Source organism: Xenophilus azovorans DSM 13620 (assembly GCF_000745855.1).
Lineage (GTDB): Bacteria > Pseudomonadota > Gammaproteobacteria > Burkholderiales > Burkholderiaceae_C > Xenophilus > Xenophilus azovorans.
This window is the reverse complement of the sequence record NZ_JQKD01000005.1, coordinates 222,617-279,205: the sequence shown is the minus strand read 5'-3', so window position 1 is coordinate 279,205 and position 56,589 is coordinate 222,617. Positions and strand designations below refer to the sequence as shown.

Below are 56,589 nucleotides of genomic sequence, written 5' to 3'. Positions count from 1 at the left end.
AGGGCATGCAGAACACCGCGGGCTCGAAATTCTTCAAGCCAGGGCCCATGTCGCCGCTGGAGGAAGCGCTGTACCACATGGAGAACCACTACATCGACGCGATGACGTCGCAAGCATAGGACAGCAGCACAAGCATGGCAGCAGGAGACACGATGGACGATGGATGGATCAAGGTGGGCAACCTCGCCGATGTTGAAGAAGACGACACGCATTCGGTAGAGATCGACGGCAAGCGCGTGTGCATCTACAACCTCGGGGGTGAAGTCTTCGCCACCGACGGCACGTGCACACATGGAGATGCGGACCTGTCGCTGGGCATGGTGGTCGACTCCTGCCTCATTGAATGCCCCCTGCACGAGGGAACGTTCGACATCAGAAGCGGTCGCGCGGTGGGCGCCCCCTGCACGGAGGCGCTGCGCTGCCATCCGGTCAAGGTCGAGCAGGGCTTCATCTTCTTGCGGCCCGTGAGTTGAGCATTGGTACAGGAGCCAGCAATGGATGTCGTCATCATCGGAGCCGGCCAGGCTGGTGCTTGGGTCACTCGGTCACTGCGGGAGAGCGGGCATGGGGGAAACATCACCCTGCTCGGCCGCGAGGCCCATGCGCCTTACGAGCGCCCCGCGTTGTCCAAAGGCGTTCTCAGCGGTGCGCAGGAGCACCCTCCCGTCCTCCTGACATCGCAGCAGAGCGACGCCCTGCGCGTGGACTTCCGACCGAGCACGGAGGTCGTTGCAATCCATCGCGGCGATCACGAAGTCAGGTGCTCGGACGGTTCGGTGGTCCGCTACGACAAGCTCGTATTGGCCACTGGGGGGCACCCCCGCCGGCTGTCATGCCCCGGAGCCGATCTGCCCAACGTGTATACCTTGCGCACCATCGAGGATTCCCGGGCCATCGCTCGAAAGCTGGTGCGCGGCAACCGGTTGCTGATCATCGGAGGCGGATGGATCGGACTAGAGATCGCTGCAACGGCGCGGGGGAAGCAGGTCGATGTCATGGTGCTGGAGGCAGGGCCCCGCCTTTGCGCGAGGTCGCTTCCGCCGCAGCTTTCAGATTTCCTCCTCGATAAGCACCGCAAGGAAGGCGTCGACGTTCGGCTATCGACGACAGTCACCTCGATCATGGTGGGTCGCCAACGTCCCCTGGTCGCGCACCTGCCTGACGAGGCACAAGAGTTCGATGCAGTGGTAGTCGGCATTGGGCTGGCGCTCGATACCCGCTTGGCCGAGGAATGCGGACTGATGGTTCAGGATGGCATCGTCGTAGACCAGGCGGGCCGCACGTCCGATCCCGACGTCTATGCCGTCGGAGACGTGGCCAATCAACACAGTTCCTGGGCGGGTTGCCGATTGCGCTTCGAGTCCTGGGCAAACGCTCAGAACCAAGCCATCGCCGTAGGCAAGGCGATCGCGGGCATGGACGTCCTCTATGACGAGCTTCCTTGGTTCTGGTCGGACCAGTACGACATGAACCTGCAGGTGCTTGGCGTTCCTTCAAACGATCTGGAGGGCATCCTGCGCGGGTCTGCCGAGGAAGGCGCGTTCTCTGTGTTCCAGATCTCGGATGACGGGCTGCGCAGCGTGATTTCCGTGAATGCCCCGCGGGACATCAAGGTCGCCAAGCGCTGGCTCAAACAAGGGACGTGCCCGTCGCCAGCCACCCTCGCCGACGGCACGGTACGCCTCGACAAGCTCTGACTGGACGGTGGCGGTCTCATTTCAATATATGCGAATGCAGGAAACCCGCAAGCGTGCTCGCACGGCCTTCGCGGGCAGTGGGGAAGAACGGCCAGCAGGTCTTGCATCGAATGGTGTGTTGGGTTGGCAACCGACAAGGCGTTGGAACAGACAGCTCGAACCTCACCCCGATCAGCACTGTAAGTGCCGCATGATCGACTGACGCGAGAATGGCCGACCGACGCCACAGCGCTGTCGGCGACTCCCCACAGTCGCCGCACTCTACGCTGTGAACCAGCGCCACGCCGTCAAGACAAACCCGCCTTATCCGTGGGCATCGTGGAAAGCTCGCTCCCAACCCTGCTGGCCGCGGTCAACGGGGACGCCTTCGGGATCAGGCGATGTTCGCGCCCAAGGCCGGGAAGACATCCGTGAATAACAAGGTGATCAGTTGCTGGCCGGCCGGGGTGGACCAGTCCTGCGCGATCTCCGCCATCAGCGTGTTGGTCGCAGTCAGCACCACGCCGGCGTCGTGCATGCGCTGGCGCGAGAACTCCTCGGAAAGATTGCTGGGCGATCCTGATGCATCCATCACGGCCTGGACGTTGAAGCCCTCCAGGGCAGCATCGATGGCCGGGAAAATCAGGCACACGTCGGTGGTCACACCCGCCATGATCAGGTTCTTGCGCCCGGTGGCGAGCACGGCACTGCGGAAATCGGCATAGGCCCATGCATTGACGACGCCGGGGCGCTTGACCCGCGCTGCGTGCGCCTCGGGCAGGATCTCGGCGATTTCAGGAAGGATCGGGCCTTGGGCACGCTCCTCCTGGCTGGACGTGATCACGACCGGCAGGTTCAGGATCTTCGCCATCTTGGCCAGTGCAATCGACTGCTTGGCGGCAAGTTCCCTGTCGATGTTCTTGATCAGTTGCATCGTGCCGACCTGGTGGTCGATCAGCAGCAAAGCCGAGTTCTCGGCGGCGAATCGTTCAACTTTCATGATGGTGCTCCGGGTTGTGATGGGGGCATGCCCCCGATGTGTGGCGCGGCCTTTTACAGCCTTCCCAACTCGCCACGTTGGTAAGCGGCAGTTGCCGCGATCAGGTCCTGTTGGCGTGCAAACGCCATCGGTCCGTTGGAAATCACAGGTTGGCCCAGCGGCTCACCGATGAACACGGCGATCTTGGCTCCGCCATCCTGGGCAATGAGCTTGTGCACCGCCGCCTCGGCCGCAGGCGGCAGGATCGGCGCACCGAGGTCGTCGAGGCCGAAGCGTTCGCCATCGAGTTCCGCGTGGCCGTTGATCGGCATGAAGAAGGCGCGCCGACCTGCGGGAACCGGCAGCGCCAGTTCGGCGCCGGCCTCCAGCGTGACGTCCAGCAGCGTCACCTCGGTCGGCGGCCTCAGCGGCGACTGCACGCCGTCGAAGCCGCCCAAAGGGACGCGGACGCGCACACCGGGGCGCTGCACCACGGGCACGTCCTGCGGGGCCAGCCTCAGCGCGAACGGCGCTGCGTTCTGCCGATCCCGCGGCAGGTTGACGAAAATCTGCAGCAGGTGCGTGGTGCTGCCCGTCACCGCCGGGTTCTCTTCATGGACGACCCCGCGACCGGCTGCGGTCCAATGCAGGCCGCCCGGCTGGATCAGCGTGCTGTCGCCCTGCGAATCGCGGTTGGCGATACCGGTCTCCGAGTCGAGGAACAGGTAAGTCACAGCGGAGAAGCCGGCGTGCGGATGCGGCGGGAACGTGGGCGCGCTCATCCACGCGTGGTCGATGCCCATGAAGGGATCGAGTTGCGAGGGGTCGGCACCATGCAGGCGGTACGCGCGGAACTGGATTCCCCGGTTGGCGCGCTGCATGCGGGCGATGGTGGTCATGGCATTCGGCCTTTCGTGGCTCAGGCGGCTTCCACCGCAGCCAGCGCCGGGTAGTCGATGTAGCCCTGGGCGGTGGGCGGCGCGAAGAAGGTGTTGCGGTCTGGGGCGTTGAGCGCAGCGCCAACGCGAAAGCGCTCCGGCAGGTCGGGGTTCGCCAGGAAGGCGCTGCCGAAGACAGTTGCGTCGGCCTTGCCTTCGGCCAGCGCGCTTTCGGCGCTGTCCTGGGTCAGGCCACCGCCCATCAGGTAGGCGCCGTCAAAGCGCGGGCGCAGCAGCGCGTGGAAGTCGAACTTCGCGCCGAAGAGCGCGACATGCAGATAGGCCAGACCCTGGCCACGTAAGTGGTCGACCAGATAGGCGTAGGTCTCTTGCGGCGTGGCGTCGGTGATGCTGTTGTAGTTCATCTCCGGTGAAATCTTGATGCCGACCCGGTCGGCACCGGCTTCGGCCACCATCGCGGCCAGCACCTCCAGAACGAAACGGGCACGGTTCTCGACTGGGCCGCCGTACTGGTCTTGCCTTTGATTGCTGCTCGAAGAGAGGAACTGTTCGGGCAGGTAGCCCGATGCACCATGCAGTTCGACACCGTCGAAGCCTGCAGCCATGGCGCGGCGGGTGGCTTGGCGATAGTCGTCAACGACATCGGCGATCTCGGCTACGCTCAGCTCGCGGGGCGTGACGAAATCGACCTGACCGGCTGTGGTCCAGGCTTGGCCCTCGGGCCGGATGGCCGAGGGAGCCACTGGCGTGGCGCCGCCCAGCAGCGAGGGGTGCGAAACGCGGCCGCAGTGCATCAACTGCATGAAGATGCGGCCACCGCGGGCGTGCACGGCCTCGGTCACTTTCTTCCAGGCCGCGACCTGGGCTTCGGTCTCGATACCAGGAGTGTGCACGTAGCCCTTGCCCATAGCGGATGGGAACACGCCCTCGGTGATGATGAGGCCGGCGCTGGCGCGCTGGGCGTAGTAGGTGACGGTCAGCTCGCTGGGGACGCCATCGCTGTCGGCGCGCGAGCGGGTCATCGGGGCCATCACAAGGCGGTTGGGCACTACGTAGCGGCCGATGCGAACGGGGGTGAGGAGTTGGCTCATGTGGTTTCCTGGGGATGAATGATGAAAAAGGAGGGAGGCCGCGTCAGACGCGCACTTGGCCACCATCGGCGGCGATGGTCTGGCCCGTGACGAAGGCCGAGTCCGGAGAACACAGGAACGAGACCACGCCCACCAAGTCCTGGGGCTCAATCACCCGAGGAATCGCTTGCTGCTGCGGCAGGTAGTCGAAGATGTCTTCGTTCGTGCCGCGCATCGACTTGGTGTTGGTCAGGCCCGGTGCGATGACGTTGGCGGTCACGCCGAAGGTGCCCACTTCGCTGGCCAGCGCGCGCGTGAACCCGATCACGCCGGCCTTGCTGGCGATGTAGGCCGTCATGTCAGGAGCGTTCAGCCAGAACGTGGTGCTCGCCACATTGACGATGCGGCCGCACTTGCGTTCGACCATGCCCGGCACGAAGGCCTTGGACATCAGGAAGGTGCCGTCGAGGTTCACGCCGATCACCTTGCGCCACAGCGCGTAGTCGGTCTCCGCGAAGGACCTCCAAGGGTAGATGCCGGCGTTGTTCACCAGGGCGGCCACGGGCGGCATGTTGGCGCTGACGTCAGCGGCGAACTGCAGCGTGGAAGTCTGCGAGGTCACGTCGACGATGGCGGAATAGAACTTGCGGCCGGCGGCCTCGACCAGGGCGCGGGTGGCGGCGGCATCGCCGACGTCGGCCACCGCAATATCGAAGCCATCAGCGGCGAGGCGCTGGGCATAGGCTTGGCCGATGCCGTTGGCGGCTCCGGTGACGACAGCAGTTCCTTTGGACATGCTCTTCTCCTGGTGTGATGCGATGGGCGTATCTTCAATTAAACCGATGAAGAGATAAATACGGCAGAATGGGATGCATTGATCCAAAAATGGCACAATAAGATGGAGTTGCTCAACGACATGGCATTGTTCGTCGATGTCGCCCAGGCCCGCAGCTTTCGCCGCGCGGCCGATGCCACCGGCGTACCCAGTTCGACGCTTTCCAGGCGGATCAGTGCCCTGGAGAAGGCCATCGGCCTGCGGCTGCTGCATCGCACGACACGCAAGGTCGAGCTGACCGAGGCGGGGCAGCTGTACTACGAGCGCTGCCGCCGCATCGTCGAGGAGGCGCGGCTCGCGCACGAACAGCTGGGAGAAATGCAGGCGCAGCCCAGCGGCACGCTGCGTGCTTCGCTACCGGTGGATGTTGATTTCCACGCAGAAGTGACCCACTAACCCCCAGGATTTCCATCTAAACCTGACCCACGTACTAACCCTAACCTGCTGCTTTGTTGAGCAGCAGGAGACCAGGAGTGATAGACGTGGCAACACTGAGTGTCATCAGGCGCTGGGCCCTGCGAGAGCAGTTGTCCATCCGAGAGATCGCCCGCCGCACGGGCCTCTCGCGCAACACCATCCGCAAGTACCTGCGCGCAGGCGAGGCCGAGCCGCACTATGCCAAGCGGGTCAGTCCATCCAAGCTCGATCCCTTCGCATCGAAGCTCTCGGGCTGGCTCAAGACGGAAGCTGGCCGATCCCGCAAGCAGCGGCGTACCGTCAAGCAGATGTACGCTGATCTGCAGGCCCTGGGCTATACCGGCTCCTACAACCGGGTTGCCGCCTTTGCCCGGCTGTGGCAAGAGCAGCGCGTGGTGGCCCAGCAGACCACCGGCCGCGGCACCTTCGTTCCCCTGGCCTTCGGCCCAGGTGAGGCCTTCCAGTTCGACTGGAGCGAGGACTGGGCGATGATCGCTGGAGAGCGCACCAAGCTGCAGGTGGCGCACTTCAAGCTCAGCTACAGCCGCGCGTTCCTCGTGCGGGCCTACCCGCTGCAAACCCATGAGATGCTGTTCGATGCGCACAACCGCGCCTTCGAGGTGCTCGGGGGCGTGCCCGCGCGTGGCATCTACGACAACATGCGCACCGCTGTAGACCGGGTGCGCCGTGGCAAGGAGCGCGACGTCAATGCGCGCGTTGCGGCCATGGTCAGCCACTTCCTGTTCGAGGCCGAGTTCTGCAATCCCGCGTCGGGCTGGGAGAAGGGCCAGGTGGAGAAGAACGTGCGCGACGCCCGCCATCGTCTGTGGCAGGTGGTGCCGCCATTCCCAGGCCTGACTGAGCTCAACGCCTGGCTTGAGGAGCGCTGCGTGGCCTTATGGAATGAGATCGAGCATGGCAAGTTGCCGGGCACCGTCGCGGATGTCTGGGCTCAAGAGAAGGCAACCTTGATGCCGATGCCTCGGCCCTTCGATGGCTTTGTGGAGCACACCAAGCGCGTCTCGCCCACCTGCTTGGTCCACTTCGAGCGCAACCGCTACAGCGTGCCGGCCCCGTATGCCAACCGGCCTGTAAGCCTGCGGGTCTACGCAGACCGCTTGGTGATTGCCGCCGAAGGCCAGATCGTGTGCGAGCACCAGCGCCTGATCGAGCGTAACCACCATGGTGCTGGGCTGACCGTCTACGACTGGCGCCACTACCTGGCGGTGCTGCAGCGCAAGCCCGGAGCCTTGCGCAATGGTGCTCCGTTCCTGGAGCTACCAGCGGCCTTCAAGCGACTGCAGGCCACCTTGCTCAAGCAACCCGGCGGCGACCGGGAGATGGTGGAGGTTCTGGCACTGGTGCTGCACCACGACGAGCAGGCGGTACTCACCGCAGTGGAGCTGGCACTGGAGTCAGGTGCTGCCAGCAAGACCCACATCCTGAACGTGCTCCATCGCCTGCTGGACGGCAAGCCCGCTCCAGCACCGGTCACTTCGCCCCAGGCCCTCAAGCTGGCGGTGGAACCCCAGGCCAATGTGCTTCGCTACGACCAATTGAGGGAGGTGCGCTATGCGTCATGACCCTGCCATCGCTTCCATCGTGATCATGTTGCGCGAGCTCAAGATGCACGGTATGGCCCAGGCGGTTGCGGAACTGGCTGAGCAAGGTGCACCGGCCTTCGATGCGGCACAGCCCATCCTGTCTCAACTGCTCAAGGCCGAGACCGCCGAGCGGGAGGTGCGCTCGGTAGCCTACCAATTGAAGGTGGCCAGATTCCCGGCGTACCGGGACCTGGCTGGGTTTGACTTCGGCCACAGCGAGGTGAACGAGGCACTGGTACGCCAGCTGCACCGGTGCGACTTCTTGGAGAACGCCAACAACGTGGTGCTGGTGGGTGGACCGGGTACGGGCAAGACCCACATCGCCACAGCCCTCGGGGTGCAAGCCATCGAGCACCATCACCGCAGGGTGCGGTTCTTCTCCACGGTGGAGCTGGTCAATGCGTTGGAGGAGGAGAAGGCCAACGGCAAGCCCGGACAGTTGGCCCACCGCCTGGCCTATGCCGATATGGTGATCCTGGATGAGCTGGGCTACCTGCCGTTCAGTACGTCAGGAGGCGCCTTGCTGTTCCACCTGCTGTCCAAGCTGTACGAGCGCACCAGCGTCGTGATCACCACCAACCTGAGCTTCAGCGAATGGGCCAGTGTGTTCGGGGATGCGAAGATGACTACGGCATTGCTGGACCGGCTTACGCATCACTGCCATATTCTGGAAACCGGTAACGACAGCTATCGATTCAAGAACAGCTCTGCACAGCAACCACCACAGACCACCAAGAAGGAGAAGACAGCCAAGAACTTATCCACAACGTGAGCGTGAAGTTCACAAACCAGGGTGGGTCAGATCGAGATGGAAATGGTGGGTTAGGTTTGCGTGGAAATCAACACCCGTGCCGCCATCGATTCGAATTTCAACCTTAGTCATTGCGGCCAGCGTCAAACGTCGGCGAACAGTTCGTCGCCGTCGCGTACAACTGCGTAGGTCCGCAAAGGCTTTTCACAGGGGAAGCTCGTGGCTTCGCCTGTTTTGACGTTGAAACATCCGCCGTGAATGGGACACTCCACAGTCTCACCCTCGAAATAGCCGTCAGTCAACAGCGCGATGTTGTGCGTGCAGACATTGCTGGTCGCGTAAAAGCTCCCATCAACATTGAACACCGCCAGAGGCGGAGCGTCCGTTGCATCTATCCGTAGCATTTGCCCAGGTGCAACTTCGCTTGCTTTACAGAGCCTAACCTTGCATACCATTGAGACGTCTCCAATCCTTATTAGCTTTTCAAGGGTCATGAAGCTCAGACAGGCTTGTCTTTCGAGCTCCCAACTCCGTGCTCTGGCTCTCGACGACTGAGGAGCCAGCCATGCCAGAAAACAGAATTCAGTTTCAACCCGGGGCGTGGTTGCCCGAGTTCTTCTCCAGCGACGGCGCTGGCCTGATCGGTCACGTCGTAACCTCGGTGCCTACGCCGTAGCATCAAATTCGAGGTATGGCGAAAGTTCATGAACAATCAGATGAGGTGAAGCAAGCAGAGGTGAGCAACCAGTCCTCGCGGGACATCCCTTTTTTGCAAGGGTCGTGCCAATCCACAACAGGCAGTAGTCACCGCAAAATGGCGGGTTTCCCCTGAGGCTGAGGTTCCCAAAACTTGAAAAATGTGCAGGCTCTTCTTCGCGATTTGCGCAATTCACGCATTCCGCGCTGCGTCCCACAGGCATGCCACCAGCGTCTCAATTGCGGTTGCGACATGAGCTCGCGGCCAAGTCGTTTTGAAGCCATCGTGACTTCAAGCCGGTTCGAGCACGATCAATAGGTCTTTCGCCTGAACGCGGTCACTTGGTCGGGCAAGCGCGCTCTCAATCGCACAGTCCTTGTCATCCGTCAGGGGCTTCTAGAGAGGCCAGTAGGTCTCCCGCAGCCACCGGTTGTCCCGCCCTGACCGAGGCCGACACGATGGCCTCCGGCATGGAAGCGGGCACGTGCAACGAGTTGCCCTGCTCAGTGACTATTAGCCTTGTATTGGCCTTGCCGGAGGCATGTGCTGTGAGCCTGTTCCCGAAAATCCCATACGACCGGTGCCCCGGCGCAGATGTCGCTCTCGAAGGGATGCGCCGCACGCCTTCCCCGTGCATCAAGATTTCGTGCGGCGGCTCCAATGACACGCGGGACTCAAGTTCGGTATCAGCCAACTCTGCAAGAATGCTGGACGGGTAGGCTGCGAGGTGAGTGAGGCAGTTCAACGCATTCAACGCCTCGTCCACGGCGCCACCGAACTTAAGCCATCACACCTTGTAGGCCATATGCGGATGCGGCTTGGACTTGCGCCTCGGTCGAGGTTGGGATCGATGTTTGACAGGCCGATGGGTGTTGGCCACTAACATCTCGAGGGCCCTGTCCAACAAAGCCGCCAAGCATCCGAGATCCAGCACGACGCGGGGCAGCACACGCTGCAGCAGCTGTGCCGCATAGGAGCGATTGCCCACGCGCTGGCGGCCCGCCAGATCGGCCTTCTCGCCAGCGCCTCGGCACAGCACGAGCCCATGTTGTCGGCAAGCTCCTTGGCCGCCACATCCACCAGCAAGGCGGCTGAGTCAGGCCAGAAACCGACCGCAGCTTGGCGCGGTGCTTGAGCCGTTTAAACCCCTCCTCAATGCGCTAGCGCTGGTGGTACTGCTCCGCGAACCACCAGCGCGGGAAGCCTTCGGCGGGCAGGTTGGTGGCGCCCACCTGCACCCGCCCCTGGGACAGACCAGGCGCACCTGCGGAGCTTGCCCCGAGCATTCGTAGGCCAGCGCGTCCTGGCGGTCCGGCGCCTTCAGCGTCACCGTCGCATGGTCCTTGCCGCTGCTGAGCAAGGCACGCATGGCCACCCAATTGGCCTTGTCGCAGCGCATGCTGTAGCGGATGCCACGCTCGTTCAGCAGCGCCACCAGCCAGCCGGCCGGATACCCAAAGGAAACTGGGCAATCGAGGATCTTCAAGCTTTCGCCTGTTTTCGCTTCAGCACAACGGGCGTACCCGAAAACTGCCTTTGGACGAGCCAGTTGGCCAGTGCTGAATCCATGTAGTCAACATGCCCTGGAAACCAGTCCCTCAACGCTTTTGACAACTCTCTTCCAATGGCAATGTTGCCGCCAGCCACAAGAGCCTGGACCTCAATTACCGAGGAAAGAACTTTCTCATGTTCTTCTACATGGCAATCCCGATGCGGAAATTCACCTGAATCCATCCACTTCTTCTCATCGGAAAAATGCTCTTCTGCATGTTTCCTGAACGCCTCTAGTGCGGAAGGGAATTGAAGATCATCCGCGACCAAGAGCGCGTCTACCAAGGCGACAAAATCTTGATGAGTAACATCCATCGACTTGTAGCCCACCAAATATCGGTCATCCCAAGCAAAACCTGCCTCGCCAACATGGTCCGAATCCTCACTGCATTTCATTTGATCGTTCTCGGTCTTCTCTGCGCAGCCTCCAGCAAACGGCAACTGCGGTCGCAATTTGCACAGCCGCCTTGCTTCAATCAGGAGTTGGTCTCAGATCACAGGTACATGTTGAGATTCTTGCTCATCAGCAAGTTCTGCTTGAGCAGAATCAGCCGTCGGGCGAGCTTCAGTCCTTGCGGCGTGCGTCGCCACAGGTCGACGCGGTTGCCGATCAGGGTATCCTGGTCGCACTCGTTGCGGCTTCGGTAGACCAAGAAGGCGGAATACACACGGTACTCATCGTCATTAGAGGTGAGTTCCACTTCAACATTCGAGATTAAGTGGGTGAAGCGCGTCGCCGGGTCTTCAGACCACGCGGTCCCGGTAGCGAGCCGGCCCAGTCGCTTCTTGATATCCTCTCGACTGTCGTTGTACAAAGCCGCTCGATTGAGATCGCCGATCTGGTCGGTTTTGTCGGCTCGGTAGCGCGTCTCGATGCTGGGCATGTGATAGTGGAGGTCATCGGCAAGCATCGCCACCCAGTCGTCGTAACGCTCGCCATCCAGCATGCGGGCCTCACGATAAAGTGCTTGTTGAAGCTCGTTGACCAAGGCGACCGAAGCTGCGGATGCACCAAACTGTTCTTGCATTACATTGCTCATTGTCATTCTCCGACTGATTTATTGGGTCACAGACTTTTCAGGCCGTTGTGCAGATCGCGAGTTTCATGCCCTTGAAGCCGATTGCCCCCTCTGTCCGGAACGTCTGCCCAGCTACTGGCGTTCATCAGATCTGCCCAACGACGATAGAAGCCACGCTGGTTGGCATCGTTGAACTGACCTCGGTATACGATGCCCGGAAGTTCCGGGTGGGTCACTTGGCGACCGATCCCGCAGCGGTAATGCAAAGGTTCATTGCGGGTCACGTATCCGCGGTTGGCCGCCGTGCAGCCTTCCCAGTTTTCGCCATCGTCCATTTCGAAAACGCCACCCGGCCCGAATGTCTGCATTACGCCGACAGTAATCTCCCTCTTGATTTCATCGGGCATGTTGCGGTTGACGATGACCCATGTGCGCAGTTCGGTTTCGAACGGACTTCTTGGTATCCAAGTACGAAAGGTGGAAATGCCGGGCAGGTAGGAAACGTTCGGGAAGACCGTGGCAGAAGCCACTGAACCGAAGATGGTTTTACGCAGTTCACCAAGCCTCTTTTCGATACGCGGCTTCAGTACGGACAAGTAGTACTCTGTGACTTTCGGGCGACCGAGCAACATAATGTCGCCCAAGCCATCGAGCCCGAACTCGTGGCCAGAACCGTTCGCACTAGCATGGAACGTATTCTCATAGTCGATCGGCGGAAAGGCTTGGCCGTTGTTCATCGCCTTGCAAGCTGAATCATGTGCCCAGGTGGCGTGATAAGCATCCCCAATGAAATTCTCAGCACCGAATTTCCAGTTGGTGGGGATGACGGACTTGATGCACCCGCCGATCAACTCAGTGCCACCCTCATCGTTGTCGAGAATAATATCGAGATACCAGCGATAGTCTCCCAGGAAGTCTTCGAGGCTCGGTGCATTCGGATCGAAGGTGGCAAAGACCAGGCCCTTGTAGCTGCTCACCGTGGCTTGTTTCAGCCCCGCTTGGCTCTTGTCGATGTCGCCCGGGCTGTAGCAGACTTCCTCGTTCATGCCCATGAGGCTGCCGGCTGTATCGAATGCCCAGCCATGGTAATTGCACACAAAGCGTTTGGCGTTGCCGGCGTCGACGAAGGACACTCGATTGCCGCGATGCGTGCAGGAATTGAGGAATACCTTGATCGAGTTATCCCGATGCCGACTTACTATCACCGCATCCTTACCCATCTGGGTGGTGAGGAAGTCGCCGACGTTGGGAAGCTGGCTTTCATGTGCAACGAACAACCAGGCACGAGCAAAGATTTGGCGCATTTCTGCGTCAAAGATCTCTTGGTCATGAAAGATGCGTCGTGAGACCCAGCCTTCTTCGAGATCCATGAAGGCACTGTAGTTTTGTTGCGAGTTCGGATTTTCCAGTTTCATTGTCAATCTCCTCTTGGTGTTTCCTGAATAGTCATGAACCTCAGCCATCCCTCGAATCGGATGCTCCCGCGTGGAGCGCCGAGGTTGCAGTTCGAAGGCTGGAGCGGCCGTTGAATCGGTATGCGAAGGCGCCGAGGTAGTGCCTCGCGGGAGATCCCTTTTTTGCAAGGCCCATGCCAAGCCACAGCAGGCAGCAATCACCGCAAAATCGCGGGTTTTCCCTGTGGCTATGGCTCTCAAAACTTGAAAAATGTGCGCGCTCTTCTTCGCGATTTGCGCAGTTCACGCAAGCTGTGCGTGATGCGCGGCGGGTCGCGCGCGTCGTCTAGCGCAACCGCGACCACAACTGCGGAGCTCAATCGATGCGCTCGTCCACGCGGCGCAGAGCATTCGGTTGTAACTGGCGTCGGCACGAGGCAGCCGCCCCTTTGCTGATGAAATGCCCGGGCTACCGCCCCCATCCACCGAACTTAAGCCGTCACCCCCCTGGAAGCCATATGAGGATGCGATGGCGCCGCGCCCGATGAGACGGGTCACCTTGTTCGAGGAAGACCGATCTGCCACCTCTTGCACGGCTGCCGCAGGACGTCGTGCAGCAGCTGCACGAGCAGATGGAGCAGTGGATGCGCAGCGTCGCGCTGCAACTCGGCAGGCAGGACAAGGAGAAGGCGCATGAGCAAGATCAGCGCTGAACACCTGGCGCGCCAGGTGTGCGTGTACGTGCGCCAATCGACGCTGGAGCAGGTGCACAACAACCTGGAGAGCCAGCGCCGCCAATGCGTCTTGTCGAGCGCGCGCGCCAGTTCGGATGACAGCACGTTGAGGTCATCGACGACGACCTGGGGGCTCGGGCGCAGTGCTGAGCATCGAGGCCTCGCGCCTGGCGCGCAACGGGCGCGACGGCATCCGCTACTGGAGTTCTGCTGCGTCGTCTACGCCCTGCTCATCGGCGCCGACGGTATCTACGATCCGGCGCAGGCCAACGACCGCTTGTTGCTGGGCATGAAGGGTGCCATCGCGAGATGGAACTGGCCAACTTCCGACAGCGCGCGTACGAGACCGCCCGGCGCCCCCGAGCCATTGCCCTATCTGAATTCTGAACGGAACCGAACCAGTGGCTCGGTCGTCCTCCAGCTCGAGGTGCGGCTCCAGACCGAGGCGATGGCCCGGTCGGGCCCGTTGCCGGAGCGCCTGTCGCACTCGATCTTCGTGGACCCAGGCCCAGCTCGTGACCCGACCACACGGTCAGCTGCTGCAACCTCGCGCCCAGCGACCTGCTCGGATCGGGTACGCTGCCCGGGCCGCATCCAGAACAGGCCGGCTCGGCTCTTCGAACGTACTGTCGGCGGACGGCGGGCTATCGAGCTACCCTCGGGCGAGCACAGAACCTTCCTGGAGGACGGCGACACCGTCATCCTGCGCGCCCAGTGCGAGCGCAACGGAGCGCGACACATCGGCTTCGGCGAATGCGCCGGCGCCCTCCACGCGCCAACGCGCGCGCCCTAGCCTTGCAGCCCGCTACCTTTGACTGCCGCGCTGGCGCTCGGGCAGGCCCCGCGGTTCAGCGGTGGAGCAGATTGGGGCACTCGCTGAGTGGCGTCGTGTGCCCAGCCGCCAAGCGCTTCGCACATGCTGGTGCGTGGTCGCAGAACGTGCACCGGACCTCCGCCGCCCGGTCCGCCGGCAGATCATCCTGGGGCCTTGCCGCCTGCGCCTGACGCCGGGCGGTGAACTTCCGGAGTTCCAGCGCGCCTGGATGCCGAAGCCTCCACCACTCGGGCTGCAGGTTCAGCCACAGCAGCGTCGCCGCACCGCCAAGCAGCGTCGAAATCACGAGAATCCCCAGAAGCGTGTCCATGATCGTTCCTTTCTGCCGTCGTCGGCGGGTGCAGGCTGGCCGGCCCTGCAGGTTCTGCCGTCCCCGCAGGCGCAGGTGATTATTTTGTTAGTCACCTAACTATTAATCTAGAGCTCCAGCGTGCGGGCGTCAACCGCTGCAAGCGGAGTCCTGGACGAATGTTGATCTCGCGCAAACCCAGGTGGACCCGCGCCGCCCTCCGATGTAGGGGATCCGTCGGTACGGCCGGAAGCAATCCTTCGCTGCGGCCCGCCTCTCCCACCGACGGATGCCGTGCGACGCGGACCCGTCCGCGCCCCGAAGCACGTGCAGGTACGACCGGGCAACATGGCCGGTCGCTCCGCGCGCCGCAGCGCGGCCACCGGTCCGCAGCGGCTCTGGGAGCCGACAGTCCCGGCCGCGTACTCAGCGCAGCATGCGTCCGTTGTGCGTCATCACCAGGATGTCCGCCACGTCGATGCCGCTGGCGATCTTTCCCTCGGCCGGCGCGGAGAAGGAGACGCCGCCGAGGGACACCCCCTGCATCGCGCGCAGGGTGCCCTGGAGCGCGGGGCGCGTCAGCGCGGGTGCGCGCCGCAGGCCTTCCAGCAGCACCTGCGCGTTGATGTAGCCTTCGAACGAGCTGAGGGACAGCCGGTCGTAGCTCCGGGCCTTCATCGCCGCCTGGTATTCGCGCGCAAGGGGAAGCAGCGTCGCATAGGGGTTCGGCACGACGCTGGAGAAGGCCGTGCCGACCGCGTCGGCGCCCAGTTGCTCCCACACCGAGCGCTCATCGACCGTGGACAGGCAGACCATCTGCGCCCACAGCTTCGTCGCCACCTTGGCGCGGATGGCGGCGATCCCGGGCGCGGTCACGCCACCGACCACCACTACGTCGGCGCCGCTGCGCTCAATGCTCCGCGCCTGCTCGGTGTAGTCGGTGACGTCCCGCTCATAGGGCACGGCTGCGACGAGCGGCAATCCCTGCGCCTTCAGCACCGACTCGAACTGCGCGCGGAACGCCGTTCCCGAGTTGTCGGTCGCGTGCAGCACGGCGAAGCGGCTTCTGCCAATGGTGGGAAACAACGCGGCGATCGCGCGGATCTCCGCGTCGAACGTCGCCCGCACATGGGTGACGATCTCGGTACCCGGGCGGCGGAATGCATCGTTTCCGTGCAGCACGCCGACGATCGGCACGCCTGCGCGGGTCGCCGCCGGAATGGCGGCGCCGATGATCGGGCCGCCGAACAGCGAGGTCACCGCGACGACGGATTCCCTTGCCGCTAGCGACCCGATGGCCTCGACAGTCTTCTCGGCCTGGTACCCGTTGTCGATGGCCAGGAGCTTGACGTGCTGGCCCCGGATACCCCCTGCGCGGTTCGCCTGTTCAAGCGCTCCGTCCACACCCTGCCTGATCATTTCGGCCTGGCGGGCCTGGCCTCCCTGCAAGGGGAGCATCATCGCGACGTGGATCTCGCGCGCCGCTGCCCGCGCTCGGAACGGCAATCCGACGGTCGCCGCTGCAAGCGCCCCTCCGATGCACGAAAGGGTGCGGAGCCGCGCTCGGTCGGTGCCGGTAGGTTCAGTGTTCATTGTCTGCCTCTCTCCATCATTGGTGCGCGCGATCGGTGCCGCAGGCCCACGCCGGCCAGTCGCGCTGGCTTTTTACGAGGCGACTCTAAACACTTTGCCGCGCGCTTGATAGATTGAGTCTCAGTCAATGTGAGTCCGGCGCGCGGGTGCATCGTTCGCACGGACAAGGTGCTGCGTGGCCGGGCGGAGCCACGCCCCGGATGTGTCCCGTTCCTCGCCGAAGGCGACTCCACCCCACCGGGCCACATGCGCCGAAAGGCCGGGAGCCTGCGGGACTGTCGCCCATGGACGGCCCGGCCATCGGGCACACCGAGCCGGGCCGACCGGCCTTCATTCCGGTCGGAGGACCTTGGTGACCGTAAGCCGCACCAGGTCCAGCGTGGCCTTCTGGACCTGCGTGGCGGGGCGTTGCAGGCTGGTCGCCAGGGACAGCGCTATGCGCAGCGGCGGCGTCCCGATGACCTGGGCGCTGTAGGCAGAAGGAATTGGCGAATTGCGCAGCGCGTTGCGCGGCAGCACCGCGTACCCAGCCCCGTCGGCCACCATGTCCAGGATGGCGGCGACCCCGTCGATCTCCAGCGCGATGTCGGGCCGGCAGCCGATGAGCGCCATCTCGGCTTCCACGTGCATGCGTACCGCGTTGGGGCGCGAGGGAATGACCAGCGGCAGCCGCGCGACCTCGGTGAGCGCGATCGGGCCGGGTGGCGGATCCTCGGCCAGACCGCGCGGGCGGGCGCGCACGAGCAGCAGATCCTCGTCCATGAGGTGCGACACATCAACATCGCGCACCGGCTGGCCGTTGTAGAGCACGACGATGTCCAGGCGGCCGCTGACCAGCCCTCGCAGGAGTTCGCTCGAAAGCCCTTCGCTGATCGAGAGCCGCGCCTCCGGCATTTCCTTGCGGAACGCGCGCATGAGTGGCACCGCCATCACGCGCGCCACGCTGCTGGGCAGCCCGATGGCGACGGCGCCCGAGACGCCGCCGCGCAGGCGCTCCATGTCCTCCCGCGCCCGCGCCATCTGGTGCAGGATGCCCCGACCATGGTCGATCAGCACCCTGCCCGCCTCCGTGGGCGTGACGCCGCGTCCGTTGCGCACCAGCAGGCTCTGGCGCAGTTCCACCTCCAGCAGCCGGACCTGCCGGCTCAGGGCCGACTGGGCCATGCCGAGGGCCGCCGCGGCATGGGTGAAGCTGCCCATTTCGGCGACCCGCACAAAGTACTCGAGCTGCTTCAGATCCATCGGCAAATGAGATATCTGGTAGACCAATCGGCCACTTCTTGTATAGCTGCAATTGCCGCAGAATACTCCAAAATTCTTAGTCGACAAACAATCCTATGACTGCTCCGCTTCGTGGAATCTCCTCCATGGCCACCCGCCAGGTACTGGCCGAGCTGCTGCCCACCTACGAGCAGCGCAGCGGCCAGCGCGCCGTCATCGAGGCCGTGGGCGGAGTGGACGCCGCCAAGCGCGTGCAGGCCGGCGAGCTCTTCGACGTGGTGGTGCTCGCCTCCGACGCCATCGACAAACTCATCGCCTCCGGTGCCATCGTCGCAGGCAGCAAGACCGACTGGGTGTGCTCCGGCGTTGCCGTGGCCGTGCGCACCGGTGCGCCGCTGCCCGACCTGGGCTCGGAAGACGCGGTGCGCAGCGCCGTGCTGGTCGCGCGTAGCATCAGCGTCTCCACCGGTCCGAGCGGCGTGGCGCTGACCAAACTGTTCGAGCGCTGGGGCATTGCCGACCAAGTGGCCGGCCGCACGGTACAGGCCCCGCCCGGCGTGCCCGTGGGATCGCTGGTGGCGCGAGGCGAGGTGGAGCTCGGCTTCCAGCAACTGAGCGAACTGCTGCACGTGCAAGGCATCACCGTCGTCGGCCCGCTGCCGCCCGCGATCCAGATCACGACCACGTTCTCGTCGGGCGTGGCGACCACCAGCGCACAGCCGGCGGCGGCCCAGGCGCTGCTCGACTTCCTCGCCTCGCCCGCCGCCTCGGACGCCAAGCGGCGGCAGGGCATGGAGCCGGCATGACCCCGACCACCACCTGCAGACACCCACGGAGCACCACGCAATGAGCCTCATCATCGACTGCCACGGCCACTACACCACGGCCCCCAAGGCGCTGGAGAACTGGCGCAACGCGCAGATCGCCGGTATCAAGGACCCGGCGGCCATGCCCCAAGTGGCCGACCTGAAGATCAGCGACGACGAGCTGCGCGAGTCCATCGAGACCAACCAGCTGCGCCTGATGAAGGAGCGCGGCAGCGACATCACCCTGTTCAGCCCGCGCGCGAGCTTCATGGCGCACCACATCGGCGACTTCAACGTGTCGAGCACCTGGGCCGCCATCTGCAACGAACTGTGCTTCCGCGTGAGCGAGCTGTTCCCCGACCACTTCGTGCCCGTGGCGATGCTGCCGCAAAGCCCGGGCGTGGACCCCGCGACCTGCATCCCCGAGCTGGAGAAGTGCGTCAAGGACTACGGCGCCGTGGGCATCAACCTGAACCCCGACCCTTCCGGCGGCCACTGGACCAGCCCGCCGCTGACCGACAAACACTGGTACCCCATCTACGAAAAGATGGTGGAGTACGACCTGCCCGCCATGGTCCACGTGAGCACGAGCTGCAATGCGTGCTTCCACACCACGGGCGCGCACTATCTCAACGCCGACACGACGGCCTTCATGCAGCTGATCCAGGGCGACCTGTTCAAGGACTTCCCCACGCTCAAATTCCTCATCCCGCATGGCGGCGGTGCCGTGCCCTACCACTGGGGGCGCTTTCGCGGCCTGGCGCAGGAGATGAAGAAGCCGCTGCTGGATGACCACCTGATGAACAACGTGTTCTTTGACACCTGCGTGTACCACCAGCCCGGCATCGACCTGCTGAACACCGTGATCCCGGTGAAGAACGTGCTGTTTGCCAGCGAAATGATTGGCGCCGTGCGGGGCATCGACCCCACCACCGGCAACTACTACGACGACACCAAGCGCTACATCGAAGCGTCGAAGATTCTGAGCGCCGAAGACAAGCACCAGGTCTACGAAGGCAACGTGCGCCGCGTGTTCCCGCGCCTTGATGCGCGCCTGAAAGCAAAGGGGCTCTGACATGTACGAACTCGGCGTTGTCTACCGCAACATCACCCGCGCCGGCCGCGCAGCCGCCGACGGCTTGGCGGCCCTGGGCTCGGCCACCGTGCACGAGGCCATGGGCCGCGTGGGTTTGCTCAAGCCCTATATGCGGCCCATCTACAGCGGCCAGCAGGTCAGCGGCACGGCGGTCACCGTGCTGCTGCAGCCGGGAGACAACTGGATGATGCATGTGGCGGCCGAGCAGATCCAGCCCGGCGACATCGTGGTGGCGGCCGTCACCTCCGAGTGCACCGATGGCTACTTTGGCGACCTGCTGGCCACCTCGTTCCAGGCGCGTGGCGCACGCGCGTTGGTCATCGACGCGGGCGTGCGCGACGTGAAGACGCTGCAGGAAATGGGCTTCCCCGTGTGGAGCCGCGCCATCAGCAGCAAGGGCACCATCAAGGCCACGCTGGGCTCGGTGAACATTCCCGTGGTGTGCGCCGGTGCGCTGGTCACGCCCGGCGACGTGATCGTGGCCGATGACGACGGCGTGGTGTGTGTGCCCGCCGCCCGCGCGGCAGAGACCTTGGCCGCTGCGCAAAAGCGCGAGAGCTTCGAGGGTGAAAAGCGCGCCAAGCTGGCCAGCGGCGTGCTGGGCCTCGATATGTACAACATGCGCCCCGCACTGGAGAAGGCGGGCCTGCGTTACATCGATTGATTTCAAGTGTTTTTGGCATATAGCGCTTATGTAGCAAGCGCAAGCAGCTATCAAATTAAAAGCAAATGACCACTGAATTCACCAAGACCCCCGGCTGGCTGGACTGGTACGCAGGCCCGAGCAAGCCGCGCTTCCAGGTGCCGCCTGGCAGCGTGGACGCGCACTGCCACGTCTTCGGCCCCGGCGCCGAATTCCCCTACGCGCCCGAGCGCAAGTACACGCCCTGCGACGCGAGCAAGCAGCAGCTCTATGCCCTGCGCGACCACCTGGGCTTTGCCCGCAACGTGGTCGTGCAGGCCACCTGCCACGGCGCGGACAACCGGGCCATGGTCGATGCGCTAGTGCATTCGGGCGGCAAGGCACGCGGCGTCGCCACCGTCCGCCGCTCCATCACCGACGATGAACTGCAGCAACTGCACGACGCTGGTGTGCGCGGCGTGCGCTTCAATTTCGTGAAGCGGCTGGTGGACTTCACGCCCAAGGACGAGCTGATGGAGATCGCGGGGCGCATCGCCCAGCTCGGCTGGCACGTGGTCATCTACTTCGAGGCCGTGGATTTGCCCGAGCTGTGGGACTTCTTCACCAGCCTGCCCACCACCGTGGTGGTGGACCACATGGGCCGCCCCGACGTGAGCAAGCCGGTGGCCGGCCCCGAGTTCGCGCTGTTCCTCAAATTCATGCGCGAGCACCCCAACGTGTGGAGCAAGGTGAGCTGCCCCGAGCGCCTGTCCGTTACCGGCCCCAAGGCGCTGAACGGCGAACAGAACGCCTATGCCGACGTGGTGCCCTTCGCCCGCAAGGTGGTCGAGGCGTTCCCCGACCGCGTGCTCTGGGGCACTGACTGGCCGCACCCCAACCTCAAGGACCACATGCCCGACGACGGCCTGCTGGTGGACTTCATCCCCCACATCGCGCCCACGGCGGAGCTGCAGAAGAAGCTGTTGGTCGATAACCCCATGCGCCTCTACTGGCCCGAGGAAAACTGACATGGCCCTGGACAAACCCTACAAGGACGTGCCCGGCACGACCATCTTCGACGCGGAGCAGTCGCGGCTGGGCTACCACCTCAACCAGTTCTGCATGTCGCTCATGAAGGCCGACAACCGCCGGCGCTTCCTGGCCGACGAGCGCGCCTACCTCGACGAGTGGGCGATGACCGAGGACCAGAAGCAGGCCGTGCTCGCGCGCGACCTCAACCGCTGCATCGCGCTGGGCGGCAACATCTACTTCCTGGCCAAGATCGGCGCGACCGACGGCAAGAGCTTCCAGCAGATGGCGGGCTCCATGACCGGCATGACCGAAGAGGAATACCGCAACATGATGATCGGCGGCGGCCGCTCCGCCGAAGGCAACCGCTACATCGGCGAGGACGGCGACGCCCAGGCGCACCGCCAACCCCAAGGTGCCGCTGGAAAGAAGGGCTGACATGGCCAAGATCACCGCATCCGTCTACACCTCCCACGTGCCCGCCATCGGCGCGGCGCTCGACCTGGGCAAGACCCGGGAGCCCTACTGGCAGCCGCTGTTCGCGGGCTACGACTTCTCCAAGGAATGGGAGAAGGCCCAGAAGCCCGACGTGGTGTTCCTGGTCTTCAACGACCACGCCACCGCGTTCAGCCTGGACATGATCCCCACCTTCGCCATCGGCACCGCGGCCCAGTACCAGCCCGCCGACGAAGGCTGGGGCCCGCGCCCCGTGCCCACCGTCCACGGCCACCCGGAGCTGGCGGCGCACATCGCGCAGTCCGTCATCCAGGACGACTTCGACCTCACCATCGTCAACAGGATGGACGTGGACCACGGCCTCACCGTGCCGCTGTCGCTGATGTTCGGCCAGCCCGAGGCCTGGCCCTGCAAGGTCATTCCGTTCGCCGTCAACGTGGTGCAGTACCCCGTGCCCTCGGGCAACCGCTGCTTCCAGCTGGGCAAGGCGATCCGCAAGGCCATCGAGTCGTTCGACGAAGACCTCAACGTGCAGATCTGGGGCACGGGCGGCATGAGCCACCAGCTGCAGGGCCCGCGCGCCGGCCTCATCAACAAGGACTGGGACAGCCGGTTCCTGGACCGCCTCATCGCCAAGCCGGCCGAGCTGGCCAAGGTGCCGCACATCGAATACGTGCGCGAGGCCGGCAGCGAAGGCATCGAGCTGGTGATGTGGCTCATCGCGCGCGGCGCCATGGCCGACGTCGCTGGCGGCCCCGCGCCCAAGGTGGTGCACCGCTTCTTCCACGTGCCTGCCAGCAACACCGCGGTGGGCCACCTGATCCTGGAGAATCAGCCGGCCTGAGGCTGGCTGATCCCGATTCGACCCGCATAAAGGACCCCCACCATGACCATCAAAGTAGCCCTGGCCGGTGCCGGCGCCTTCGGCATCAAGCACCTGGACGGCATCAAGAACATCCCGGACGTCAAAGTCGTCTCCCTCATCAGCCGCGACTTGACCAAGACCCGCGAAGTGGCCGACAAGTACGGCATCCAGCACGTCACCACCGACCTGAAGGACAGCCTGGCGATCAAGGAAGTGGACGCCGTCATCCTGTGCACGCCCACGCAGATGCACGCCAGCCAGTCCATCGCCTGCCTCGAAGCCGGCAAGCACGTGCAGGTCGAGATCCCGCTGTGCGACGTGCTGGCCGATGGCGAGAAGGTCGTCGCCCTGCAGAAGCAGACCGGCCTGGTGGCCATGTGCGGCCACACCCGCCGCTTCAACCCCAGCCACCAGTACGTGCACCAAAAAATCGAGGCCGGCGAATTCCACATCCAGCAGATGGACGTGCAGACCTACTTCTTCCGCCGCACCAACATGAACGCGCTGGGCCAGCCGCGCAGTTGGACGGACCACCTGCTGTGGCACCACGCCGCCCACACCGTGGACCTGTTCGCCTACCAGGCCGGCAGCCCCATCGTCAAAGCCAACGCCATCCAGGGCCCCATCCACAAGGATTTGGGCATCGCCATGGACATGAGCATCCAGCTCAAGGCCGCCAACGGCGCCATCTGCACGCTCTCCTTGAGCTTCAACAGCGATGGCCCGCTGGGCACCTTCTTCCGCTACATCGGCGACACGGCCACCTACATCGCGCGCTACGACGACCTGGTGAACGGCAAGGAAGAGAAGATCGATGTGAGCAAGGTGGATGTGAGCATGAACGGCATCGAGCTGCAGGACCGCGAGTTCTTCGCCGCCATCCGCGAAGGCCGCGAGCCCAACGCCAGCGTGGCGCAGGTGCTGCCGTGCTACCAGGTGCTGCACGGTCTGGAACGGCAGTTGAGCTGAGTCCGCGCCGGTCGGCACCGTATCGTTTCCAACGCATACGCGGCAGGCGCCGCGGGCGTTCTTCCTGGGAGAAGCGCAATGCAGACACGCACCCTCGGCCCATTCGAAGTCAGCGCCATCGGTCTGGGCTGCATGAACCTCTCGCACGCCTACGGCGCACCCGTCTCCGCCGACACCGGCGAGCGCGTGCTGCTGGCGGCTCTGGATGCCGGCGTGACGCTGTTCGACACGGCAGCGCTGTACGGCTTCGGTGCCAACGAGGAGCTGGTAGGCCGCGTCCTCCGGCCCCATCGCCAGCGCATCACGCTGTGCAGCAAGGGCGGCATGGCCGGCGTGAAGGGCGAGGACGGCGTGACGCGCCGCGTAATCGACGGCCGCCCCGCCACGCTGCGCACCAATTGCGAGGACAGCCTGCGCCGCCTGGGCACCGACGTGATCGACCTGTACTACCTGCACCGCTGGGACAAGCGGGTTCCCATCGAGGACTCGGTCGGCGAGCTGTCGCGGCTGGTTGCGGCAGGCAAGGTGCGGGCGATCGGCCTGTCGGAGGTCTCCGCCGCCACGTTGCGCCGCGCGCACGCCGTGCACCCCGTCACCGCAGTGCAGACCGAGTACTCCCTATGGACGCGCAACCCGGAGATCGCGGTCCTCGACGCATGCCGCGAGCTGGGCGCGGGCTTCGTGGCCTTCAGTCCCCTGGCGCGCGGCTTCCTCTGCGGCGACCTCACGGACGTGGGCACACTCCATGAAAAGGACATCCGCCGCGCCATGCCGCGCTTCGCGCCCGAGGCCTACGCGGCCAACCTGAAGCTGCTGGACGGCTACCGCAGGATCGCCCGGGACGCCGGCTGCACCCCAGCGCAGTTGGCCCTGGCCTGGCTGCTGCACCAGGGCGGCCACATCGTCCCCATCCCCGGCACTACGAGCGTGGAACACCTGCGGGACGACCTGGGCGCCGCCAACGTGCGGCTGCCCGCCGCGATGATCGCGCGGCTGAACGTTCTGATCAACGAACTCACCGTGGTCGGTCAGCGCTACAGCGCGCAGAGCGCGAACGAGGTCGACACCGAAGCCTTCTAAGCCCGCGGGGGCGCGTGGAACCCGCCAGCCCGCCTTTGCGGTGCCGCGAGCGCCCTGCAGCCAGGGCTTAGTACGGCGCGAGGGCAGGAAGGCCCAGGCGGGGGCTCCGCCCCGCCCTCTTCCAGCGGTCAGGCCGCGCCTCGTCCCCCCTCAGGCAGCGCCGGCGCGGGCTAGCAGGCGCCCGTAGCCTGGAACCCCTGCCGCTACGCCAAGCTTGCGCATGCAGTACCAGGCCACGGCCGTGTTGCTCGTGACGACGGGCCGTCCCAGGGAGCGCTCCAGGGTCTCGATGGTTTCGGCCGTCCGCACGGTGGTGCAGCTGAGGACGTATGCGTCCGCCAGCGCATGGGCATGGCCCGTGGCGAACGCGTGCCACGCCTGCGGCGCGATCGCCATCATCTCGCGACCGGTGCTGCAATCCATGCCGACGTTGCCGAGGATCTCGAATCCATGCTGGGCAAAGTAAGCAGCCTCCCGTTCGTTGACGGCCGCCGTGTACGGGGAGAGCAGCACCACCCGCCGCGCCGGCAGGGCCTGCAGCGCCGCCACCAGGGCCTGCGACGTGGCCACGCAGGGCAGTCCGGTCGCGGACCGGATGCGCGCGAGAATCGACGCCTCGAGCTCGGCGCTGTAGGTCGACACGGCGGTGCAATGGAACACCACGATGCCGACGCCCGCGTCCGCGAGCAGCTCGGCGGCACGCTCGACGTCCCGGGCCATGCCCAGCAGGCTCGCCTCCGAACTGTCCACGAGCTTCAGCCGCGTGACCGCGATGGCGATGTCGGCAGGAAGCATCGCGCGCAGTTGCGGCTCGGCAGCCTGGTTCACGGAGGGCAGCAGCACGCCGATGCGCCCGCCCGATCCGTAGTCGAGTGCTGGGGCGGTCATGCCGGTACGCACCTCAGTTCAGCTTGAGTCCGAGCTCCTTGATCAGGGGCGCGTACTTGGCGGTCTCCCGCCGGATGGTCTCGTCCATCTCCTCGGGCGTGGTGCCCGCCGTCTCCAGGCCGAACACCATGAGCTGGTCCCTCACTTCCTTGCGCTGCACGACCTCCATGACGTCCTTGTGGATCTTGTCGATGATCGCCCGCGGCGTGCCGGCGGGCGCGGACAGTGCATTCCACATCAACAGCTCGTAGCCCTTGAGTCCGGCCTCCGCCAGCGTCGGCACGTCGGGCAAGGCCGCGGAACGGACCGGGCCCGTCGTGGCCAGGGCGCGGATCTTCCCGGACTGGATGTGCGGGACATTGGCCGCGATGCCGTCGAAGGCGACCTCGACGTCCCCCGAGAGCATTCCCTTCACCACCTCCGAGGCGCCGCGGTATGGCACCTGGACCAGCTTGATGCCGCTCTGCCGCGTGAACATCTCGCCCGCGAGCTGCGTGGACGTGGTGCTGGAGCCGTAGTTGATGCTGCCGGGCTGGGCCCGGGCGGCGGCCACTAGGTCGGCCACCGTCCTGAAGGGCGTCCGGTCGGTTGCGGTGAGCACCAGGGACTGGCGGGCGACGATCGAGATGGACGCGAAATCCTTGATCGGATCGTAGGGCAGCCGCGAATACAGCGCCGGGTTCAGCGTGTACGTCGAATCCAAGGGCATGAACAAGGTGTAGCCGTCAGGTGCGGCGCGGGCGGCCTCCTGCGCCGCGATCAGCGTGTTGGCCCCGCCCTTGTTGTCCACGACGACGGGCTGGCGCCACTTCTCGGACAGGCGTTGCGCGATCGCGCGGCCCAGCACGTCGGCGGGACCGCCGGCCGGGAAGGGCACGATCAGGCGCACCGGCCTGGCGGGGAAGCTGGTCGCGGCCTGCGCCTGCGCCTGCGCCGCGGCGGGCAGGACCGGCAGCATAAGCATCGGGACGAACAGCGCGGCGCGCGGCGCCACGCGGCGCAGCAGATGGAACATGGGCATGGGGGTCTCCTATTTCTCGTGATCGCGGGGGGGTCGGCGGCGCCGGAGCGGGCCGCTCAGAACCCGTACAACTGCTCGGGGTTGCGCACCAGGATCCGGTGGCGCAGCGCTTCGTCGGGCACCCAAGTCAGCATCTGGTCCAGCAGGTCCGTGGTGTTGGGCATCTCGCCCTTGAACGAGACGTGCGGCCAGTCGCTGGCCCATACCAGGCGGTCCGGCCGGGCGGCCAGCAGCGCCTGGATGTAGGGCACCATGTCCTCGTACGGCGGAGGGAGTGCCGACATCCGGTAGCCGCAGGACAGCTTGACCCAGCATCGCCCCTTGTTTACCAGCCTCAGCAGCGCCTGGAAGCCAGGCTGCCCCAAGCCGTCACCGGGCCTGAGAGAGCCCATGTGGTCAATCACGACATCGGTGGGCAGTTCGCGCAGGGTGGGCTCCATCTCGGCCAGCGGAGCCCGGCCCTGGTCATCCATGACGTGGAGCTGCACATGCCAGCCCAGGCGGGCGATGCGCGCCGCGAGCGTCGGCATCTCGGCCAGCGGGACGGCGCCGGCATGGCCGATGTTGTAGCGCACTCCCCGCACGCCGACTTCGTGCAGGCGGTCCAGTTCGGCCTCCTGCACGTCGGCCCGCAGCGCGACGACGACGCGCGCCGGCCGGCCCAGCTCGGCCACCGCCGCTAGGTGCCGGCGGTTGTCGGTGCCGTAGCCGCTGGGCTGCACGAGCACTAGGCGCTCAACGCCCAGGGTGTCGTGCAACGCGCGCAGCTGCGCCGGCAAGGCATCGGGCACATCGAAGGCGCGCGTCGCGGCCACCGGATAGCGGTCAGCGGGGCCGTAGACATGCACATGGCAATCCGCGGTCCCCGGCGGGCAGACCAGCCGGGGCTTGCGGGGAGCTGGATCGGGAGGCTGGCACAGCGGAATCTCCGCGCCGGCCCGGATGCTCATTGCAGGCGACGGGCTGCTCATTCGTAGATCCGATCCTCGTACAGCACCACCGGCACTTCCTTGTTCTTCTCGGAATAGCCATCGAAGGGCTTGCCCTCCAGGTCGATGCGCGCGAGCACGTCGCTGTCGGGGTCGATGTGCGCGCCGATGCGCAGCATGACGAGTTCCTCCCCGTCCTCCTTCGCATGGAACCAGTAGAAGGTGCCGGCCGGCAGCAGCACGCAGTCGTTCCTGCCGACCTCGCGCGTCTCGCCATTCGGTCCGTGGAACACCGCGCCGCCCTGCAGGATGACGAACACGTGGTCCTCGTTGGAATGCGCGTGGATCTCGTTCTCGCCGCCGCTCGCGTAGGTCTTGAGCACCACGTTCATGTAGCGCGACGCGCCAAGGACCTGGTTGGTGCGGCCCTGCTTCGGCAACTGGGCCCGGATGTGGAAGAAGCTGGGCTGGCCCGGCTTTTCCAGGCGCGCCATCTCGGCGCGCCACTCCGCGGCGCTGTTGACGATCGGCGCGAAGCTGTTGGTAAGTCTGTTCGTGGTCATGGTGATCTCCTTCGTGAATGTCAATCGATCCTGATGCCGGCTTCCGCGATGACGGGACGCCACCTGGCGGCCTCCGAGGTGATGAAGCCGCGCAGCGCCTGCGGCGAGCTGGCGTCGGCCAGCAGCCCGGCGCCCAGGAGCTTCTCCTGCACGTCCTTGGATGCGAGGGCCTGCGTCAGCGCGCGGTTGAGCTCGTCCACCACCGCCGCGGGCGTTCCCTTGGGCGCCAGCAGCGCCATCCACACGTCGATGTCGGGCAGTTTGATCCCCACATCGGCCATCGACGGCACGTTGGGCAGCGTAGGGATGGGCTTGGCGCTCAGGCGCGCGAGCGGCCGCAGCGTGCCCTTCTCGAAATGGGGCATGGCGGTCGTGATGCCGTCGATGGTGAACGTGACGTCCTTGGTCAGTAGGCTCTGGGTCGTGCCCGCGCTGCCCTTGTAGGGAACCGAGACCACCTCCTTGCCCAGCGTGCGCTTGAGCAGTTCGCCGGAGAGCTGGGACGTGAAGGTGCCGAAGCCATAGCTCAGCGCGGCAGGGCCGGCCTTGGCCTGCGCGACCAGCGCCTGCATGGACTGCGGACCGGCCTGGTGCGTCATAACCACCAGGGGCGTGGTGGCCACCTTGCCGATCGGCTCGAAGTCCTTGACGGGATCGTAGGGCAGCTTGGCGTAGAGGTACTGGTTCATCACCAGCGTGTTGTCGATGGCCATCAGCAGCGTGTAGCCGTCCGGCGCCGCCTTCGCCACCGCATCGGCGCCGATGATGGTGTTGGCCCCAGGCTTGTTGTCCACCACGATCGGCTGGCGCATCAGCTCGCCCATGCGCTGCCCGACGACGCGGGCCAGCAGGTCGGTGGGACCGCCGGCCGGGAACGGCACGACCATCCGGATCGGCCGGCTGGGATAGTCACGGGAAGCTGGTGCTTGTGCGTGCACCGGAAGGGCGGCGCAAATGAGCGACACGGCGAGGGCCGCGGCGACCTGGAAGGTCTTCATGGGGTGTCTCCTGGGCGGTTGTCGATATCCGCGATTCGTTGTCGCGGACGCTTGTTGACCGCCGTCAATTCTGGTGGGCCCGTGCGTCCCCGGCAACGCAGGCTGGCCTATTCGCTGTATCGAAGAAATGAATTCACCAGGATCCACGCCCTTCATAGATCTGAACCGTCGCCAGTGGTGGCCAACTCCGAAGAGGCGCGGCGCCCTCCAGGGGCATGGCCCATGGGTTACGCCACGCGCCGCGCGGCCGACGGCAGGCAGCGTGGTCACCATTGGGTACAGGCGCGGCCGCACGAAGCGCAGTTCGCGCTCCACATCACAGCAGGCCGGCTTAATCCGCCGGAGTTCCTGGTCCTGCCCTTGTCCGCCGCGCTTGCCTGGCAGCTGGCGAGCGCATCCGCATCGCTGAGCACCTGGCCGACGCGCAATGAGAGGTCCAACTCGAGAAGGCGCCGGCGTCGCTCAAAGCCTGGGTGGCGCGGGCGGTGCGGTGCGCGCCTGCGCATGCGACGGTGCCGGGGACCAGCGTTCCGGGAGAGCCCATGTTCGCTGACTGCACCGGCGAAGCGACGGGCCCTCAGCCGCGGCGCGGGCGCAGCACGCCAACGCGCGAGCCGATCAGAGCGGCGCGGCCGCTCCGAGGCGCAGCTTCAAGCGGCCTTCGGGCCGCTCGGCGCACCACGCTGAGCGAAGTGCCTTCTGCCGCCCGCGCCGGGCGGTGGGCCCGGACTTGCGCAGTGGGCAATGCCCTTGCCCACCTTCTCGGAGCGTTCCGCGGGCAGGTACCCGTGCGCAAAAAAAGGCGCCGGGTTGCCCCGGCACCAAACCTTGGAGATAACAATGCAAAAGGGTCCCGGCGTCCTGCCACCGCAGCCCGTCGCGGAGCTGCGGCGACGCGGCGCCGGTCGCCATCATCAGAAGTTGTGCCGGACCCCCATGTAGATGTTCCGGGAACTGCCGCTGGCCGAGCCGACCAGCGTGGCCGGCGCCTGCGCAGTGCCGGTGCCCAGCACGTACTGCGAGCCGTTCTTGTTGCTGATCTGTCCCACGCCGAAGTACAGGCGCGTCCTCTTCGACAGGTCGTAGTCGCCGCCGAGTGCAATCCAGTTCGCGTCCCGGTTGCCCGTCAACGCCGTGTAGTCCGACCTGTCGTTGACGCGGGTGAACTGGGCAATGGCCGTGAATTGCCCGAAAGGCACGCGCACGCCGACGTTGGTCAGCCTGAACTCGCTCGTCGAGGCACCCGGGAGCCGCGCGATGGCTCCGGTGCAGGTCACGCAGGAATTCTTCTCCACCGTCATGCCCATGAAAAACTTGGCGAAGCGGGCGTCGTACGAGCCACCGAGCACCATCGCCGAGACCTTGCCCGCGGCGTCGTCCGGTCCCTCCTGCCGCTGGAAGCCAGCGTTGAGGTCGAAGCCGCCGGCTTGGTATCGCGCGGATGCGCCGTACCCGCGTCCGATCGTCGCCGAATTCTCACCGAACGAGTACTGGCCACGGAACTCGATGCCGCCCCAGCGCGGCGACACGTAGTTGACCGCGTTGTCCTGCCGCGCCGACACGCCCATCGGCAGCACCTGGCGCTGCGTGGTCGGGCTGATGTTCCGGGTGAGCGCGAGCAGCCCGCCCGCGCCTTCCCAGACGAAGGCATCCACACTGCTCTGGACCATGTAGTAGGGAGTGGGAATGCGGCCCATCTGCAACGTGCCGAACCGCGCGTCGCTCAGCCCGACCGACGCCTCGCGTCCGAACGCGCGACCGCCTTGGCCGAGCGTGCCGTCGTCGAGGTTGATGCCCATCTCGAGGCGGAAGACAGCAGCAAGCCCTCCCCCAAGGTCCTCCACACCGCGAAAGCCCAGGTTGCTCCCGGCGCTTCCCCCCGAGATCACCCGATTGACGCTACCGCCTCCCGAACGCGGCGAGTCCACGCCTGCATCCGCTCGCCCATAGATGGTCACGCTGCTCTGCGCGTTGGCTGCGCCGCAGACGGACAGCAGCACGGCGCATGCGACCGCATGCTTGGCCATTCCGTTCATAGTTGTCTCCTTCGTTGAACTTGGGGCTTTGCCCCACTTCCTCTTCTTCACATTGCGCCTGGCGTCTCATGGGAAAGTTCCACGCGCAGCCCACCAAAGACCACATCGCTCGATGACTCGCGGATTCATCGTGGCTCCTCCGGCTCGGGGAAGTATAGATAGTCGACTAACTTTTTAGATAGTCACCTAAGTAAATATCTCAGGTAAAAATCGAACGCTTGTGGCAGGCGTGCGACGCTTTTTCAGCCGACTTGCCAGCGGCCGCGGAACGCTGACAGAGACCATCCAGGATGGCATCGGAACCAACCCGGATTGATTGGCTGATCAATGCCTCGCGGCGAAGCGCGCAGCATCCCATCGGGTACAGATCCCATTGCCGCGGCAAGGAGCGATGCACGATCGGACACGGGACATGGCCCATGTCCGGCCGATGGAACGACCCGGTCAGCGATCCGGTCGCGCTCCCACCTCTGCCCGCCATTCACGGGCACGCAGGCGCGTCCGCCGGCGGTGCGCTTCCAATTTCCACGCGCCGCTAGTCGGGCCATCGCCGGCCCCGTGCCGATGCGCGAGACCGTGGGCACTGCTCAGCGCCGCACGGACACGCGGCCCAGTGGTCAGGGCAGCACGGCGTCTTCGCCAATGCGCGCGACGTGCGATGGAAGCCGGGCCCATTGGCCACGCGGGCCGACAGCGAACCCATTGACGCGAACAGCATGGGCAGCGGGCGGCGCCGGTTGAACCATCGATCAACATCGGGATGGACCCTAGCTCGCCATGCCGGCTGCCGTGCCAGATTGCTTCCGTCATAGGTTGACCGCGCATTCAAGCTTGATGCACATCAACCTTGTTCCTAGCATTCGGTTCTTCTTAGGGCACGTGTAGTTGCCTGCAACCGGAGACACCATGAAGAATCCATCCAGCCCCACGCGGCGCTCGCTGCTCGCGGCCGCCACCATGCTCGCCGCAGGCTTCGGCCACATGGCGATCGCGCAAGAGAACTACCCCACCAAGCCGGTCACCCTCATCGTGCCCTTCACTCCCGGCGGTAGCAACGACGTCATCGCCCGCGTGATTGGCCAGCGGCTCAGCCAGATCTGGAACCAGCCGGTCATCGTGGACAACAAGGCAGGCGCCGCCGGAAGCATCGGGACCGACCACGTGGCCAAGGCCCCTGCGGATGGCTACAAGCTGCTGATCACCAACAACAACACCATGTCCATCAATCCGGTGCTGTTGCCCAACACGCCGTACGTCGTCGCGCGCGACTTCGCCCAGGTCACGCAGCTCGGCGCGGTGCCTGTCGTGCTGGTCGTGAACTCGAACGTGAAGGCGACGACCGTGAAGGAACTGGTGGATCTCGCGAAGGCCGCTCCGGGCAAGCTGACCTATGCCTCGTCGGGCTCCGGCAGCCCGCAGCATCTGTCCGCAGAGCTCTTCAAGGCAATGACGGGCACCGACATCACCCACATCCCCTACAAGGGCGCTGCGCCTGCCATCACGGACATGCTGGCCGGCCAGGTCGACCTGCAGTTCGGCGCCATCAACTCGCTGCTGCCACACATCCGCACCGGGAAGCTGCGCGCGCTCGCCGTGGGCGGCACCCGGCGCGCCTCCCTGCTGGCCGATGTCCCGACGATGGCCGAGGCGGGCCTGCCCCAGTACGACAGCGAGATCTGGCTCGGCTTGGCGGCTCCCGCAGGGACGCCTGCGGCGGTGATCAAGCGGATCAACGAAGATGTCACCAAGGTCCTGGTGGAGCCTGCGGTGAAGGAAAAGCTCGCCGAGCAAGGCATCGATGCGCGGCCGAGCACGCCGCGGGAGATGACCAAGCTGGTCGAGAAGGACACCGCGCGATGGGCAAGTGTCATCAAGAGCGCGGGCATCAAGGCCGATTGAGCGGAGTAACCATTGAATTCGAAGCAAGCCATTCCTTTGCGCCGCGACATCCCCGCACCGGGCGCCGGCGCCAGCGCCGGCAGTCTGTGGGCCAGCGACGCGATCGCGGAGATGATCCGCGCGCTCGACATCCCCTATGTCCTCCTGAACCCCGGCTCGAGCTTCCGCGGTCTGCACGACAGCCTCGTCAACCACCTCGGCAACATCGATCCGCAGATGCTGGTCGTGCTCCATGAGGAGCATGCCGTCGCGATCGCCCACGGCTATGCGAAGGTCACAGGGAAGCCGCTGGCTGCCATTGTTCACAGCAACGTGGGCCTGATGCATGCGTCCATGGCGATCTTCAACGCCTGGGTGGACCGCGTGCCCGTGCTGGTCCTGGGCGCGACGGGCCCGGTCGATGCGGCCAAGCGGCGCCCCTGGATCGACTGGATGCACACCGCGCAGGACCAGGGCGCACTGGTGCGCGACTTCAGCAAGTGGGACGCGCAGCCGGCTTCCGTCGCCGCGTCGTACGAGGCGCTGCTGCGGGCCAAGCAGATCGCGCTGAGCGCTCCCGCCGGCCCCACCTACGTGTGCTTCGATGTCTCGCTGCAGGAAACGCGCATCGATGCGATCCCGGCGCTGCCGGACGTCAGCCGCTACCAGGTTCCCTCGCCCGCCGTGCCGGGCAGGGACGAGCTGGCCAGAGCCGCAGCGCTGCTTTCGGGCGCGTCCCGTCCGGTAATTCTGATGGGGCGGGTCTCCAGGTCCAGCGAAGGCTGGCGCCAGCGCATCGAGTTGGCCGAGAAGCTCAATGCGCAGGTTCTCACCGACTTGCGGGCCGGCGCGTCTTTCCCCACCGACCATCCGCTGCACGCGGCCGTGCCGGGCGTCTTCCTGACCCCGGACGCGGCCGCCACGCTGCGCGCCGCCGATGTCGTGCTGAGCCTGGACTGGTACGACCTGAACGGCACGCTGCAGCAGGCATGGCGCAACGAGAGCGTCGGCGCCAAGGTGATCCAGGTCTCGCTCGACCACTACAGCCATCGCGGCTGGAGCATGGACCACCAGGGCCTGCCCCCGGTGGACGTGTTCATGCCGGTCGAGCCGGACGTCGCCGTGCCCCTGCTCTGCGCTGCCTGCACCGAGCGCACCTCGGCCCTCCGGGCTCCGAAGCGCCCAATGGCCATGCCACCGGTTCCGGAAGACGGGACAATCAGCATCGCGATGGTCGCCGACGCCCTGCGCCGGGCCGCGGGCACGCAGCCCGTCACCCTGATCCGCGTACCGCTGGGTTGGAGCGGCGAGATGGGCCACTTCCGCGACCCGCTGGACTACCTGGGCATGGACGGGGGCGCCGGCATCGGCTCCGGGCCGGGCATGGCCGTCGGCGCCGCGCTGGCGCTGCGCGGCACCGACCGCCTGCCCGTGCTGATGACCGGCGACGGCGACTACCTGATGGGCCTGACGGCACTGTGGACCGCCGCCAATGCCGGCGTTCCCCTGCTCACCATCGTCTGCAACAACCGGTCGTTCTTCAACGACGAGCTGCACCAGGAGCGCGTGGCCCGCGATCGCGACCGCCCGGTGCAGAACCGGTGGATCGGGCAGCGCATCGGAGACCCGGACCCCGATCTGGCCGCGCTCGCGCGCGGCCTCGGCCTGCAGGGCCTCGGGCCGACGGACAGCCCGTCGGAGCTCGACGAGGTCCTGGCCCGCGCCGTCGCCGCGGTGCGGGAAGGAGCGACCGTCGTCGTCGATGTGCACGTCACGCCGGGCTACAGCGCCGCGATGGCCTCCGGCATGACCCGCTCCCATGAAGACCAGGAAGGAGCCCAGCCATGACAGCGGCCCCCATCGTCCTGCCGGACAGCGGCGACCTGAGCCCCTACGTCCAGCGCGTCCTGCCCCGGTCGAGCGGGCTCTTTTGGGACGGCCGCTGGCAGGAGGGAGCGGGCCAGGCGATCGCGACCTTCAACCCGTCCACGGGCGAGCGTCTGGCCGACGTGACCTCGGCGGGTTCGGCGGAGGTTGACGCCTCGGTCGCCTCGGCGAAGGCCGCCTTCCCGGCCTGGGCCGAGAGCCCTCCCCTGCAGCGCGCGGCGCTGCTGCGTGAAGCGGCACGCCGCGTGCGCCTGCATTCACGCGAGCTGGCGCTGCTGGACGCCGCCAACTGCGGCAATCCCGTGCGCGCCATGCAGATGGACGCGGAGATCGCGGCCACCCAGCTGGACTACTTCGCGGGACTGGTGCTCGAGATCAAGGGCGAGACCATCCCCACCGCCAACGGCGCGCTGAACTACACGCTCAGGGAACCGCTCGGCCCGGTCGCGCGGATCTTCCCCTTCAACCACCCGTTCATGTTCGCGGCCGGCAAGATCGCCGCGCCGCTCGCGGCGGGCAACACGGTCATTCTCAAGCCGCCGGAGCAGGCGCCGCTGTCGACCATCCGGCTGATGGAGATCCTGGACGGCCTGTTCCCCCCGGGCGTGCTGAACTGCATCGCCGGCGGCCGGGACACGGGTGCCGCGCTGTCCGTGCACCCGGATGTGCAGGCCGTCGCGCTGATCGGAAGCGTCGGGGCGGGCAAGGCCGTGCTGCGGTCCGCCGCGGAGACGATGAAGCGCACCCTGCTGGAGCTGGGCGGCAAGAACGCGATGGTCATCTACCCCGACGCGGACCTGCGCAGCGCGGTGGAGGGGGCCGTGCGCGGCATGAACTTCACGTGGTGCGGGCAGTCGTGCGGCTCCACGAGCCGCCTGTACGTGCACCGATCCCTGCACGACGAGTTCATGCAGCGCGTGACGCAGGAGCTCGCGCGCAAACACCGGCCCGGCATCGCGACCCATCTGGACACGACCATGGGCGCAATGGCGAGCCGCGCCCAGTACGACCGCACGCTGCACTACATCCAGGCCGGCATCGACGAGGGGGCCACGCTGCTGACCGGTGGCCGCACGGCGCGCGACGCGCAACTAAAGGACGGGCTGTTCATCGAGCCCACCATCTTCACGGGCGTGCGGCCCGACATGCGGATCGCACGCGAAGAGATCTTCGGCCCGGTGCTCTCGGTGTTTTCCTGGGACGACGAGGACCGGATGCTGGCCGAGGTCAATGGCACGGAGCTCGGGCTGACGGCCTCGGTGTGGACCACGAGCCTGAACACCGGCCTGCGTGCCGCGAAGCGGATCCAGTCGGGCTACGTGTGGGTCAACGAGTGTTCGGTGCACATCCCCGGCGCGCCGTTCGGCGGCTACAAGCAGTCCGGCGTCGGCAGGGAGGAATGCAAGGAGGAGCTGCTGGAGTTCACGCAGCTGAAGAACGTCAACGTGAAGCTCGGCTAGGGATCATGGTCGCTCGATAGGTGGTCAAGAGGATCGTCTCCGGCATCGTGGATCGCGCGCTTGCGTGCTCCGAGCAACACGCGATGAGTGTCCCCAACCGCAATCCGTAGGGACACGGGCCTTCCTTCGCCTACCGAGCGATCATCATGTCCAGGGCCCGGCCGGCCGGAACCCTCAAGGAGCTCGCGCCTGCGGGGCGCTGGCTCCGACACGTCCTTCCACCGCGGTGCCTGGCCCCCGTAGCCCCTGTCCAACATGCGGGCTCACTGCCACCCGAGCGCACTTGCGCAACGCCTCGGGCGATCACTCCTGCGAGGAGCCAGCCAGGTCGTTCCTCGACCCCATCGACGCGAACCAGGGTGCGACCAAGGCCTTTGCCTTCATCGAGCCCGCGCAGGTGTTCCGCCATGCGCGGAAACGGGACAAGGCCCAAGACAAGCGCCTCCTGTGCCGCACGCCCTCGGCGTGCCGTACGCCATCGACATCTGCGGCATGCCGACGCAACACAGCGCCTCGAGGTCTGGAGCCAGGGCGTCGCCAAGCCAACGCTCAGCGAGGAGGTGGGGGGCTGTCGCGGCGGTTGGACGGCGCACAACAGGGTTCGCCCCAGCTTTCCTATTGTTAGTCGATTAACAATAATGCGCCGAACTGGGTCGGCCGCGCTGCGCCGTCCTCGCCAGTCGTCCCAGCGACCGCCCGGCGGTGCCAGAGTCGATGCCAATTCCACAGAGGACCAGGAGACAAGATGAACAACACGCCCCCCGCATCCCGCCGGAAGTTCTTCCGCACCAGCGCTGGCATGGGTGCCATCCTAGCCGCCGCCAGCACCGGCGCGTCCGGTGCCAGCGCGCGCGCCCACGCTGCCGTGCGGGTGCGCAACGGCTTTGTGGCCGATCCTTCGACCTACTACGAGGTTCTGGAGCCGGTCGCGAAGACCCGCAAACCGCCCATGGTGATGATCCACGGCGGGGCGCACACCGGCTCCTGCTACATGGCGACCGCCGACGGCCGCCCGGGCTGGGCGCCCTTCTTCGCGGCCCAGGGCTACCAGGTGGTGGTGCCCGACTGGGCAGGCACCGGTCGCAGCGGCTACATCCCCTACGACGAGCTGTCGGGCGAGACGGTGGTGAAGGGCCTTGGCAAGGTGCTGGCCACGCTGGACCGCCCGGCGATCGTCATGACGCATTCGATGTCGGGCCCCTTCGGCTGGAAGCTGCTCGAACTCTTCGGCGACCGCATCGTCTCCCTGGTGGCAATCGCACCTGGCGGGCCGGCCAACGTTAGCGCGCCGACCGAGTTCCTGTCCAGCACGCCGGACCACGTGGAAGTCCGCTTGGCGCCCGGCGCTCCGGTGCTCAAGCTCAGCCGCAAGCTACCCTTCGTTGCCGAACCGGGCTGGGCCACCAAGAAGCTGGTCGGCAGCAGCACGCGCTTCCCGCGCGAGTATCTGGACAGCTACCTGGCCAGCCTCACCGTCATTCCGCCCCGGTTGCTGCTGGAGCGAGTGAACTATGAGAACAGCGCGCCCCGCGTGACCGACCCCTCGGGCTACAAGGGCAAGCGCGTGGCCCTGGTCATGGGCACCAATGACGCGGACCACACGGCCGCCATCGACAAGCCCATCGTCGACTGGCTGAACGACATCGGCGCGCGCGCGGAGTTCATTCCGCTGGGCGACCGGGGCATCCAGGGCAACGGCCACATGATGATGATGGAGAGCAACAGCGACCAGTTGGCAGCCGGTATTGCGGCCTGGCTGCAGACCGGCAAGTTCACCGCCTCGGCGTCCTAGCACCTCCGGACAGCGCTCGGGCCGACGCCGCCGCGATCCAGTGGCGCAGGCTGTTAAGGCAGGCCAGGTCAGTGTCGCGCGGCAGGGCTTCCACCCGCACCATGCCCTCTTCCAACCGCCCCTCGCGCAGCGCCACTGCGCGGACGCACCGTTTGGCAGGCCGCAGCGCAACTGCGGCGTGGCCATCGCCCATCATCGGGGACTGCTCCCTGGAAAGAGAAGACGCACGAGTTCGCAGCGGCAGGCCGGCCGCCGCTAGCCCGCAATGCCCGGCGTCCAGTCCGCTCTCGCAGAGGACCGCCTCTCGGCTCTGAGCGACACAGGGCGGCGCGAGCGACCCGCACGTGCCTCGCCACGCTCATGGGCGGGGGACGTAACGGGCGCGCGGCCGCCAAAGGCCGGTCACGCTGCGCTGCTCCTCCACATGCGCAGCCCAGCCGGCCATGCGCGCCACCAGGAAGAAGACCGCAGCCGACCAGACGGGAAGCCGGAGCGCCCGCACCAGGCAGACGACGGCGAACTCATGCCTGGGATGGTCCGCGAGATTCTCCTGCGCCCACCCGACGAAATCGGTCACCTGTCGCATGTTGAAGGAGTCGTCGGCCAGCTCCGCGGCGATGGCGAGCAGGTGCCTCGCGCGCGGGTCGCCGCCCATGTAGAGCGGATGCGTGAAGCCCGGGATCCGCTGCGCCCGCTGGTGCAGCCGCAGGGCCTTGTCACGCAGCGCTGTCGCGGACGGTCTTGCGGTGAGGAAGCGGTCCACGACCGCATAGTGCCCGGCGATCTCGGTGCCGGCGCTTGCGCAGATGCCCACGGCGATACAGTCGAAAAGGTTCGCGCCTCCCGAGGCCGCCGCGCGGACGGCCAGGGTGCCGGGCGGCAGTTCGTGGTCAGCGAGAAGCACGAGCAGCGCGTTCACCGCCCGGATCCGCGCGGGCGTGGTCTCGCACCCGAAGGAGCGGATCAGCGTCGATGCGATCGATTCGGAGCGATCCGGCAGCGTCAGCGCTCTGGCCGGGCCGACACATCCCAGCGCTTGCGCCACCGCACAGATCAGCAGGCGCGCCTCTTGCGCGACACCCGCGTCCTGGGCACCGCCGCCCGACATCCGGAGGGTGCGCTCCAACTGGAGAGCCAGCATCGCAAGCGACCCGTACACGCGGTGAGGATCAGCGCCGTGCAGGATCCGCAAACCGGCTTCGCGTGCCAGTGCCTGGTCGCGCGGCGGGATTCTCCAGGCGCTGGCCCTGTCGACATCGAGCGGAGCACCCCACAGCAGCTCGCAGACACGCTCGAACGGAACGCCCTGCCGCGCGAGGTCGCTGGCCAGGTAGCCCCGGTACGCAGGACCCGCCTCGGTGATTTCCGTGATACCGCTGCTGACGATGGGTGGCCCATGGTCCATCGCACCGGCCGCCGCCGCAGCATGGCCCGCGCGGGCGGCCGCGCGCGCGACCACCCGTTCGATGTCCGAGCGGCTGTACAGGTGCGCCTTGGTTCCGGGCTGGGGCACGCTGCGGATGGCCCCCCTGCTCACATAGGCGTAGAGCGTCTGCGGGCGGACGCCCAGAAGGGCAAGACTGGCCTTCGCATCCAGGAAATCCGGCTGCCGGCCCGACGTGGGATCGGGGCATGTGCTCATGTGGGCTCCGCGCGATTCCGGCGTTCGCCGGCACGGAAATCCCGAAACCGCGCTATGTCTCCGTAGGCCTAATCATTAGGTATCTAATTATCTCACAGGCTGCCGGGCAGGAGGCGGCGGCACCGGACAGGCGGTTCCGGCGTGCGTTCCATGGGGCATCCATGCCTCTCGCCCGTGGTGCGCGGGGCCCGCGACGCGGCACTGCCGAAGCGCCGGCGCGAACGTCGCGCTCCCGGGCGGTCCGCGAGCGCCGCAGCGGATGCCTTCGGCGATGGCGGCAACCACCGGTGGCCCCCAGACGCGGCCCGATGCGGCACGGTTTCGCCCGGGCGCACTGCGCTATGGCGGGCCCGATGCATCTGAGGGATGGGCAGAGCGTGGCGGCGCCCCGAGGCGCAGTTCGCTTCCACGACGTCGCACCCAGGGCGCGGCCAGCGTCAACGCGAGCTACGTTCTTGCGGATGACTGGGCGGCCGGCGCGCGCTTCGGATCATCCTGGATGCATTCGTCGCTCGCCAGGTTGTCGATGATCTTCAGCAGCGAGCGCCGCACGATGCTGATGTGGGCATCCGTCAGGGATCTGACGGCGAGCGCGTTGACCTCCTCGGCCAAGGGCACGAGCTTCGCCTTGAGGCGCTTGCCCGCCGGCGTCAGGAACACGTAGATGCTCTTGCGGTTGTCGGGACGCTGCTTTCGCAGGACATACCCGAGTTCCTCCATGGCCTTGAGGGCGATCGCCGTGGTGGGCGCCATCACACCGGCCTCCGCGCTCAACTCGGCCTGGGTGAGCCCGTCCTTCTCCCAGAGAATCCGCAGGAATGTCCAATGGCCGAGCTGGACGTCGTGGCGCGCGAGACGGGTCTGCAGCGATCGCAGGAAGGAACGCGTCGCGTCCTTTACCAGATGCGCCAAACGGTCGTCGGGAACGCCCTCATGCCAGTGCTGCAGCATACGGCTCGCTACCTCCGCCGACTCTTTCCCTGCCTTTTTTGCCAATTTTCATTCCTCAATGCATCCCAACGGACACTCTGCCCGGCCGACCCCCTGCAAGACAGCGGCGATCGGCGACATGAACGAGCCGACGGACACGAAGAAGCGGGAGGAGGTTGAAAAGGTGCTGCCCAAGCCAAGCGGACCGCACAATATAGCACCGTACATTCTGCTGTTCCCAGTAGGCGACACGCTGATCCAGATCACAAAACCATACGGTTGCACGGGCGAAGGCGAGACGACGCCAGCGCTTTCGTTCTGGCGAGCTACGGGCTTTGCGCCCCCCTTCGCACGCTCGGCCCCAGGCTACGCGCACGCGTCTACGCGTCGACCTTTGACACGCGGTGCCCAGTCCGCCGGAGGCTGCAGGGGTGGATTGGCTTCAGCGCCCCGCTCCGCGGCTGCGCCGCGGGGTATGCGCACGCGTGAATTGCGCACCCCGTGTCCAGACCACAGTGCCTGCGACGAGCCGCCCGCAGCTGGCGCCTGCGGGCGTCGCGAACTGCGAGACCCGTGTGACATCACGGACCGCCGAAGACGCCGCCACGCCGCCCCCACCGCGTGGCTTGTGCTGCCGACGCCGCTACGGGTCTTCTCCGACCCGGGGCGAGAACATGCAGTCCCTCCCGACGCGTCATGGCGGCTGCGTTCCTACGAGCTGGCGCCCCAGCGCGCCCACCGAGTCCACCCCCAGCAAGCCCATGACGCGATCCGTCTCCTGCAGGAGGATCTCCAGCGCGCGGCCTGCGCCGGCCTCCCCCGCCGCTGCAACGCCGTACAGGGGCGCCCGGCCCAACAGCACGCCGTGCGCACCGAGGGCGAGCGCCTTGACGATGTCGGAGCCCCGCCGGAAGCCGCTGTCGACCAGGACAGGCATGCCGCCGGATGCGGCGACCACAGAGGGCAGCACGTCAAGCGTCGCGGGCATGCCGTCCAGGCTGCGGCCCCCATGGTTGGATACCACGACGGCGTCCGCCCCATGGGAGGCGGCCAGACGCGCGTCGTCCGCGGTGAGGATGCCCTTGATCACCAAGGGGCCCGTCCACTGCGAGCGAAGCCAAGCGATGTCCTCCCAGCTGTAGAACGGATTGCGCTGGGCGCGCGTATAGGCGGCCAGCGCGTACGCGTCGGAGCCCGGCGGCAGGAACTCGGCAAGGTTCTCGAAGCGCGGCATGCCGCGGGCGAACCAGGTGGACACGACCCAATGCGGATGGGTCACCGCGTCCCAGACGATGCGCGGAGAAAAATGCAGTGCATGGGCGAACCGGTTCCGCACATCCCGCTCGCGGTTGCCCGGGATCAGCGAATCGACCGTGACCATGAGTGCGCAGTAGCCGGCCGCGCGTGCGCGCGCCAGCAGCCTGGTCGCGACCTCGCGTCCGCCCCACGGATAGAGCTGGAAGAACTTGGGTCCGTCCGATACCCTTGCCACGGCCTCGATGTCGTTGTTCGAGCCGGCGGACAGCGAGAACCCCACGCCCGCCGCTGCGGCCGCGCGCGCCAGCATGAGGTCCGCGTCCGGCACGTAGATCCCGTTGAGGCCCGTCGGCCCGATCATGAAGGGCGCCGCGAGCCGCTGGCCGAACAGCGTGATGGACAGGTCGCGCGAGCCCTTGCCCGTGACCATGCGCGGCAGGAGGTGATAGCGGTCGAAGGCCGCGCGGTTGCGCCGCAGCGTCACCTCGTCCTCCGCGCCGCCTTCCAGGTAGTCCCAGATCACCTTCGGCAGCCGCCTCTTCGCCAGCCGGCGGAGATCCTCGATGTTGACGACCGAAGGAGGCTGCAGTTTGCGATGTGAATGCATGCGCCTTGCCTACTCCGCGCGGATTCCCGCCGCCTGGATGATCGGCCGCCAGCGCGCGATCTCGCTGGAGATCAGGTCCATGAACATCTGCGGCGGCCCGGGCGTGACGTCGACGCCCTGCGATTGCAGGCTCGCGCGCGTGGAAGTGTCGGCCAGGGCCTTGTTCAGCGCCGCGTTCAGCTTGGCGACGGCCGCATCCGGCGTGCCCGCCGGCGCCATGATCCCGTACCAGGCGCTGGCCTCCACGCCGGGCAGCCCGGCCTCGGCGGGAGTCGGCACGTCCGGCAGGGCCGGGGAGCGCCTCTCGCCCATGACGGCCAGGGCCTTCACCCGGCCGGCCTGGATCTGCGGCAACGCCGAGACGAGCGGCTCGAAGATCACCTGGATCTGGCCGGCAATGAGGTCCGTGATGGATCCCGCGCTGCCCTTGTAGGGCACATGCGTCATCTGGATGCCCGTGCGCAGCTTGAACAGTTCGCCTGCCAGGTGATGGGCGGAGCCCGTGCCGCTCGAGCCGTAGTTCACGGCGGTGGGCTGGGCCTTGGCGCGCTCGACCAGGTCGCGCAGCGACGCCGCCGGGAAGGCTTTGTTCGCAATCGCCACGAGGGGCATCATGCCGATCTGCCCCACCGGCCGGAAATCCTTCACGGGATCGAACGGGAGCTTTTCGTACATGCTCGCTGCATAGGCATGCGCCGAGGGCGTCACGATCAGCGTGTAGCCGTCGGCTGGTGACTTCGCCACGATGCCGGCCGCGAGCGTGCCGGCCGCCCCACCCCGGTTCTCGATGATCACGGGCTGCCCCAGCGAATCCCCCATCTGCTGAATGAGCGACCTGGCGATCACATCCGTGGGCCCGCCGGCCGGCGCGCCCACGAACAGGCGTATCGGCTTCGTGGGGTAGGCCGCGCCCTGCGCCCAGGCGCACGGCTGCAGTTGCAAGGTCAGGGTCGCGGCGATGAGCGACAGCATGCGCACTCTCATGAGGTATCTCCTGGATGGTTCTTCGAAGGGGGAAATGTCCCGGCGCTTGCGCCCGCCGGGTGCCCGGCGCGATCCCGGACGCTCGGTGCGGCGGACAGGCCAGCGGGCCTGGGAGGAAGCGCAGCACCGCCCGCGGGCACGCGTGGGGAACGTGGCCGGCTCCGTGGCGGCGCGCTCCTAGTCAAGCACCCGCCTCTGCAGCGTGTCCCGCACCAGCGTCCGCAGCCAACGGTGCGCCGGATCCTCGTGGTGGCGCCTGTGCCATATCTGGATCACCTCCACGCTGGGCGATGCGAACGGCAGCGGCAGGGCCGCGATGCCCTCCTTGCCCTCGAACGCGCCGGCGAGGTCCATGGGAATGATGGCCGTCAACCCGGTCTGCGGGATGATGGTCAGCAGGCCGAGGTAGTGCGGGATCGTGGCCACCACGTTGCGGTGAATACCCATCGCGGCCATGGCCTTCTCGATGACCTCCTGGCTGCGCCCTTCCGTCCGCACCGCGACATGCAGCGCCGACTGGAAGGAAGCAAGGTCCAGCTCGCCGCGCGCGGCGAACTCCTTGTTGCCCGTGATGCACATGAACCCGCTGTTGCGCAGCAGCCGCTGCTGGAAGACGCCGCCGTTCTTGATGTCGGGGAAGTACCCGATCGCGAGATCGACGCCCCCCGATTCCAGCCCCTCCTCCAGCTTCTCCACGATCGGCGACACCGTGCGCAGCCGCACGCACGGCGCCTGCCTGCGCACGGCATTGATCACCATCGGCAGATAGCAGGTCTCGCCGACATCCGTCATGCAGATCGTGAACAGGCGCGACGAGGTGCGCAGGTCCAGCGCCACCTTGGAGAAGATCTGGCGGCGGGCCAGCTCGAGGGCCTGGCGGATGGGCTCCGCGACTTCCAGCGCCTTCGCCGTCGGCTGCATCTCATTCTTGACGCGCACGAACATGGGGTCGTCGAACGCCTTGCGCATCTTCGACAGCGCGTGGCTCATCGAGGGCTGGCTCAGCTGCAGCCGCTCGCCGGCCTTGGAGACGCTGCGGGTCTCCATGAGCGCCTCGAAGACGACGAGCAGATTGAGGTCCTCGTGGGATGGTTGCATCTTGGCCTACCCTTTGGCTGGATCGATGGGAATCTCCCCGGTCTCGCGCGGCGCGCCATGGAAACCCAGGCCGCCGCGAGGTGCGGGCAGGCGCCTGAACCGGCCCCGGCGGCCCGCACGCGCCGGTGCCTTCGCCAGGCGCGGCCTGCACGCGGGGCGCCACGGCGCACGCAGGGGCGTCGCCTCAGCGCAGCAGTTCCACGTCCTCGCCGGAGCCCGCCGACTCGAGCAGCGCCAGGCACACCTCGAGCGTGGAGCGCGCCCATTCGCCGTCATGCAGAGGCGCGACCCCATTCACGACGGCGTCGTACAGTTCGTCGATGACTTCGAAGCGGGGCACCGCGGGCCGGCCCAGCGGCCTCCGCTCCCTCGTGAGGTCCCCGTACACGCAGACGCTGTCGGGCAACGGGCGAATATCGCCGCGCTCGCAGGACACCACGACCGGCCCGAAATGCTGGTGCCACGCCGGCGGCGCATCCGCGGGCGCGGGCACGTAGCCGGGTCCGCCATAGGTGCCCGCCGCCTTCAGGCGCGCCTCCTCCTCCGGCGAGCCCACGGTCGCCAGCTTGCGGCGCGCGGCGCCGTACGCCTCGGGCGACTTGTCGGCGCCCATCTCGCCGATCCAGCCGCACCATTCGTCCGAGTCGAAATGCCCGTAGCCGTTGTAGCTGACGCTGGCGAACGCCCCGCCCTCGAACCACAGCAGGGCCGAATAGGCGCCCTGCGTCGGGCGCCTGGCATCCCAGTCGCCCGTGATCGCGCGCACGCGGCTGACCCGCGTGCCGGCGAGCAGGCGCACGATGTCGACCTGGTGGGCGGCCTGGCTGAACACCACGCCGCCGCCCTCTTCCGTGCGCAGTTCCTCGGGGCGCCGCGGCCGATAGAGGAAGTCGGTGTAGTTGAGCGCGTGGATCATGCGCACCCGCCCGAGCTCGCCGCCCAGTGCGATCTCGCGTGCGCGCAGGTACGGCGTGTCGAAGCTGTGGCAGTGGCCGACGATCAGGTGCACCCCGGCGTCCCGGCAGTCCCGGATCATCGCATCGCAGTCGCCGAGGGACAGCGCCATGGGCTTTTCCACGAGCACGTGCTTGCCGTGCCGGGCGGCGATGCGCGCCTGCTCCGCATGGAACTGGTGCGGGCTGGCGATGTAGATCGCATCCACATCCGGATCGGACGCCAGGCCTTCGATGTCCGGGTACACCGGCGCCTCGAAATCGCTCGCGAAGCGGGTGCGCGCCGGCTCGCGCGGATCGCAGGCCGCCACCAGCCGCACGCGCGCGTCGCGCTGGAGCGTGGGCAGCATGAGCGTGAAGGCGCGGCCGAGGCCGGCCACGCCGAGTCGAAGCGGGCGAGCGGCGTTCACAGGTCGATCACCAGTTCGTCGGACCTGGCCCGGGAGACGCAGATCATGATCTGGCTGTCCATCTCCTCGGGCAGCAGCACCATGTCCCGGTGGTCCGCCTCGCCGCCCAGCAGCTTCGTGCGGCAGGTGCCGCAGGTGCCGCTCTCGCACGAGGACGCCGCGTTGCAGCCGTGCTCGTGGAGCACCGCCAAAATGGACTTGCCGACGGGCACCTCGAATGCCGCGCCCGAGCTGGCCAGCCTCACCATGAAGGGCTTGTCGTCGGGCCGCACGCCGCCGCCCTCGTTGAAGCTCTCGAAGTGCACGTTGGCCGGCGACCAGTGTCCCGTCATGTCGCGCACCGCCTCCATCAGCGCGCGCGGGCCGCAGCAGTACACGTGGGCCGTGTTGGGCTTCTCCAGCACCGGCCAGAGGTCGAAGGCGCGCGCGGGGTCCCCGTGGCTGTGGTGGATCCGCACGCGGCTCTTGAGCTCGGCGGCGCCGAGCTCCTCGCGGAAGGCCGCGGTCTCGGGAAAGCGCGTCAGGTAGATGAGCTTCCACGGTGCCGGCGGCAGTTCGCCGAACGAGCGGATCATGGACAGGATGGGGGTGATGCCGATGCCGCCCGCGATGAAGAGATAGCCCTTGGCATTCTCGACCAGCGGGAAGGCGTTCGAAGGCAGCGACGTGGGCAGCGTGTCCCCCTCGTGCAGCTCCTCGTGCATGGAGAGCGAGCCGCCCTGCCCCTCGGGATCGCGCTTGACGGCGATGACGTAGCGGTGACGCTCCGCGGGATCGTTGCACAGCGAATACTTGCGCAGCATGCCATTGGGGGCCTGGACCTTGACGTGCGATCCCGGCGTGAACGGCGGCAGCGCGCTGCCATCGGGCTGTACCAGCTCGAAGCTGCGGATGTCGCGCGCCACGTCGAGGATCCGCGCCACGCGCAGCGGCATCTGCGTGTCGGAATGGGTTGGGGGTGGGGTGACCGTCATGGCGCGCGGGACTACTCGGCCTTCAGCTGGGCACGCGCGGCGGCGTCGGTCACCTGGGCCTTCTCGGCGCTCAGCGCCCGCGCGAGCTGTTCGGGCGTTCCGCCCGCCGGGTCGACGCCCGCGGTGCGCAGCTGCTCGATGACCTCGGGGACCTTCACGATCTTGTTGATCTCGGCATTGATCTTGGAGATGACCTGCTTCGGCGTACCGGTCTTGGCCAGCACCGCGACCGTGAACGCGAAATCGAAGCCGGGGATCTTTTCCGCGAGCGCGGGCATCTGCGGCGCCAGTGGGGAACGCGTCGTCGAGTTGGTGGCCAGCAGGCGGGCCTGGCCCGACTTGACGAAGCCCATGAGCGAGGGCGGCGAGGCGAAGACCATGTCCACCTGCTCGCCGATCATCGCGGGGACCGAAATGGCGCTGCCCCTGAACGGGATGTGCGTCATCGAGATGCCCAGGCTGGCGTTCATCGCCTCCATCGTCAGGTGGTGGATGCTGCCGTTGCCTGCGGAGCCGTAGTTGAGGCCCCCCGGCTTCGCCTTGGCCAGCGCGACGAGCTCGTCCAGCGTGTTCGCCTTGACGTTCGCGTTGACGGCGAGGAACAGCGGTGCCTTGCCGACGAGGACGATCGGCACGAAGTCGCTGGACGCGTCATAGGTGATCTTCTTGTTGATCAGCGGCGTGATCGAGAGCATCGGCCCGTCGGTCACCAGCAGCGTGTAGCCGTCCGCCGGGGACTGCAGGAGCGCGGAGGCGGCGACCGAGCCACCCGCGCCGGGCCGGTTATCGACGTAGACCGCCTGGCCCAGCGTGTCGCCCAGCGACTTGGCGATGATCCGCGCCACGGTGTCTGGAAGGCCGCCGGCGGCATAGGGAACGACCAGCTTGATGGCGCGGCTCGGATAGGCCTGGGCATGGGCCAGGGCGCCGAAGGCGAGTTGGGCGATGCAGGCCAGGCCGACCAGCCAGGCGGGGATCTTGTGCTTCATGGGGTTGTCTCCAGTTGTGGGTGGTGCGGGATCAGATGCTGTAGGTCTCGTAGGTCGCGGGATGGAAAAGCTCGCTGACCGGCACGTGGCGGGATGACAGGCCTTGCTCGTAGTGGGCCCGGACGAAGGTCTCCAGCGTCCGGGCCGATGCCGCCACGCCGTACGACCAGAAGTCGTCCCCCATCGCCTCGCGGGCGGCCTGCAACTGCTCCTCGACGAAGGGCAGCGTGACCTTGGTGGCTGAGGTGTCCGACAGCAGCTCCAGCGCGGCGGCCTTCGACTGGGTGAAGGCCTTGACGAGCGCGGCGGGAAGCCAGGGGTGCTTGGCAGCGAGCTCCTTCCTGACCGCCGCCACGTGCATAATCGGGAACACGCCCGTGCGCCGGTAGTAGTCCTTGGCCACCGCGGTCGGGTCGTCGAACAGCCAGCCGATGTTCGGGTTCGCGAGCGCCGCCCGGCTCGGGGGGCGCGGCGCCATGAAGCCGTCGATCTCGCCGCGATCGAGCATCTGCGAGATCGTCACCCCCTCGGGCGCCTGTTCGATCCGGACGTCGTCCGGCAGCTGCAGCTTGACCTTCTCGGGCCGCCCGGGCGTCTCGATGCCCCCGCGCACCCAGGTCACGTCGGAGGGGCGCACGCCGAAGTCGTCCTGCAGGATCGCGCGCGCCCAGACGTTGGCGGTGAGCTGGTACTCGGGCAGGCCGATGCGCTTGCCCTTCAGGTCGGCCGGCTCGCGGATGCGGTCCTTGCGCACATAGATCGACGTGTGCCGGAACGCCCGCGAGAGAAAGACCGGCAGCGCGATGTAGGGGCACTCGCCCCGCGAGTGCTTCACCAGGTAGCTGGAGAACGAGAGCTCTGTGATGTCGAAATCGACGCTGCGCATCGCCCGGAAGAACATCTCCTCGGGATTGAGGAGCATGTACACGGGATCGACGCCGTCGATCTGAACGCGGCCGTCGAACAGCGCACGGGTGCGGTCGTAGTCGCCCATGGCGACGGAAAGTTGGAGTTTGCTCACGGGATCAGGACTTCACGGAATAGGAGGGTTCGAACTCGGGGCGGTCTTCGCCGTCTAGCCAGACATAGCGGGCCCCGTATGTGCGCCAGTCGGTCGTCTTGGGGACGATGGCCTGGAAGGAGCAGACGGCCGGCGTGGCCGCTTCGGCGCCGGTGCCGATGGCGGGCGCGCCTTGATCGAAGGCCTGCACGGCCTCGAGCATTTGCTTGCGGAATTCCACGATCGCGAGGTCGCTGGCGCCCAGGCGGTCATGGGTGCGGTCAGCGATGGCGCCCATGGTCAGCCACATCGCGACGTCCTGGTTTGGGAAACCGGTGATGCCCGTGAAGTTGCCGGCCTTCATGGCGTTGCGGTCCTGCCAGAACTTGTTCGCCTCGTTGCGCAGCGGGCGGTAGTTCTGGTCCAGGTCGACACCCACCGTCTGGCGCAGGAACTTGCGCCAGGTGTCGGTCTCCGGCGTCTGCGACGGGTGACCCCATGCGATGAAATAGAACGCCGTGTTCGTGTCGTCCATCGGCACGTTGATGTTGGCCACGTTGTAGCGGTTGTTGGGCGGAATCAGGGCCGTTGCCGGGGCCACGAAGACCGTCGAGCGCACGTAGTCGTTCTCTGCGGCGTTCGTGATCGGGCGGCGCAGCGCGGCATAGCGGAAGCCGAAGCCGGTGCGCTGAACCTGCATGCGCGGGGCCTTGTCGGTGGAGGGGCGCAGCCAGGTCTTGTCGGTGGCCTTCGCGCCATCGACGCGCGCGGGGACCATGTCGGAGGAGTGCAGGCTGGAGCTGTGCGCGGAGTCGATGGCGCCCTCGAGGATCTGCGCCCAGTTGCAGGGCAGCAGCACCTTCGCGATGCTCACCCGCGTGTCCGCCGTCGGCGCCCACGGCGGCGGCTGGAATTCGGGCATGGTCTCCTTCGGCCCCATGTAGGCCCACACCATGCCCGCCCATTCCTGGGTCGGGTACGCGGTGTGCTTGACCTTGTCGACCATGCCGCTCGAAGCCGGCTCGGAAGCCATCTCCAGCACGTTCCCATCGACGTCCATCTTCCAGCCGTGGTAGAGGCAGCGAAGCCCACCCTCCTCGTTGCGGCCGTAGACCAGCGACGCACGACGGTGGGGACAGTACTCATCCATGACGCCGACCCGGCCCTCGCTGTCGCGGAAGACCACGAGGTCTTCGCCGAACGCCCGCGCCTTCACCGGCGTACCGTCGGGTTCGCTCACCTCTTCCACCAGGCAGATCGGCGTCCAGTGGCGGCGCATCAGGCGTCCCATCGGGGCGTCGCCTTCGACGCGACAAAGCAGTTCGTTTTCTTCGTGAGTCATCATGATGTCATCTCATCTCTAGTGGTGGTTGATTCAGGGGTGGAACTAGCAGGCCAAGGCGGCCTCGGGCTTTCGGCCCACGCGCAACACCACGGGCTTGGCGCCGTGCTGCAGCTTGCAGAGCCAATGGGTAAGTGCCGAGTCGAGGTGCTGGACGTGGGGCGGAAGCCAGGCCGCCAGCTCGTGCGCCACGCGGCGGGCCACCTCGACCTCCCCGCGCTCCAGGCGGAGGCGCACCCCGCGCAGCGTGGAGAGCACCGCCTCGTGCTCGCTGATGTGGCAGTCGCGCGGCGGAAACGCCGTCGTGCGCATGAGCTCGTTCTCGGCCGCGAAGTGCGCGGTTGCATGCTGGAGCACCGCGTCCAGCGCCTGTGCCATCTCGGACGCAGCAGCGCGCCACATGCACTCGATCAACTCGGCCAGTTGCTCGTGTTCGTCATCGATCGCGGCATGCCCGAGCAGTAGCGAGTCTGACCAGATCGGCGCCGAGGTTTCAGTGGGCTTCATGGTGGGGAGTACCGGCACCGCTGGCGATGCCTCATTTTGTTAGTTGCCTAATGATTCTAGGTGCGCGCGTTGATCCAGGCAACGGTTTTCCCTCCGGGGTTTCCCTAGAATCATTTGGCCTCTAATAATTTTGTAAACTCGGGATCGATGTGTACGCATGGCCGTGGACTCGTGTGCGTGCGCACCGACTCGGCTCGCCGTCGGACGTCTCCCGAAGACGCGCGCGTGCCGCGAGGCCGGCAAGAGACAGTGCCCCCAGGTCCCTGCGATTTCGTTCCGCACGGACGCAAGCCATGAACCGGCGCGATGGCGCCGGCGGCTGGCGCCCCGCTGGGACGCGGCCTCCCCAGGATGGATAAAGGATCGAAAGTGACCGAGAGAGAGTTTCTGAAGCAGGTGAACCGGGACGTCGAGCGCGCACTGGACGAGGATGTCGGCCCGGGAGACCTGACCGCGGAACTGGTCCCGGCGGCCGCCCGCGCTACGGCCACCGTCACGTGCCGCCAGGCGGCAGTCGTCTGCGGCCGGCCCTGGGTCGAGGAGGTACTGCGCCGCCTGGCGCCGACGGCGCGGGCCGACTGGCGCGTACCCGACGGCGGCACCTGCGTTCCCGGCCAGGCCGTCGTGGTGGTCGAAGGCGTGGCGCGCGAGCTCCTCACCGCGGAGCGCACCTGCCTGAACTTCCTGCAGACGCTCAGCGGCGTGGCGACCAAGACCGCCCGCTATGTCAAGGAGGTCGAAGGCACACGCGCGGCCGTCCTGGACACGCGCAAGACCATCCCCGGCCTGCGCGCCGCGCAGAAGTACGCCGTGCGGTGCGGCGGCGGCCAGAACCACCGGATGGGCCTGCACGACGCCGTCCTGATCAAGGAGAACCACATCGCGGCAGCGGGCGGCCTGACGGCCGCGTTCCGCGCCGCGCAGGCGCTCGAGGGCCGCGCGTCCTTCATCCAAGTCGAGGTCGAGACGCTGCGGCAGTTGCAGGAAGCGCTCGACGCGGGCGTGGGCATGGTGCTGCTGGACAACATGCCCCTTGAGACCGTCCGCGAGGCGGTGCGGCTGGCCCGCGGCTGCTGCAGCCTGGAGGTCTCTGGCGGCGTCACCTTCGAAACGCTGCGGGCCTACGCGGAGACCGGAGTCGACCGCATCTCCGTGGGAGCACTGATCAAGGACGTCAAGGCGGTCGACTTCTCAATGCGCTTCAGCGATCGACCGGTCGAGGTTTGATCGGCACCGCGGCCACAATTCGCAGGCGGCGGCAACTGCAGGCAGCCATCGTCAAAGACCTCGACACCGCGGTCGCCACCGTATAGTAGGACGTGGAATCCGAGCACAATCTGCGCCGGTTGTTCGCGGTGCTTGCCCTCGGCCAAAACACTCGGAGGGTCGGAAACTGGGGAGTGCCGTGGCGATGGATGCCGTTGCTTTGCACCACCCAGTACCAGTGAGGCTCTCATCGACCTCAGGGGGAACGGCCGCCGTCAGATCAGGAAACCTCGCGATCTGATCAGTGACAGCAAGCTGGAACTCACGCTGGAATCGATGCATAGTGCCAAGCACCTCTCCTTCCTGCGCGAAGCTATCGCATATGTTGCTGACTTTCTGCGGGTGACGCCAAGACACACGAAAGCGCGCTCGTTACCATCCCGCAGAAGCTCTACATCAAGACTCGGCCGTGAAGCCCAATCGCTTGACGATGCCGCGCCATTTTTCATTTTGCTGACGCAGGCTTGCAGACATGGCCTCCGGCGTTGACGCTTGTGCAGTCAATCCGAAAACGGCCAAGTCGTCGATCAAGCTTTTGCGGCTCATCGCTTGCGATATGGACTGATTGGCTTTTGCAATGCTGGCAGCTGCCGTGCCCGCAGGAGCAAAAAATCCAAACCATTGATCCTCTTGCGGGTAGTCCCCCGCGAACTTCTGCTCAGAAAAGGTGGGCGTGTCAGGTGTGAAGGGGCTGCGCTTTACACCCGATGTCCCCAGAATTCGCACTCTGCCCGTGCGCTGAAACGGCAGGAAGTTGCCAGTGGGCGCGGCCATGGCAGCGATCTGCCCCCCCACCATGTCCGTGACACCAGGTGAAGCGCCACGGTAAGCAACATGCCGAAAATCGAAGTCGCCCTCCTTCCCCAGCAGCGAACCGAGGAGGTGCAATGGTGATCCCGTTCCCGGCGATCCGAAGTTGGCGTGCTCCGGATGCGCTTTGGCCCAAGCCACGAAGTCGCGGACATTGCGGACCGAATCAGGCACAAGAGGACCCACCGCCAGCGCGTCGGAGGTCAATGCAGCGGTTGAGATCGGAACCAGATCCTTGAACGGGTCATACTCCAGCTTGGCGTAGATGAATGGGTACAAGGATAAGACGGTGTCCGGTGACAACAACAACGTGTTGCCGTCGGCAGGCGCAGCTTTAACGAATGCAGCGGCCAGTCGGCCTCCAGCACCCGTTCTGTTTTCTACGACGGCTGCGGTCGCATATCCGGAGGCCACCATGGCATCCCCGAACTTCCGGCTTACGGCATCAACAACCCCACCGGCAGGGAATCCATTGACGATCCGCACCGGTTGAGAAGACTGCGCGAAAGCAGTTCCGGCCATTTGAGAGACCACCGCAGTGGCCGCCCCCCATTGCGCGAAATCGCGACGGGTAATCACAATGCTTGTCTCCTCAAGGTTGGGCGGTAAATCCGACCGTTTGGACCACGTTCTTCCAACGCCTGATGTCGCTCTTCAGGCGCTCACCCAAGTCTTCGGAGGAACTCCACGCGGGCTCCATCCCCATCAGTTCGAAGGAAGTGATCAATGAGGTGTTGAGCAATGCAGTCTTGATGGCCGAGTTGGCTCGCTGTATGACTGCCGACGGGGTTCCTGCGGGCATGAAGACGCCGAACCATTCCGTCATGTCACTCAAATCCACATTGAGTTCCTTGAAGGTGGGCACATCACGCATGAAACGTGAGCGCTTAACACCCGTGACGCCGAGCACGCGAATCTTCCCGGTCTTTAGATGCGGCAAGAATTCGCCCAGTGGTGCTGCGACCGCTGGCAAGTGTCCGCCGATCAAGTCCAGAATTGCAGGCTGGGAGCCACGATAGGCCGCATGGACCATTTGTACCCCTGACAGACGACCCAGCAGCTCACCCAACAGATGAGGCCCTGAGCCTGCTGCACCATGTCCAAAGGTGGCGGCAGCGGGAGAAGACTTTATCCACACCAGGTAGTCGCCGAGATTCTTGATGGAGTCGGGAACGGACGGGCCCACGGCAAAGCCGATCTCCGAAATTGACACGGTACCCACTGGCACCAAGTCCGCGACCGGGTCATACGCGAGGTCTTTGTAGGTGTGTGGATAGATGGCCATCATCGAAGCAGGCGTTAGCACCATTGATGCGCCGTTTGGCGCTGCGGCTTTGACATGCTGGATTGCCAAACGCGCACTTGCCCCTGTCCGATTTTCAACAATGATGGTCTGCGCATAGGCACCTTGCATGCCCTCCGCGAGTCGACGAGCTGCCACGTCGGTAGCGCCACCAGCCGCTAGCCCCACGAATATGGTGGCCATGTTAGGGCCGGGCTGCGCGGCGGTCACGCCTGGGAGCGCTGCCAAAGCAAGTGCGCTCAAGTGCACCAATGAATCACGGCGCGTGTAGCTATTCATTTTCATTTCTTGTCTCCGTTTAAGAACTGCTCTAGGAAAAACAGACGATCGTTGCCCCACCACATCTCGTCGCCCACGACCATGGTCGGGACGCCGAAGACATGTCGAAGGATGGCTTCGTCGGTGGATTCGCTGTAGGCCTGCAGACCGGCTCCGCTCTGCGTGAACGCGGCAAAATCATCGGGATCCCAACCCATCTCCTGAGCCACGGCGTGCAGGATGTTCGGATCATCCGGAGCCCGCCCGTCGCCCCATACGTGCCGAAAGGCTACGCGGACATAGTCCGACTCGTGCCCCTTGCACCGCGAGTAGTACAGGCCTGCGTTCAATCTGCTGCTGTTGAAGTTGGGCGGGAACTTCAACTCGACACCGTACAACTCAGCCCACCGCGACAAATCCTTCGCCAGGTGGGCCAGCTTCACCGGCATGTCGCGGTTGGCTGGCCCCACGTTGCCAATCGCTTTCTTGGCTCGGCTCAGATCGATGCTGCGGTAGTCGACGTGCCAGCCATGGCTGGCAGACAATCCGGCCAAGCGGTGGCGTGCCAAATAGGCATATGGACTGAGAAAGTCGAAATAGAAGCGAATCTGTGCTGGTTCGCCTGCGGCGGTCTGCTGACTCATGGCGACTACCGTCTTTCTTCACCCTGGTCCGAGTAGCGCGCATGCAATGCGGACCAGGCCTCGCCCGACTTGCGTGCCCCCGCCAGGTATTCCTCGGGAACAACATGGTAGGGCGGGCGGCAGGGGCCGGCCTTGAGCCAGCCTGCCGCATCCATGCGCGCCTTCTCCAGGCCAATGTTGTATTTTGAGAACTCCGCGAAGTCGCCGCGCGGGAATAGTGTGGAGTCAGCCTGTCGCATCGCATTCGAGATGGCCTTGGCGTGAGTCCAGTCACCGCTTCGCTTGGCCTCGTTCACACTGTCGCGCAAGCGTATCGCCGTGGCCGGACCACACATGGCGCCGCTGGACCAGAAAGCGGTCATGCGCTCCGGATCGATCCGTGCCGCTGCGTAATAGTCGTCCTCGTGTGGCAGGAAGCGGATACCGGGAGCCAGTCTCAGGTCAAGATCCAGCATGCCAATACCCAGGTACTTCGCAGTCACCACTTGGGGAATCGCCGAGACCTGGGCCCAGAACGACCGCGGAAAGTCAAACTTGAAAGCCTCAGGGTTGGCGTAGACCGCGATCGCCGCCTCGGGCACCGCCTCCGCAATGTCGCGGTAGAACTGCACGGCAGTGGGCACTTCCATCTTGCACCACATCGGCACGCCGAGCATGGTGCCGCTCGCGCCGATGTCCATGGCCTCCCGTGTCTGGCGGATCACCTCGCGGGTGTGCAACGCCGTGGTACCGCAGAAGAAGGGCACGCGGCCGCCCACCGTCTCGACCACCGTAGCGATGAAGTCGCGCTTCTCCTCCCACGTGAGCGTGGCGCACTCGCCAAAAGTTCCATTGCTGAGAATGCCGTCGACCCCTGCGGCGATCAGCGCCTCTACGATGCGGGCCGTCTCGTCGAGATCGACCGTGTGCTGGACGCGCCAGTCGGATGCATCCGGGGTCGACGGCGTGGGCATGATGACCCACGCGCCATGAATGTCATCAGACGTCAGCCGTGTCTTTGTCTGCTTTGCCATGAAGTTTCCTGATCAGTTGGAATTTAAAAGGGGTACTGCTGCTTGGACGGCTCAATCGTGAGCCACTTCAACTCGGTGAACTCATCGATCACAGCACGGCCGTCGAATCGGCCATAGCCGCTGTCCTTCGTGCCGCCGTAGGGAGCCTGCGCCTCGTTCTGAACGGTGGCGCCGTTGATGTGACAGCAGCCAGTCTCGATGCGCATGGCCACTGCCAATGCACGAGTCACGTCCCGACCAAATACGCCTGACGACAGCCCGTAGGCCGTATCGTTGGCGATGCGCACGGCATCCTCGGTATCGCGCGCCCGGACCACGGTGGTGATCGGGCCGAAGGTCTCCTCGTCGTAGATCTGCATGTCGCGAGCGACATGGTCGACAATCGTGGCGGGCATCACTGCGCCGTTCGCTCGTCCGCCGGCGGCTATCTTGGCGCCCTTGGCCAAGGCGTCATCGATCATGCGGTTGAGCCGATCTCCAGATTCGCTCACGATCATTGGGCCAATGACGCAGGCCGCGCCAGCAGCCGGGTCACCAGTCGGCAGCTCGCGAGCCCGAGCGGCGAACTTGGCCACGAACTCGTCCGCAATCCTTTCGTCTACCACGATGCGCTCGGTGGACATGCAGATCTGCCCCTGGTAGAGAAAGGCGCCAAACACCGCA

The 56,589-nt window shown here is 66.0% G+C and carries 53 protein-coding genes and 1 pseudogene (2 of these 54 only partly in view); 20 read left to right on the top strand and 34 right to left on the bottom strand.

Going from position 1 to position 56,589, the window contains the following annotated elements; translation table 11 throughout:
- The 3 genes in view from Q392_RS04180 to Q392_RS04170 are tightly spaced (at most 21 nt apart) and all read left to right on the top strand, a layout consistent with a single transcriptional unit that may run on beyond the window.
- Positions 1-119, top strand: the 3' end of a protein-coding gene (locus Q392_RS04180; RefSeq protein WP_038201668.1) for an aromatic ring-hydroxylating oxygenase subunit alpha. 1,024 nt of this gene lie to the left of the window's left edge; the window shows 119 of its 1,143 coding nt (coding positions 1,025-1,143); its start codon lies off the left edge, out of view; it ends in the stop codon at positions 117-119.
- Between the two features lie 15 nt (positions 120-134).
- On the top strand, positions 135-473 hold the full coding sequence (locus tag Q392_RS04175) for a non-heme iron oxygenase ferredoxin subunit (protein ID WP_245610635.1): 339 nt from the start codon (positions 135-137) through the stop codon (positions 471-473).
- Positions 474-494: 21 nt separating this feature from the next.
- A complete protein-coding gene (locus Q392_RS04170) occupies positions 495-1,697 on the top strand; it encodes an NAD(P)/FAD-dependent oxidoreductase (RefSeq protein ID WP_038201664.1) in 1,203 nt (400 codons plus the stop codon).
- Positions 1,698-2,070: 373 nt separating this feature from the next.
- Here Q392_RS04170 and Q392_RS04165 read toward each other — a convergent pair whose 3' ends face one another.
- From Q392_RS04165 to Q392_RS04150, 4 genes are read right to left on the bottom strand one after another with little or no spacing between them, the layout of a single operon-like run.
- Complete coding sequence (locus Q392_RS04165; protein WP_038201663.1) at positions 2,071-2,676, bottom strand: isochorismatase family protein; 606 nt, start codon at positions 2,674-2,676, stop codon at positions 2,071-2,073.
- Positions 2,677-2,729: 53 nt separating this feature from the next.
- A complete protein-coding gene (locus Q392_RS04160; protein WP_038201661.1) occupies positions 2,730-3,554 on the bottom strand; it encodes a pirin family protein in 825 nt (274 codons plus the stop codon).
- A 20-nt stretch (positions 3,555-3,574) separates the two neighbouring features.
- Positions 3,575-4,645 carry an alkene reductase gene (locus Q392_RS04155; RefSeq protein ID WP_038201659.1) on the bottom strand — a complete coding sequence of 357 codons (1,071 nt, stop codon included), beginning with the start codon at positions 4,643-4,645 and terminating at the stop codon, positions 3,575-3,577.
- A gap of 43 nt (positions 4,646-4,688) precedes the next feature.
- Positions 4,689-5,420, bottom strand: coding sequence for an SDR family NAD(P)-dependent oxidoreductase (locus Q392_RS04150; RefSeq protein ID WP_038201656.1), 732 nt, complete (start codon positions 5,418-5,420; stop codon positions 4,689-4,691).
- Positions 5,421-5,522: 102 nt separating this feature from the next.
- Here Q392_RS04150 and Q392_RS04145 point away from each other — a divergent pair.
- The 3 genes and pseudogenes from Q392_RS04145 to istB form a co-directional block, all read left to right on the top strand.
- Positions 5,523-5,825 (top strand): annotated as a pseudogene (locus Q392_RS04145) (LysR family transcriptional regulator); the annotation flags it as partial.
- A gap of 107 nt (positions 5,826-5,932) precedes the next feature.
- Entirely contained in the window at positions 5,933-7,459 is a 1,527-nt protein-coding gene (istA, locus tag Q392_RS04140; RefSeq protein WP_038201649.1) for an IS21 family transposase, read from the top strand.
- Positions 7,449-8,252, top strand: coding sequence for an IS21-like element ISThsp10 family helper ATPase IstB (gene istB, locus Q392_RS04135; RefSeq protein WP_038201646.1), 804 nt, complete (start codon positions 7,449-7,451; stop codon positions 8,250-8,252). The genes istA and istB overlap by 11 nt, the downstream gene beginning before the upstream one ends.
- A 122-nt stretch (positions 8,253-8,374) precedes the next feature.
- Here the strand turns inward: istB and Q392_RS31725 are convergent, their stop codons facing one another.
- From Q392_RS31725 to Q392_RS31715, 5 genes are all read right to left on the bottom strand, one after another.
- Positions 8,375-8,725: a non-heme iron oxygenase ferredoxin subunit gene (locus tag Q392_RS31725; RefSeq protein WP_084216805.1), complete on the bottom strand. Its 351-nt coding sequence runs from the start codon at positions 8,723-8,725 to the stop codon at positions 8,375-8,377.
- Between the two features lie 1,299 nt (positions 8,726-10,024).
- Complete coding sequence (locus Q392_RS32655; RefSeq protein WP_157007748.1) at positions 10,025-10,414, bottom strand: hypothetical protein; 390 nt, start codon at positions 10,412-10,414, stop codon at positions 10,025-10,027.
- Entirely contained in the window at positions 10,411-10,875 is a 465-nt protein-coding gene (locus Q392_RS31720; protein ID WP_084216803.1) for a bacteriohemerythrin, read from the bottom strand. Before Q392_RS31720 ends, Q392_RS32655 begins: the two co-directional genes overlap by 4 nt.
- Positions 10,876-10,973: 98 nt before the next feature.
- The gene (locus Q392_RS04130) at positions 10,974-11,507 is read right to left on the bottom strand and encodes a 3-phenylpropionate/cinnamic acid dioxygenase subunit beta (RefSeq protein ID WP_211260198.1); all 534 of its coding nucleotides are present in this window, start codon (positions 11,505-11,507) and stop codon (positions 10,974-10,976) included.
- 38 nt (positions 11,508-11,545) lie between these two features.
- Complete coding sequence (locus Q392_RS31715) at positions 11,546-12,913, bottom strand: aromatic ring-hydroxylating dioxygenase subunit alpha (protein ID WP_084216801.1); 1,368 nt, start codon at positions 12,911-12,913, stop codon at positions 11,546-11,548.
- Positions 12,914-13,585: 672 nt separating this feature from the next.
- On the opposite strand from Q392_RS31715, the gene Q392_RS04125 reads away from it, so the two are divergent.
- Positions 13,586-14,419 (top strand): fumarylacetoacetase, encoded by an 834-nt coding sequence (locus Q392_RS04125; protein ID WP_038201640.1) that lies wholly within the window; start codon positions 13,586-13,588, stop codon positions 14,417-14,419.
- A 55-nt stretch (positions 14,420-14,474) separates the two neighbouring features.
- Here the strand turns inward: Q392_RS04125 and Q392_RS04120 are convergent, their stop codons facing one another.
- The 3 genes from Q392_RS04120 to Q392_RS04110 all read right to left on the bottom strand — a co-directional run bounded on the left by Q392_RS04120 (position 14,475) and on the right by Q392_RS04110 (position 17,585).
- The gene (locus tag Q392_RS04120; protein WP_038201637.1) at positions 14,475-14,771 is read right to left on the bottom strand and encodes a hypothetical protein; all 297 of its coding nucleotides are present in this window, start codon (positions 14,769-14,771) and stop codon (positions 14,475-14,477) included.
- Between the two features lie 405 nt (positions 14,772-15,176).
- Complete coding sequence (locus Q392_RS04115) at positions 15,177-16,343, bottom strand: ABC transporter substrate-binding protein (protein ID WP_082753288.1); 1,167 nt, start codon at positions 16,341-16,343, stop codon at positions 15,177-15,179.
- 330 nt (positions 16,344-16,673) lie between these two features.
- Positions 16,674-17,585 carry a LysR substrate-binding domain-containing protein gene (locus Q392_RS04110; protein WP_038201631.1) on the bottom strand — a complete coding sequence of 304 codons (912 nt, stop codon included), beginning with the start codon at positions 17,583-17,585 and terminating at the stop codon, positions 16,674-16,676.
- A 95-nt stretch (positions 17,586-17,680) separates the two neighbouring features.
- Between Q392_RS04110 and Q392_RS04105 the strand changes: the two genes are divergently transcribed.
- The 8 genes from Q392_RS04105 to Q392_RS04070 all read left to right on the top strand — a co-directional run bounded on the left by Q392_RS04105 (position 17,681) and on the right by Q392_RS04070 (position 24,487).
- Positions 17,681-18,370 (top strand): substrate-binding domain-containing protein, encoded by a 690-nt coding sequence (locus Q392_RS04105; RefSeq protein ID WP_210436213.1) that lies wholly within the window; start codon positions 17,681-17,683, stop codon positions 18,368-18,370.
- Between the two features lie 40 nt (positions 18,371-18,410).
- On the top strand, positions 18,411-19,445 hold the full coding sequence (locus Q392_RS04100) for an amidohydrolase family protein (RefSeq protein ID WP_038201627.1): 1,035 nt from the start codon (positions 18,411-18,413) through the stop codon (positions 19,443-19,445).
- A 1-nt stretch (position 19,446) separates the two neighbouring features.
- Positions 19,447-20,130 (top strand): 4-carboxy-4-hydroxy-2-oxoadipate aldolase/oxaloacetate decarboxylase, encoded by a 684-nt coding sequence (ligK, locus tag Q392_RS04095; RefSeq protein ID WP_038201624.1) that lies wholly within the window; start codon positions 19,447-19,449, stop codon positions 20,128-20,130.
- Positions 20,131-20,195: 65 nt separating this feature from the next.
- Positions 20,196-21,116, top strand: coding sequence for an amidohydrolase family protein (locus tag Q392_RS04090; protein ID WP_038201621.1), 921 nt, complete (start codon positions 20,196-20,198; stop codon positions 21,114-21,116).
- A gap of 1 nt (position 21,117) precedes the next feature.
- Complete coding sequence (gene ligA, locus Q392_RS04085) at positions 21,118-21,555, top strand: protocatechuate 4,5-dioxygenase subunit alpha (protein WP_038201619.1); 438 nt, start codon at positions 21,118-21,120, stop codon at positions 21,553-21,555.
- 1 nt (position 21,556) lies between these two features.
- Positions 21,557-22,417 carry a class III extradiol dioxygenase subunit beta gene (locus Q392_RS04080; RefSeq protein ID WP_038201617.1) on the top strand — a complete coding sequence of 287 codons (861 nt, stop codon included), beginning with the start codon at positions 21,557-21,559 and terminating at the stop codon, positions 22,415-22,417.
- Between the two features lie 42 nt (positions 22,418-22,459).
- Positions 22,460-23,407 (top strand): Gfo/Idh/MocA family oxidoreductase, encoded by a 948-nt coding sequence (locus Q392_RS04075; protein WP_038201604.1) that lies wholly within the window; start codon positions 22,460-22,462, stop codon positions 23,405-23,407.
- A gap of 78 nt (positions 23,408-23,485) precedes the next feature.
- Entirely contained in the window at positions 23,486-24,487 is a 1,002-nt protein-coding gene (locus tag Q392_RS04070) for an aldo/keto reductase (protein WP_038201601.1), read from the top strand.
- 150 nt (positions 24,488-24,637) lie between these two features.
- Here Q392_RS04070 and Q392_RS04065 read toward each other — a convergent pair whose 3' ends face one another.
- The 6 genes from Q392_RS04065 to Q392_RS04040 all read right to left on the bottom strand — a co-directional run bounded on the left by Q392_RS04065 (position 24,638) and on the right by Q392_RS04040 (position 30,922).
- On the bottom strand, positions 24,638-25,375 hold the full coding sequence (locus tag Q392_RS04065; protein ID WP_038201598.1) for a maleate cis-trans isomerase family protein: 738 nt from the start codon (positions 25,373-25,375) through the stop codon (positions 24,638-24,640).
- A 13-nt stretch (positions 25,376-25,388) separates the two neighbouring features.
- Positions 25,389-26,396 carry a Bug family tripartite tricarboxylate transporter substrate binding protein gene (locus tag Q392_RS04060; RefSeq protein ID WP_051952871.1) on the bottom strand — a complete coding sequence of 336 codons (1,008 nt, stop codon included), beginning with the start codon at positions 26,394-26,396 and terminating at the stop codon, positions 25,389-25,391.
- 56 nt (positions 26,397-26,452) lie between these two features.
- The gene (locus Q392_RS04055) at positions 26,453-27,244 is read right to left on the bottom strand and encodes an amidohydrolase family protein (protein ID WP_051952869.1); all 792 of its coding nucleotides are present in this window, start codon (positions 27,242-27,244) and stop codon (positions 26,453-26,455) included.
- A gap of 119 nt (positions 27,245-27,363) precedes the next feature.
- Complete coding sequence (locus tag Q392_RS04050; protein ID WP_038201593.1) at positions 27,364-27,888, bottom strand: cupin domain-containing protein; 525 nt, start codon at positions 27,886-27,888, stop codon at positions 27,364-27,366.
- A gap of 20 nt (positions 27,889-27,908) precedes the next feature.
- Entirely contained in the window at positions 27,909-28,886 is a 978-nt protein-coding gene (locus Q392_RS04045) for a Bug family tripartite tricarboxylate transporter substrate binding protein (RefSeq protein ID WP_051952867.1), read from the bottom strand.
- A 914-nt stretch (positions 28,887-29,800) separates the two neighbouring features.
- Positions 29,801-30,922 (bottom strand): porin, encoded by a 1,122-nt coding sequence (locus tag Q392_RS04040; RefSeq protein ID WP_038201590.1) that lies wholly within the window; start codon positions 30,920-30,922, stop codon positions 29,801-29,803.
- A gap of 957 nt (positions 30,923-31,879) precedes the next feature.
- On the opposite strand from Q392_RS04040, the gene Q392_RS04035 reads away from it, so the two are divergent.
- The 4 genes from Q392_RS04035 (at position 31,880) to Q392_RS04020 (ending at position 37,939) form a co-directional block, all read left to right on the top strand.
- Positions 31,880-32,821, top strand: a complete 942-nt coding sequence (locus Q392_RS04035; RefSeq protein ID WP_082753598.1) for a Bug family tripartite tricarboxylate transporter substrate binding protein — start codon at positions 31,880-31,882, stop codon at positions 32,819-32,821.
- A 36-nt stretch (positions 32,822-32,857) separates the two neighbouring features.
- Positions 32,858-34,648 (top strand): thiamine pyrophosphate-binding protein, encoded by a 1,791-nt coding sequence (locus Q392_RS04030; protein ID WP_038201586.1) that lies wholly within the window; start codon positions 32,858-32,860, stop codon positions 34,646-34,648.
- Positions 34,645-36,147: an aldehyde dehydrogenase family protein gene (locus Q392_RS04025; RefSeq protein WP_038201583.1), complete on the top strand. Its 1,503-nt coding sequence runs from the start codon at positions 34,645-34,647 to the stop codon at positions 36,145-36,147. Before Q392_RS04030 ends, Q392_RS04025 begins: the two co-directional genes overlap by 4 nt.
- Positions 36,148-36,892: 745 nt before the next feature.
- The gene (locus Q392_RS04020) at positions 36,893-37,939 is read left to right on the top strand and encodes an alpha/beta fold hydrolase (protein WP_245610633.1); all 1,047 of its coding nucleotides are present in this window, start codon (positions 36,893-36,895) and stop codon (positions 37,937-37,939) included.
- Positions 37,940-38,297: 358 nt separating this feature from the next.
- Here the strand turns inward: Q392_RS04020 and Q392_RS04015 are convergent, their stop codons facing one another.
- The 11 genes from Q392_RS04015 to Q392_RS03965 form a co-directional block, all read right to left on the bottom strand.
- Positions 38,298-39,581 carry a citrate/2-methylcitrate synthase gene (locus Q392_RS04015; RefSeq protein ID WP_038201582.1) on the bottom strand — a complete coding sequence of 428 codons (1,284 nt, stop codon included), beginning with the start codon at positions 39,579-39,581 and terminating at the stop codon, positions 38,298-38,300.
- 447 nt (positions 39,582-40,028) lie between these two features.
- The gene (locus Q392_RS04010) at positions 40,029-40,532 is read right to left on the bottom strand and encodes a MarR family winged helix-turn-helix transcriptional regulator (RefSeq protein ID WP_051952865.1); all 504 of its coding nucleotides are present in this window, start codon (positions 40,530-40,532) and stop codon (positions 40,029-40,031) included.
- A 673-nt stretch (positions 40,533-41,205) separates the two neighbouring features.
- Positions 41,206-42,375: an alpha-hydroxy acid oxidase gene (locus Q392_RS04005; RefSeq protein ID WP_038201580.1), complete on the bottom strand. Its 1,170-nt coding sequence runs from the start codon at positions 42,373-42,375 to the stop codon at positions 41,206-41,208.
- Positions 42,376-42,384: 9 nt separating this feature from the next.
- A complete protein-coding gene (locus Q392_RS04000) occupies positions 42,385-43,359 on the bottom strand; it encodes a tripartite tricarboxylate transporter substrate binding protein (RefSeq protein ID WP_245610632.1) in 975 nt (324 codons plus the stop codon).
- Between the two features lie 177 nt (positions 43,360-43,536).
- Positions 43,537-44,457, bottom strand: a complete 921-nt coding sequence (locus tag Q392_RS03995) for a LysR family transcriptional regulator (protein ID WP_038201577.1) — start codon at positions 44,455-44,457, stop codon at positions 43,537-43,539.
- 184 nt (positions 44,458-44,641) lie between these two features.
- On the bottom strand, positions 44,642-45,820 hold the full coding sequence (locus tag Q392_RS03990) for a Gfo/Idh/MocA family protein (protein ID WP_038201574.1): 1,179 nt from the start codon (positions 45,818-45,820) through the stop codon (positions 44,642-44,644).
- Complete coding sequence (locus tag Q392_RS03985; protein WP_038201571.1) at positions 45,817-46,794, bottom strand: PDR/VanB family oxidoreductase; 978 nt, start codon at positions 46,792-46,794, stop codon at positions 45,817-45,819. Before Q392_RS03985 ends, Q392_RS03990 begins: the two co-directional genes overlap by 4 nt.
- Before the next feature lie 11 nt (positions 46,795-46,805).
- Positions 46,806-47,783 carry a Bug family tripartite tricarboxylate transporter substrate binding protein gene (locus Q392_RS03980; protein ID WP_038201568.1) on the bottom strand — a complete coding sequence of 326 codons (978 nt, stop codon included), beginning with the start codon at positions 47,781-47,783 and terminating at the stop codon, positions 46,806-46,808.
- A 31-nt stretch (positions 47,784-47,814) separates the two neighbouring features.
- Positions 47,815-48,804, bottom strand: coding sequence for an ABC transporter substrate-binding protein (locus Q392_RS03975; protein ID WP_038201565.1), 990 nt, complete (start codon positions 48,802-48,804; stop codon positions 47,815-47,817).
- Positions 48,805-48,808: 4 nt separating this feature from the next.
- Complete coding sequence (locus Q392_RS03970; RefSeq protein WP_026062143.1) at positions 48,809-50,128, bottom strand: Rieske 2Fe-2S domain-containing protein; 1,320 nt, start codon at positions 50,126-50,128, stop codon at positions 48,809-48,811.
- A 42-nt stretch (positions 50,129-50,170) separates the two neighbouring features.
- A complete protein-coding gene (locus Q392_RS03965) occupies positions 50,171-50,632 on the bottom strand; it encodes a bacteriohemerythrin (protein WP_017404446.1) in 462 nt (153 codons plus the stop codon).
- Positions 50,633-50,983: 351 nt separating this feature from the next.
- On the opposite strand from Q392_RS03965, the gene nadC reads away from it, so the two are divergent.
- A complete protein-coding gene (gene nadC, locus Q392_RS03960; protein WP_051952861.1) occupies positions 50,984-51,859 on the top strand; it encodes a carboxylating nicotinate-nucleotide diphosphorylase in 876 nt (291 codons plus the stop codon).
- A 435-nt stretch (positions 51,860-52,294) separates the two neighbouring features.
- On the opposite strand, the gene Q392_RS31710 is transcribed toward nadC, so the two are convergent.
- The 5 genes in view from Q392_RS31710 to Q392_RS03940 are tightly spaced (at most 23 nt apart) and all read right to left on the bottom strand, a layout consistent with a single transcriptional unit that may run on beyond the window.
- Positions 52,295-53,287, bottom strand: coding sequence for a tripartite tricarboxylate transporter substrate-binding protein (locus Q392_RS31710; protein ID WP_060987785.1), 993 nt, complete (start codon positions 53,285-53,287; stop codon positions 52,295-52,297).
- 13 nt (positions 53,288-53,300) lie between these two features.
- A complete protein-coding gene (locus tag Q392_RS31705; RefSeq protein ID WP_060987786.1) occupies positions 53,301-54,290 on the bottom strand; it encodes a Bug family tripartite tricarboxylate transporter substrate binding protein in 990 nt (329 codons plus the stop codon).
- 2 nt (positions 54,291-54,292) lie between these two features.
- Positions 54,293-54,913: a 2-hydroxychromene-2-carboxylate isomerase gene (locus Q392_RS03950; RefSeq protein WP_051952857.1), complete on the bottom strand. Its 621-nt coding sequence runs from the start codon at positions 54,911-54,913 to the stop codon at positions 54,293-54,295.
- Between the two features lie 5 nt (positions 54,914-54,918).
- A complete protein-coding gene (locus tag Q392_RS03945) occupies positions 54,919-55,926 on the bottom strand; it encodes a dihydrodipicolinate synthase family protein (protein WP_038201553.1) in 1,008 nt (335 codons plus the stop codon).
- Between the two features lie 23 nt (positions 55,927-55,949).
- Positions 55,950-56,589, bottom strand: the 3' portion of a protein-coding gene (locus Q392_RS03940; RefSeq protein ID WP_038201550.1) for an aldehyde dehydrogenase. The gene runs 812 nt beyond the window's last position; only the last 640 of its 1,452 coding nucleotides appear in the window; the start codon falls outside the window, past its right edge — the gene reads right to left on this strand; its stop codon occupies positions 55,950-55,952.

Excerpts from the sequence above, each read along its gene's own strand:
- Q392_RS04175 (WP_245610635.1), top strand. The coding sequence starts at position 135 with ATGGCAGCAGGAGACACGATGGACGATGGATGGATCAAGGTGGGCAAC.
- Q392_RS04170 (WP_038201664.1), top strand. The coding sequence starts at position 495 with ATGGATGTCGTCATCATCGGAGCCGGCCAGGCTGGTGCTTGGGTCACT.
- Q392_RS04165 (WP_038201663.1), bottom strand. The coding sequence starts at position 2,676 with ATGAAAGTTGAACGATTCGCCGCCGAGAACTCGGCTTTGCTGCTGATC.
- Q392_RS04160 (WP_038201661.1), bottom strand. The coding sequence starts at position 3,554 with ATGACCACCATCGCCCGCATGCAGCGCGCCAACCGGGGAATCCAGTTC.
- Q392_RS04155 (WP_038201659.1), bottom strand. The coding sequence starts at position 4,645 with ATGAGCCAACTCCTCACCCCCGTTCGCATCGGCCGCTACGTAGTGCCC.
- Q392_RS04150 (WP_038201656.1), bottom strand. The coding sequence starts at position 5,420 with ATGTCCAAAGGAACTGCTGTCGTCACCGGAGCCGCCAACGGCATCGGC.
- istB (WP_038201646.1), top strand. The coding sequence starts at position 7,449 with ATGCGTCATGACCCTGCCATCGCTTCCATCGTGATCATGTTGCGCGAG.
- Q392_RS31725 (WP_084216805.1), bottom strand. The coding sequence starts at position 8,725 with ATGACCCTTGAAAAGCTAATAAGGATTGGAGACGTCTCAATGGTATGC.
- Q392_RS31720 (WP_084216803.1), bottom strand. The coding sequence starts at position 10,875 with ATGAAATGCAGTGAGGATTCGGACCATGTTGGCGAGGCAGGTTTTGCT.
- Q392_RS04130 (WP_211260198.1), bottom strand. The coding sequence starts at position 11,507 with ATGCAAGAACAGTTTGGTGCATCCGCAGCTTCGGTCGCCTTGGTCAAC.
- Q392_RS31715 (WP_084216801.1), bottom strand. The coding sequence starts at position 12,913 with ATGAAACTGGAAAATCCGAACTCGCAACAAAACTACAGTGCCTTCATG.
- Q392_RS04125 (WP_038201640.1), top strand. The coding sequence starts at position 13,586 with ATGAGCAAGATCAGCGCTGAACACCTGGCGCGCCAGGTGTGCGTGTAC.
- Q392_RS04120 (WP_038201637.1), bottom strand. The coding sequence starts at position 14,771 with ATGGACACGCTTCTGGGGATTCTCGTGATTTCGACGCTGCTTGGCGGT.
- Q392_RS04115 (WP_082753288.1), bottom strand. The coding sequence starts at position 16,343 with ATGAACACTGAACCTACCGGCACCGACCGAGCGCGGCTCCGCACCCTT.
- Q392_RS04110 (WP_038201631.1), bottom strand. The coding sequence starts at position 17,585 with ATGGATCTGAAGCAGCTCGAGTACTTTGTGCGGGTCGCCGAAATGGGC.
- Q392_RS04105 (WP_210436213.1), top strand. The coding sequence starts at position 17,681 with ATGACTGCTCCGCTTCGTGGAATCTCCTCCATGGCCACCCGCCAGGTA.
- Q392_RS04100 (WP_038201627.1), top strand. The coding sequence starts at position 18,411 with ATGAGCCTCATCATCGACTGCCACGGCCACTACACCACGGCCCCCAAG.
- ligK (WP_038201624.1), top strand. The coding sequence starts at position 19,447 with ATGTACGAACTCGGCGTTGTCTACCGCAACATCACCCGCGCCGGCCGC.
- Q392_RS04090 (WP_038201621.1), top strand. The coding sequence starts at position 20,196 with ATGACCACTGAATTCACCAAGACCCCCGGCTGGCTGGACTGGTACGCA.
- ligA (WP_038201619.1), top strand. The coding sequence starts at position 21,118 with ATGGCCCTGGACAAACCCTACAAGGACGTGCCCGGCACGACCATCTTC.
- Q392_RS04080 (WP_038201617.1), top strand. The coding sequence starts at position 21,557 with ATGGCCAAGATCACCGCATCCGTCTACACCTCCCACGTGCCCGCCATC.
- Q392_RS04075 (WP_038201604.1), top strand. The coding sequence starts at position 22,460 with ATGACCATCAAAGTAGCCCTGGCCGGTGCCGGCGCCTTCGGCATCAAG.
- Q392_RS04070 (WP_038201601.1), top strand. The coding sequence starts at position 23,486 with ATGCAGACACGCACCCTCGGCCCATTCGAAGTCAGCGCCATCGGTCTG.
- Q392_RS04065 (WP_038201598.1), bottom strand. The coding sequence starts at position 25,375 with ATGACCGCCCCAGCACTCGACTACGGATCGGGCGGGCGCATCGGCGTG.
- Q392_RS04060 (WP_051952871.1), bottom strand. The coding sequence starts at position 26,396 with ATGCCCATGTTCCATCTGCTGCGCCGCGTGGCGCCGCGCGCCGCGCTG.
- Q392_RS04050 (WP_038201593.1), bottom strand. The coding sequence starts at position 27,888 with ATGACCACGAACAGACTTACCAACAGCTTCGCGCCGATCGTCAACAGC.
- Q392_RS04045 (WP_051952867.1), bottom strand. The coding sequence starts at position 28,886 with ATGAAGACCTTCCAGGTCGCCGCGGCCCTCGCCGTGTCGCTCATTTGC.
- Q392_RS04040 (WP_038201590.1), bottom strand. The coding sequence starts at position 30,922 with ATGAACGGAATGGCCAAGCATGCGGTCGCATGCGCCGTGCTGCTGTCC.
- Q392_RS04035 (WP_082753598.1), top strand. The coding sequence starts at position 31,880 with ATGCTCGCCGCAGGCTTCGGCCACATGGCGATCGCGCAAGAGAACTAC.
- Q392_RS04025 (WP_038201583.1), top strand. The coding sequence starts at position 34,645 with ATGACAGCGGCCCCCATCGTCCTGCCGGACAGCGGCGACCTGAGCCCC.
- Q392_RS04020 (WP_245610633.1), top strand. The coding sequence starts at position 36,893 with ATGAACAACACGCCCCCCGCATCCCGCCGGAAGTTCTTCCGCACCAGC.
- Q392_RS04015 (WP_038201582.1), bottom strand. The coding sequence starts at position 39,581 with ATGAGCACATGCCCCGATCCCACGTCGGGCCGGCAGCCGGATTTCCTG.
- Q392_RS04010 (WP_051952865.1), bottom strand. The coding sequence starts at position 40,532 with ATGCTGCAGCACTGGCATGAGGGCGTTCCCGACGACCGTTTGGCGCAT.
- Q392_RS04005 (WP_038201580.1), bottom strand. The coding sequence starts at position 42,375 with ATGCATTCACATCGCAAACTGCAGCCTCCTTCGGTCGTCAACATCGAG.
- Q392_RS04000 (WP_245610632.1), bottom strand. The coding sequence starts at position 43,359 with ATGAGAGTGCGCATGCTGTCGCTCATCGCCGCGACCCTGACCTTGCAA.
- Q392_RS03995 (WP_038201577.1), bottom strand. The coding sequence starts at position 44,457 with ATGCAACCATCCCACGAGGACCTCAATCTGCTCGTCGTCTTCGAGGCG.
- Q392_RS03985 (WP_038201571.1), bottom strand. The coding sequence starts at position 46,794 with ATGACGGTCACCCCACCCCCAACCCATTCCGACACGCAGATGCCGCTG.
- Q392_RS03980 (WP_038201568.1), bottom strand. The coding sequence starts at position 47,783 with ATGAAGCACAAGATCCCCGCCTGGCTGGTCGGCCTGGCCTGCATCGCC.
- Q392_RS03970 (WP_026062143.1), bottom strand. The coding sequence starts at position 50,128 with ATGATGACTCACGAAGAAAACGAACTGCTTTGTCGCGTCGAAGGCGAC.
- Q392_RS03965 (WP_017404446.1), bottom strand. The coding sequence starts at position 50,632 with ATGAAGCCCACTGAAACCTCGGCGCCGATCTGGTCAGACTCGCTACTG.
- nadC (WP_051952861.1), top strand. The coding sequence starts at position 50,984 with ATGGATAAAGGATCGAAAGTGACCGAGAGAGAGTTTCTGAAGCAGGTG.
- Q392_RS31705 (WP_060987786.1), bottom strand. The coding sequence starts at position 54,290 with ATGAATAGCTACACGCGCCGTGATTCATTGGTGCACTTGAGCGCACTT.
- Q392_RS03950 (WP_051952857.1), bottom strand. The coding sequence starts at position 54,913 with ATGAGTCAGCAGACCGCCGCAGGCGAACCAGCACAGATTCGCTTCTAT.
- Q392_RS03945 (WP_038201553.1), bottom strand. The coding sequence starts at position 55,926 with ATGGCAAAGCAGACAAAGACACGGCTGACGTCTGATGACATTCATGGC.